The organism is Aliarcobacter cryaerophilus ATCC 43158, from assembly GCF_003660105.1.
Taxonomy (GTDB): domain Bacteria; phylum Campylobacterota; class Campylobacteria; order Campylobacterales; family Arcobacteraceae; genus Aliarcobacter; species Aliarcobacter cryaerophilus.
The window spans coordinates 230,686-288,356 of the sequence record NZ_CP032823.1 but is presented as its reverse complement, the minus strand read 5'-3'; the positions used below and the strand labels follow the sequence as shown (position 1 = coordinate 288,356).

General features: G+C 28.4%; 59 protein-coding genes (2 of these 59 only partly in view). 38 read left to right on the top strand and 21 right to left on the bottom strand.

Translation table 11 applies throughout. The features are described from left to right. A protein-coding gene (locus ACRYA_RS01395) for a DUF5718 family protein (protein WP_105917543.1) crosses the window boundary here: on the top strand, positions 1–483 show its 3' portion. It extends 354 nt beyond the left edge of the window; the window shows 483 of its 837 coding nt (coding positions 355–837); its start codon lies off the left edge, out of view; it ends in the stop codon at positions 481–483. 40 nt (positions 484–523) lie between these two features. Here ACRYA_RS01395 and ACRYA_RS01390 read toward each other — a convergent pair whose 3' ends face one another. Further along, positions 524–1,525, bottom strand: a complete 1,002-nt coding sequence (locus tag ACRYA_RS01390; protein ID WP_105917542.1) for a DUF438 domain-containing protein — start codon at positions 1,523–1,525, stop codon at positions 524–526. Between the two features lie 232 nt (positions 1,526–1,757). Between ACRYA_RS01390 and ACRYA_RS01385 the strand changes: the two genes are divergently transcribed. Together ACRYA_RS01385 and ACRYA_RS01380 are read left to right on the top strand one after the other, a co-directional pair. After that, positions 1,758–2,993: a methyl-accepting chemotaxis protein gene (locus tag ACRYA_RS01385; RefSeq protein WP_105918230.1), complete on the top strand. Its 1,236-nt coding sequence runs from the start codon at positions 1,758–1,760 to the stop codon at positions 2,991–2,993. 12 nt (positions 2,994–3,005) lie between these two features. Further along, entirely contained in the window at positions 3,006–3,401 is a 396-nt protein-coding gene (locus tag ACRYA_RS01380) for a PAS domain-containing protein (protein WP_105918231.1), read from the top strand. 43 nt (positions 3,402–3,444) lie between these two features. Here the strand turns inward: ACRYA_RS01380 and ACRYA_RS01375 are convergent, their stop codons facing one another. From ACRYA_RS01375 to ACRYA_RS01350, 6 genes are all read right to left on the bottom strand, one after another. Then, positions 3,445–3,885 (bottom strand): CoA-binding protein, encoded by a 441-nt coding sequence (locus tag ACRYA_RS01375; RefSeq protein ID WP_105918232.1) that lies wholly within the window; start codon positions 3,883–3,885, stop codon positions 3,445–3,447. A gap of 9 nt (positions 3,886–3,894) precedes the next feature. Next, positions 3,895–4,938, bottom strand: coding sequence for a DHH family phosphoesterase (locus ACRYA_RS01370; protein WP_228199764.1), 1,044 nt, complete (start codon positions 4,936–4,938; stop codon positions 3,895–3,897). Continuing rightward, a complete protein-coding gene (locus ACRYA_RS01365; protein ID WP_105918233.1) occupies positions 4,931–5,335 on the bottom strand; it encodes an RrF2 family transcriptional regulator in 405 nt (134 codons plus the stop codon). The genes ACRYA_RS01370 and ACRYA_RS01365 overlap by 8 nt, the downstream gene beginning before the upstream one ends. 120 nt (positions 5,336–5,455) lie before the next feature. Next, complete coding sequence (rpsO, locus tag ACRYA_RS01360; RefSeq protein ID WP_105918234.1) at positions 5,456–5,728, bottom strand: 30S ribosomal protein S15; 273 nt, start codon at positions 5,726–5,728, stop codon at positions 5,456–5,458. Positions 5,729–5,828: 100 nt separating this feature from the next. After that, complete coding sequence (moaA, locus tag ACRYA_RS01355) at positions 5,829–6,800, bottom strand: GTP 3',8-cyclase MoaA (protein WP_105918235.1); 972 nt, start codon at positions 6,798–6,800, stop codon at positions 5,829–5,831. 12 nt (positions 6,801–6,812) lie between these two features. After that, positions 6,813–7,730 (bottom strand): glycosyl transferase, encoded by a 918-nt coding sequence (locus ACRYA_RS01350; protein ID WP_105918236.1) that lies wholly within the window; start codon positions 7,728–7,730, stop codon positions 6,813–6,815. 86 nt (positions 7,731–7,816) lie between these two features. Here ACRYA_RS01350 and ACRYA_RS01345 point away from each other — a divergent pair, with 86 nt between their 5' ends. The 11 genes from ACRYA_RS01345 (at position 7,817) to ACRYA_RS01295 (ending at position 18,550) form a co-directional block, all read left to right on the top strand. Next, positions 7,817–8,482 (top strand): Crp/Fnr family transcriptional regulator, encoded by a 666-nt coding sequence (locus ACRYA_RS01345; protein WP_105918237.1) that lies wholly within the window; start codon positions 7,817–7,819, stop codon positions 8,480–8,482. After that, positions 8,479–9,474, top strand: a complete 996-nt coding sequence (locus ACRYA_RS01340) for a type IV pili methyl-accepting chemotaxis transducer N-terminal domain-containing protein (RefSeq protein WP_105918238.1) — start codon at positions 8,479–8,481, stop codon at positions 9,472–9,474. Before ACRYA_RS01345 ends, ACRYA_RS01340 begins: the two co-directional genes overlap by 4 nt. 123 nt (positions 9,475–9,597) lie before the next feature. After that, positions 9,598–12,408, top strand: coding sequence for a nitrate reductase catalytic subunit NapA (gene napA / locus ACRYA_RS01335; RefSeq protein WP_105918239.1), 2,811 nt, complete (start codon positions 9,598–9,600; stop codon positions 12,406–12,408). 11 nt (positions 12,409–12,419) lie between these two features. Then, a complete protein-coding gene (napG, locus tag ACRYA_RS01330; RefSeq protein ID WP_105918240.1) occupies positions 12,420–13,223 on the top strand; it encodes a ferredoxin-type protein NapG in 804 nt (267 codons plus the stop codon). Next, positions 13,220–14,023 carry a quinol dehydrogenase ferredoxin subunit NapH gene (gene napH / locus ACRYA_RS01325; protein ID WP_105918241.1) on the top strand — a complete coding sequence of 268 codons (804 nt, stop codon included), beginning with the start codon at positions 13,220–13,222 and terminating at the stop codon, positions 14,021–14,023. The genes napG and napH overlap by 4 nt, the downstream gene beginning before the upstream one ends. Beyond that, entirely contained in the window at positions 14,020–14,622 is a 603-nt protein-coding gene (locus ACRYA_RS01320; protein WP_105918242.1) for a nitrate reductase cytochrome c-type subunit, read from the top strand. Before napH ends, ACRYA_RS01320 begins: the two co-directional genes overlap by 4 nt. 2 nt (positions 14,623–14,624) lie before the next feature. Beyond that, a complete protein-coding gene (locus tag ACRYA_RS01315) occupies positions 14,625–15,104 on the top strand; it encodes a 4Fe-4S binding protein (protein WP_105918243.1) in 480 nt (159 codons plus the stop codon). Positions 15,105–15,112: 8 nt separating this feature from the next. Next, positions 15,113–16,075, top strand: coding sequence for a WD40 repeat domain-containing protein (locus ACRYA_RS01310; RefSeq protein WP_228199763.1), 963 nt, complete (start codon positions 15,113–15,115; stop codon positions 16,073–16,075). A gap of 2 nt (positions 16,076–16,077) precedes the next feature. Continuing rightward, complete coding sequence (locus tag ACRYA_RS01305) at positions 16,078–16,464, top strand: chaperone NapD (RefSeq protein ID WP_105918244.1); 387 nt, start codon at positions 16,078–16,080, stop codon at positions 16,462–16,464. A gap of 89 nt (positions 16,465–16,553) precedes the next feature. After that, positions 16,554–18,179, top strand: a complete 1,626-nt coding sequence (locus ACRYA_RS01300) for an EAL domain-containing protein (RefSeq protein ID WP_105918245.1) — start codon at positions 16,554–16,556, stop codon at positions 18,177–18,179. Beyond that, the gene (locus ACRYA_RS01295) at positions 18,176–18,550 is read left to right on the top strand and encodes a hypothetical protein (protein ID WP_105918246.1); all 375 of its coding nucleotides are present in this window, start codon (positions 18,176–18,178) and stop codon (positions 18,548–18,550) included. The genes ACRYA_RS01300 and ACRYA_RS01295 overlap by 4 nt, the downstream gene beginning before the upstream one ends. Positions 18,551–18,870: 320 nt before the next feature. Here ACRYA_RS01295 and serS read toward each other — a convergent pair whose 3' ends face one another. The 4 genes from serS to hsrA form a co-directional block, all read right to left on the bottom strand. Then, positions 18,871–20,112 (bottom strand): serine--tRNA ligase, encoded by a 1,242-nt coding sequence (gene serS, locus ACRYA_RS01290; RefSeq protein ID WP_105918247.1) that lies wholly within the window; start codon positions 20,110–20,112, stop codon positions 18,871–18,873. A gap of 55 nt (positions 20,113–20,167) precedes the next feature. Further along, complete coding sequence (locus ACRYA_RS01285; RefSeq protein WP_105918248.1) at positions 20,168–21,172, bottom strand: cation diffusion facilitator family transporter; 1,005 nt, start codon at positions 21,170–21,172, stop codon at positions 20,168–20,170. Positions 21,173–21,233: 61 nt separating this feature from the next. Beyond that, the gene (locus tag ACRYA_RS01280) at positions 21,234–22,493 is read right to left on the bottom strand and encodes a sensor histidine kinase (RefSeq protein ID WP_105918249.1); all 1,260 of its coding nucleotides are present in this window, start codon (positions 22,491–22,493) and stop codon (positions 21,234–21,236) included. Between the two features lie 17 nt (positions 22,494–22,510). Continuing rightward, positions 22,511–23,191: a homeostatic response regulator transcription factor HsrA gene (gene hsrA / locus ACRYA_RS01275; protein WP_105918250.1), complete on the bottom strand. Its 681-nt coding sequence runs from the start codon at positions 23,189–23,191 to the stop codon at positions 22,511–22,513. Between the two features lie 193 nt (positions 23,192–23,384). Here hsrA and ACRYA_RS01270 point away from each other — a divergent pair, with 193 nt between their 5' ends. From ACRYA_RS01270 to ACRYA_RS01250, 5 genes are all read left to right on the top strand, one after another. Continuing rightward, positions 23,385–24,197 (top strand): peptidylprolyl isomerase, encoded by an 813-nt coding sequence (locus ACRYA_RS01270; protein WP_105918251.1) that lies wholly within the window; start codon positions 23,385–23,387, stop codon positions 24,195–24,197. Between the two features lie 9 nt (positions 24,198–24,206). Then, positions 24,207–25,274 (top strand): class II fructose-bisphosphate aldolase, encoded by a 1,068-nt coding sequence (gene fbaA, locus ACRYA_RS01265; protein ID WP_105918252.1) that lies wholly within the window; start codon positions 24,207–24,209, stop codon positions 25,272–25,274. An 83-nt stretch (positions 25,275–25,357) separates the two neighbouring features. Then, positions 25,358–26,563: a threonine ammonia-lyase gene (gene ilvA / locus ACRYA_RS01260; RefSeq protein WP_105918253.1), complete on the top strand. Its 1,206-nt coding sequence runs from the start codon at positions 25,358–25,360 to the stop codon at positions 26,561–26,563. A gap of 90 nt (positions 26,564–26,653) precedes the next feature. Then, on the top strand, positions 26,654–27,340 hold the full coding sequence (locus tag ACRYA_RS01255; protein ID WP_105918254.1) for a F0F1 ATP synthase subunit A: 687 nt from the start codon (positions 26,654–26,656) through the stop codon (positions 27,338–27,340). A gap of 70 nt (positions 27,341–27,410) precedes the next feature. After that, on the top strand, positions 27,411–27,974 hold the full coding sequence (locus ACRYA_RS01250; RefSeq protein WP_228199762.1) for a thiamine phosphate synthase: 564 nt from the start codon (positions 27,411–27,413) through the stop codon (positions 27,972–27,974). Here ACRYA_RS01250 and ACRYA_RS01245 read toward each other — a convergent pair. Then, complete coding sequence (locus ACRYA_RS01245) at positions 27,971–30,703, bottom strand: RecB-like helicase (protein ID WP_121443265.1); 2,733 nt, start codon at positions 30,701–30,703, stop codon at positions 27,971–27,973. The genes ACRYA_RS01250 and ACRYA_RS01245 overlap by 4 nt on opposite strands. Positions 30,704–30,782: 79 nt before the next feature. Here ACRYA_RS01245 and argB point away from each other — a divergent pair, with 79 nt between their 5' ends. The 5 genes from argB to ACRYA_RS01220 all read left to right on the top strand — a co-directional run bounded on the left by argB (position 30,783) and on the right by ACRYA_RS01220 (position 36,126). Then, positions 30,783–31,682: an acetylglutamate kinase gene (argB, locus tag ACRYA_RS01240; RefSeq protein ID WP_105917611.1), complete on the top strand. Its 900-nt coding sequence runs from the start codon at positions 30,783–30,785 to the stop codon at positions 31,680–31,682. A gap of 12 nt (positions 31,683–31,694) precedes the next feature. Continuing rightward, on the top strand, positions 31,695–33,176 hold the full coding sequence (gene thrC / locus ACRYA_RS01235) for a threonine synthase (RefSeq protein WP_105917610.1): 1,482 nt from the start codon (positions 31,695–31,697) through the stop codon (positions 33,174–33,176). Positions 33,177–33,334: 158 nt separating this feature from the next. Continuing rightward, entirely contained in the window at positions 33,335–33,835 is a 501-nt protein-coding gene (locus ACRYA_RS01230) for a Rieske 2Fe-2S domain-containing protein (protein ID WP_105917609.1), read from the top strand. 11 nt (positions 33,836–33,846) lie between these two features. Next, positions 33,847–35,091 (top strand): cytochrome b, encoded by a 1,245-nt coding sequence (locus ACRYA_RS01225; RefSeq protein ID WP_105917608.1) that lies wholly within the window; start codon positions 33,847–33,849, stop codon positions 35,089–35,091. A gap of 3 nt (positions 35,092–35,094) precedes the next feature. Then, on the top strand, positions 35,095–36,126 hold the full coding sequence (locus ACRYA_RS01220) for a c-type cytochrome (RefSeq protein WP_105917607.1): 1,032 nt from the start codon (positions 35,095–35,097) through the stop codon (positions 36,124–36,126). 63 nt (positions 36,127–36,189) lie between these two features. Here the strand turns inward: ACRYA_RS01220 and ACRYA_RS01215 are convergent, their stop codons facing one another. Next, the gene (locus ACRYA_RS01215; protein WP_105917606.1) at positions 36,190–36,861 is read right to left on the bottom strand and encodes a 16S rRNA (uracil(1498)-N(3))-methyltransferase; all 672 of its coding nucleotides are present in this window, start codon (positions 36,859–36,861) and stop codon (positions 36,190–36,192) included. Continuing rightward, a complete protein-coding gene (locus ACRYA_RS01210; protein ID WP_228199761.1) occupies positions 36,861–37,256 on the bottom strand; it encodes a hypothetical protein in 396 nt (131 codons plus the stop codon). Before ACRYA_RS01210 ends, ACRYA_RS01215 begins: the two co-directional genes overlap by 1 nt. Before the next feature lie 120 nt (positions 37,257–37,376). Here ACRYA_RS01210 and queC point away from each other — a divergent pair, with 120 nt between their 5' ends. The 7 genes from queC (at position 37,377) to accA (ending at position 42,817) form a co-directional block, all read left to right on the top strand. Next, the gene (gene queC, locus ACRYA_RS01205) at positions 37,377–38,063 is read left to right on the top strand and encodes a 7-cyano-7-deazaguanine synthase QueC (RefSeq protein WP_105917604.1); all 687 of its coding nucleotides are present in this window, start codon (positions 37,377–37,379) and stop codon (positions 38,061–38,063) included. A 1-nt stretch (position 38,064) separates the two neighbouring features. Continuing rightward, positions 38,065–38,592: a 6-carboxytetrahydropterin synthase gene (locus ACRYA_RS01200; protein WP_105917603.1), complete on the top strand. Its 528-nt coding sequence runs from the start codon at positions 38,065–38,067 to the stop codon at positions 38,590–38,592. Further along, positions 38,579–39,343, top strand: a complete 765-nt coding sequence (locus ACRYA_RS01195) for a 7-carboxy-7-deazaguanine synthase QueE (protein WP_105917602.1) — start codon at positions 38,579–38,581, stop codon at positions 39,341–39,343. The genes ACRYA_RS01200 and ACRYA_RS01195 overlap by 14 nt, the downstream gene beginning before the upstream one ends. A gap of 56 nt (positions 39,344–39,399) precedes the next feature. Beyond that, positions 39,400–40,143, top strand: coding sequence for a 3-oxoacyl-ACP reductase FabG (gene fabG, locus ACRYA_RS01190; protein ID WP_105917601.1), 744 nt, complete (start codon positions 39,400–39,402; stop codon positions 40,141–40,143). A 91-nt stretch (positions 40,144–40,234) separates the two neighbouring features. Then, positions 40,235–40,465, top strand: coding sequence for an acyl carrier protein (gene acpP / locus ACRYA_RS01185; RefSeq protein ID WP_066156446.1), 231 nt, complete (start codon positions 40,235–40,237; stop codon positions 40,463–40,465). A 109-nt stretch (positions 40,466–40,574) separates the two neighbouring features. Then, positions 40,575–41,834, top strand: a complete 1,260-nt coding sequence (locus tag ACRYA_RS01180; protein WP_105917600.1) for a beta-ketoacyl-ACP synthase II — start codon at positions 40,575–40,577, stop codon at positions 41,832–41,834. Between the two features lie 47 nt (positions 41,835–41,881). Next, positions 41,882–42,817, top strand: coding sequence for an acetyl-CoA carboxylase carboxyl transferase subunit alpha (gene accA, locus ACRYA_RS01175; protein WP_105917599.1), 936 nt, complete (start codon positions 41,882–41,884; stop codon positions 42,815–42,817). 28 nt (positions 42,818–42,845) lie between these two features. Here the strand turns inward: accA and ACRYA_RS01170 are convergent, their stop codons facing one another. Beyond that, a complete protein-coding gene (locus tag ACRYA_RS01170; protein ID WP_105917598.1) occupies positions 42,846–43,190 on the bottom strand; it encodes a histidine triad nucleotide-binding protein in 345 nt (114 codons plus the stop codon). Between the two features lie 125 nt (positions 43,191–43,315). Between ACRYA_RS01170 and ACRYA_RS01165 the strand changes: the two genes are divergently transcribed. The 7 genes from ACRYA_RS01165 (at position 43,316) to efp (ending at position 52,652) form a co-directional block, all read left to right on the top strand. After that, entirely contained in the window at positions 43,316–44,308 is a 993-nt protein-coding gene (locus ACRYA_RS01165) for a phenylalanine--tRNA ligase subunit alpha (protein WP_105917597.1), read from the top strand. After that, on the top strand, positions 44,305–46,626 hold the full coding sequence (pheT, locus tag ACRYA_RS01160; protein WP_105917596.1) for a phenylalanine--tRNA ligase subunit beta: 2,322 nt from the start codon (positions 44,305–44,307) through the stop codon (positions 46,624–46,626). The genes ACRYA_RS01165 and pheT overlap by 4 nt, the downstream gene beginning before the upstream one ends. 9 nt (positions 46,627–46,635) lie before the next feature. Then, positions 46,636–47,913, top strand: a complete 1,278-nt coding sequence (gene aroA / locus ACRYA_RS01155) for a 3-phosphoshikimate 1-carboxyvinyltransferase (protein WP_105917595.1) — start codon at positions 46,636–46,638, stop codon at positions 47,911–47,913. Positions 47,914–47,922: 9 nt separating this feature from the next. Next, positions 47,923–48,762, top strand: a complete 840-nt coding sequence (locus ACRYA_RS01150; RefSeq protein ID WP_105917594.1) for a 4-hydroxy-3-methylbut-2-enyl diphosphate reductase — start codon at positions 47,923–47,925, stop codon at positions 48,760–48,762. A gap of 64 nt (positions 48,763–48,826) precedes the next feature. Then, positions 48,827–50,482, top strand: coding sequence for a 30S ribosomal protein S1 (locus ACRYA_RS01145; RefSeq protein WP_121443264.1), 1,656 nt, complete (start codon positions 48,827–48,829; stop codon positions 50,480–50,482). A 10-nt stretch (positions 50,483–50,492) separates the two neighbouring features. After that, on the top strand, positions 50,493–52,082 hold the full coding sequence (serA, locus tag ACRYA_RS01140; RefSeq protein WP_105917592.1) for a phosphoglycerate dehydrogenase: 1,590 nt from the start codon (positions 50,493–50,495) through the stop codon (positions 52,080–52,082). A gap of 9 nt (positions 52,083–52,091) precedes the next feature. Continuing rightward, entirely contained in the window at positions 52,092–52,652 is a 561-nt protein-coding gene (gene efp, locus ACRYA_RS01135) for an elongation factor P (RefSeq protein ID WP_105917591.1), read from the top strand. Between the two features lie 45 nt (positions 52,653–52,697). Here the strand turns inward: efp and ribD are convergent, their stop codons facing one another. The 6 genes in view from ribD to thrB are tightly spaced (at most 37 nt apart) and all read right to left on the bottom strand, a layout consistent with a single transcriptional unit that may run on beyond the window. Further along, complete coding sequence (gene ribD / locus ACRYA_RS01130; RefSeq protein WP_105917590.1) at positions 52,698–53,705, bottom strand: bifunctional diaminohydroxyphosphoribosylaminopyrimidine deaminase/5-amino-6-(5-phosphoribosylamino)uracil reductase RibD; 1,008 nt, start codon at positions 53,703–53,705, stop codon at positions 52,698–52,700. Between the two features lie 13 nt (positions 53,706–53,718). Further along, positions 53,719–54,147 carry a ribosome maturation factor RimP gene (rimP, locus tag ACRYA_RS01125; protein WP_105917589.1) on the bottom strand — a complete coding sequence of 143 codons (429 nt, stop codon included), beginning with the start codon at positions 54,145–54,147 and terminating at the stop codon, positions 53,719–53,721. Continuing rightward, a complete protein-coding gene (gene rbfA, locus ACRYA_RS01120; protein ID WP_105917588.1) occupies positions 54,144–54,509 on the bottom strand; it encodes a 30S ribosome-binding factor RbfA in 366 nt (121 codons plus the stop codon). Before rbfA ends, rimP begins: the two co-directional genes overlap by 4 nt. Further along, positions 54,509–57,157 (bottom strand): translation initiation factor IF-2, encoded by a 2,649-nt coding sequence (infB, locus tag ACRYA_RS01115; RefSeq protein ID WP_105917587.1) that lies wholly within the window; start codon positions 57,155–57,157, stop codon positions 54,509–54,511. The genes rbfA and infB overlap by 1 nt, the downstream gene beginning before the upstream one ends. Further along, positions 57,147–57,413, bottom strand: a complete 267-nt coding sequence (locus tag ACRYA_RS01110; protein WP_105917586.1) for a DUF448 domain-containing protein — start codon at positions 57,411–57,413, stop codon at positions 57,147–57,149. The genes infB and ACRYA_RS01110 overlap by 11 nt, the downstream gene beginning before the upstream one ends. A 37-nt stretch (positions 57,414–57,450) precedes the next feature. After that, positions 57,451–57,671, bottom strand: the final stretch of a protein-coding gene (thrB, locus tag ACRYA_RS01105) for a homoserine kinase (RefSeq protein ID WP_105917585.1). It continues 661 nt past the right edge of the window; the window shows 221 of its 882 coding nt (coding positions 662–882); its start codon lies beyond the right edge, outside the window; the stop codon is at positions 57,451–57,453.

The window sequence follows — 57,671 nt, the reverse complement described above, 5'->3', positions numbered from 1 at the left end:
AATAAACTAAGTACTAAAAAAAACTGGGGTTCTAAAACAAAAGGTATTTCTCAAGATATTATTCCTATAGATGATTTTAGTGAAAAAGGAATTTTAGGAAAATATCATATCTCTTCATTTATAAAAAGAGATGGAATTGTTTGCGATTATGGAACAACTAGTGCTGTAAAATCATATAGCTATTTTTTTGAAAAGTTAAAAGATTGGATGATTGATATTTTAAATTGCCAAGAAGATTGTGGACCACTTGAAGAGTTAGGACAGTTTTTAAAATATGCGCACAATTCAAAAGGTATTTTAATAGCGGCAGGTGCAACAGCATATACAGATTTTGGAAAGAAAAACTTCTTAAAAAAAGGTGATGAGATTTTTGTATATGTTTACAATGCCCATGCTCATAGTTTTCAAGATATTATGAATGATATGTGTGGAATGGATATATATTTAGGACAATGTTCAAAGCTACACCAAATTGTAAAATAGATTTTATTCAAAATAATAAATAGCAGATTTTTAAAATCTGCTACTCCCAAGCTAAAAGTCTTTTCTCTCCTTGTAATGCTCTTATATCTGTAACATCTTGCGACATTTCAATTACACCTTTATAGTTTTTTTGCTCATCTCTTACAGCAAAATATCTTATATGCACAAACTTTCCTTTAAATGTAATCCAGAAATCAGCAATATCTTGACTCCCTGCTTTAAACTCTTCAAGAATTTTTAGAACCTGATCAACACTTTTTGGAGGGTGACAAAATTTAACCTCTCTTCCGATTATTCCAGCACTTCTTGGGAAAATTCTCTCATCTCCACGATTATAAAAAACAACTCTATCATTTTCATCTACATAAGTAATATCTACAGGTAAGAACTTAAATATAAAATTTACTTGTTCAGGTGTTAAATAACCTTCATCATAATGAGTTCTTCCCTCAAGAGTGAATGGTAATTCTCTTCTTTTCTTATCCATACTTGGATGAATATACTCTTGTTCTGCATTGCTTGTCTCTTTATTTAGAATCTCTGGATATCTAGGAGGAGGAGTTGTAAACATCCAACCAATTTCGCTATCTCCTTCATAAAACTCTTCCCAATCTTCCTCTTTTAATAGTTGTAAAGCATTTGGAAGAAGCCTATTCTCTTCTACATTTATTAAATGAATCAAATTATTATATACATTTGTGCATTTTTCTAGTATTGAGTCAAAATCTTTTGCTTCAATACTAGCTCTTGCATCTTTTATTATTGCTCTAATATCATCATGAAAAGACCACATTCCTTGAGAAGGACCAGTCCAACCATATTTTTCAAGATAAGGAAAAAGCTGGTTCTCTTTTCTTGCAAAGTGCTTTTCTACTTCACAAATTTGGTTAAAAATATTATAAAATTTTTGATAATCTTTTTTTATATCTGTATTAAAAAGTTCGGAAAATAGCTTTTTTATTAATATATTCTCTTCTAAATATACTCTTACTGGATGACCTTTTTTAAATATTTCAATATTATTTGATAAATCACTTAACATCTTAAATTCCTTTTATAAATATAGGATAAAGTTTATCCTATTTAAAATTTTAGGATAATGATTTTAGTCAAGAGTAAATATATTTTTTATTGCTTTTTATTAATTGAAACCATTTTGTTACTAAACTTTGTTATTCTATTTTATTAAACTTATATTATGAAATAACATTTTTAAGCTACAAAAATATTTTCTATTAAACTAAAATTACAATATTAATCAAAAAGGTGTTTATATGTTTGGATCAGTATCAAATAAAGATTTAGAGAATATTGATAAATATTTTCAACAATTAATTGAATTTTTATCTTATGAAAAAAGTGAATTTGAATATATAGAATCAACAGGCAACAAAAAAGTTGATATGATGTTTAAAAGTTGGAATCAAAAAATAAAAAGTTTTGATAAGAGAACAAAAGATGATATGAGAGTTCTTGGAGAGATTGTATTAACTGCTGACAAAGTTGAACAAGGTATTTATAAATGCAGAATTAAAGGAAATAGTGAAAACCCAACAATTTCAACTTTAAGAAATACTTTAAACAAAATGCTAACTAGTATTGATGATGCTACTTCAAGAATTTTAAGAGTTGTAGATAGTTATAAGAATGATGATTTTACTGACTATATAAAAGTTGTTGATAATTATAAAGATGATATGAGACTACTTATGGATAGTATTAATCTACTTGGAAAAGCTTTAGGAAATAGTGCAAAAAATAATTTTGAAAATGGAGAGACTTTAGAAGAGAGTTCTTCAACTATGACAAATTCTATGAACAATCTTGCAGAAAAAGCAAATGAACAAGCAGCATCTCTTGAACAAACAGCTGCTGCCCTTGAAGAGATAACTAGTATTACTAGAAATAACACTCAAAATGCTACTAAAATGGCTAGTTTGGGACAAATTGTAAAAAAATCTGTTCTAACAGGTGAAGAGTTAGCCTCTAAAACAACTCTATCTATGGATGAAATAAATGAAAAAGTAAAAGCTATAAATAGTGCAATTACAGTAATTGACCAAATTGCATTTCAAACAAATATTCTTTCATTAAATGCAGCTGTTGAAGCTGCAACTGCAGGAGAAGCAGGAAAAGGGTTTGCTGTTGTTGCACAAGAAGTAAGAAATCTAGCAAATAGAAGTGCTGAAGCTGCAAAAGAGATAAAAAATTTAGTAGAAGAAGCAACAATAAAAGCAAATGATGGAAAATTAATCTCATCTGATATGATAGAAGGATATAAAGAACTAAATAAAAATATATCTGAAACTATAAATATAATTGAAGATGTATCAGGAGCATCAAAAGAGCAGATGCTTGGAATTGAACAAATAAACCAAACTGTAAATATGCTAGATAGAGTTACTCAAGAAAACGCATTTGAGTCAAATCAGATAAAAGAGATATCTCAAAGTGTTTCTAAATTAGCACAAGAATTATTAACAGATGCAAAAAGTAAAAAGTTTAACTAAGAGGAAAATAAAATGTCAAAAGAAACAGTACTAGATAAAAATGCATTTTTAGTAAGTGAAACAGATGAAAAAGGAATAATAAGATTTGCAAATGACGATTTTTGCAATGTAGCTGGATACTCTCTTGCTGAAATGCTTGGAAAACCACATAATATGGTTAGACATAATGATATGCCAAAGGCTGCATTTAAATCTTTATGGGATACTGTTCAAAAAGGTGAGATTTGGACAGGATATGTAAAAAATGCAACAAAAAATGGTGGATATTATTGGGTTTTTGCAACTGTTTATCCATTTGAAAGTTGTGATGGTTCAAAAGGTTATCTATCTTGTAGAAGAAAACCTTCTAGTAAAGAGATAGAAAAAGCTGAAAAATTATATGAAGAGATGCGAAGAAGTGAAAGATAAACTATAAAGTAATAATTAGAAGTTTTTAGAACTTCTAATTAGCCTACTCATAAATTGACTTATGCTCTATTTTAGTACACTTATTTTGAACAACTTTTAATCCATTATCAAGAGCTTTTTGCGCAGCTTCATTATTTGAAAGTCCTAATTGAAACCACACAGTTTTTATATTTTTATCATTTTTTAAAACCAAAACTTCATCTACAACTTTTGCTATAGCATCAGGCTTTCTAAAAATATCGACAATATCAATATCAAAAGGTATTTCAGCCAAACTTCTGTAAACTTTTTCACCCAAAATCTCATCTTCTTTTGGATAAATTGGAACTATTTTAAAACCAGCATTTTTCAAATACTGAGCAACTCTATAAGAAGCTTTTTCATTATCAGGAGAGAGTCCTACTATTGCAATAGTTTTTGTCTCTTCAAAAATTGCTTTTATCTCATCTTTATTTGAATTTACTGTTGGAAATTCACACTCCATTTTTTCTCCTTATTTTAGATTATTTAGCTTATTTTGAATATAAGCTCTTACTTCTTGCAAGTTTATGGTATCTATAAAATCATCAAATTTACAACCACTTGCATTTACATGCCCACCACCATTTCCTAATTTTGAAGCTAGTTGAGAAACATCAAGTTTACCATCTGCTCTAAAAGAGGCATTTCCTTTTCTACTTACATCTATAAAAAAATCATAATCACTATTTGCTCTTAAAAAGCTATTTGCAGGAATTGAAATAGCTCCAAGACAATATGTCATAAGACCTTTTTGACCATTATAATATACTGTTAAATCATCTTTTATCTTATCTAATGATTTAACTAAATATTTTGCACTTAAGTTATCCAAAGTATCATCAAATCCATCTTTTAGAAACTCTTTTTTCAAAAAGTGTACACTATTATCCAAAACAATAGGAGCATTGGCAAGAGATAAAAATCCTATAGAATTTTTTAGTAAATAAAATTTAAAATCTCTATCAAGAGAGTTAAAAAGTATAGAGTTTATCTCTCTTGCTTTTGTAACCATTGACATTAAAACTTTTCCAAATTCAAAATTTTCTTTTTCTTTTTCAAGCCAAATATCTACAGCATTTACAGTATCAACCCACTCTTTATAATCATTTAAAGGTGCTTTAAACTCTCTTAAAAGATAATCAAAAACTATTTTTGTAGCACATCTTTTATCATCTAGAAAATACCAATCATATTTTGTAGCACTTACCTTTCCAGTTATGTGATGATCCAAAAGTTGTAAAGTTATATCATAACCACTATCTTTTAAAGATTTTATCTCTTTATCAAGTTCATCGCTTTCTTGTTGATTTAAGTTTAAATCACTTATTAGAAGTAGTAACTTTTCCTCTTGGTAATTTTTAATTTCTGCAATAACCTGTTTTAAAGCTTGTTTTACCTCTAAACCGTAGTTTGCATTGTAAAAATGTTTTTTAGAAAATACCTCATTTGTTAAAAATTGACAAGCATATCCATCTAAATCTGTGTGAGAAATATGAAAAAGTCTTATATTATTCATGTTCTATATCTTTCAATGTTAATTTTGCTAAAAGGTCATTTACTTTGAATTGTAGATTATTTAAAAGCGGCCAAATAGTACAAATCTTTGCTTTATTATTTGGGCAAGAACTTATTGCATCTGAACATTCAAAAACCATAGGATTTTTCTCTTCAGCAGCAACAACAATTTCTAAAATTGTAAGCTCGTCTATTTGTTTATTTAAAACAAAACCACCATTTACGCCCCTGTGTGATATTACTAAATTTGCTTTTGCTAAGTTTTGCATAATTTTTGCTAAAAATGATTTTGAAATTTGTAACTCTTTTGATAGAATATCCACATTTATAGGTTCTTTCTGCTTTGATATAGATATCAAAGATAGCAATGCATATTCACTCTTTTTTGTTAATAACATTTTTTATCCAATATAATATTTTATTTATATTGTACAAAAGTTCTGATTAATTTTAAGTTGCCCATAAAAAAAGGGATTATGGAAAAACCATAATCCCTTTTTAAAGTTTAAAGTCTAAAATTATTTAGCTCTAATTCCTAAACTTGCAACTACAGATGTAAATCTTGCATAGTCTGATTTTTTTAAGTATGATAAAAGTTTTTTTCTTTTTCCTACCATTTTTAAAAGACCTAATCTTGAAGAGTGATCTTTTTTAAATACTTTTAAGTGTTCTGTTAAAATTTTAATTTGCTCACTTAATATTGCGATTTGAACCTCAGCTGAACCTGTATCTCCGTCTTTTCTTCCATATTTTGCTATAATACTTGCTTTTACTTCCTGATCTAAAGCCATTTTGACCTCCTAATAGGTATATTTATTTTTTTGTTCTATTTAAAATAGGCGCGAATTCTATATAAAGTTTGCTTTATATTTACTTTAAAGTTATATTTTATTATCCACCAGTTTCATAAAAAGCTCTACTTGATACTTTATTATCATCTTTATTTGACCATTTATTCTTTTCTGGTTTATTTTCAAGAACTTTTTTAAGTATAAGAGTTGCTTCATCAATTTTATTATTTTTTATTGCATCTTTTATACTAAGAGCATCTTCAAAATATAAACAAGGGATTAAAAACCCTTCAGCTGTTAATCTTATACGATTACAAGAGGAGCAAAAATCATCTTTATGCGGTTCAATAATTCCAAACTCATATCCATCTTCTAATCTATAATATTGAGCTGGTGAGCTATTATCTCTTGGAACTTTTGTTATATTTTTATATTTTTTTGAAATAACCTCTAAAATCTCATCGGAGTTTAAACCTTTTGCACCATTTTTTGCAAAACTATTTTCCATAAATTCAATATACCTTACAGAAAAATCCTCTTTTTTACAAAATTCCAAAACATCTAAAATATCAATATCATTTATATTTTTCAGTGGAACACAATTTATTTTAATTTTAAGTCCAACATCTTTTGCTTTATAAATTCCTTCTAAAACAGTAGATAAAACATCTTTTTGAGCTATTTTCATAGCTCTTTCTTGATTTAATGTATCAAGAGAGATGTTTATTCTTTTGAGTCCAGCATTTTTTAATTTTTGTGCCATTTGAGGAAGTAAAAAACCATTTGTAGTAAGAGCCAAATCTATGTCATTTTTATAATCACTTATTAGTTTTATAAAATAGTCCAAATTATCTCTTAAAAGTGGTTCTCCTCCAGTAATTCTAACTTTTTTTATACCCTCATCAATACCTATTTTTATAAACTTAAACAAATCTTCATAAGATAATAAATTCTCTTTAGGAACCCAAGAAAAAGGTTTTTCAGGCATACAATAGTGACATCTAAAGTTACATCTTTCAGTTACAGAAACTCTTAAATAGTCATGTTTTCTTCCAAATCCATCAATTAACATCTTATTCCTTTTTTAATTTAACCTTTGCCAAGCTTCGTCTAATGAGTCAACTCTTTTAGCAAAAAGAAGATACAAAGCTACATTAAACCTTGCCAAGTTTAATATCTCATCATCATAATTTCTTAAAATATTTAAATTCTCTTCCAAAGTTATATTTTCAAAAACTTTTGAATAGCTAACTCCATAATCTTTTAGACAAAAATCATACTCTTTTATCTCACCGTCTTTTTTTTGCCAAAATTTTGAATCTTTAAACACTTCAATATCGCCCTCATTTCCTCTAACCACCGTAATATTTTTAAAATCATCTTTAAACATTTCTAGATATTTTGAAACATATGGTTTATGAAAAGCTCCACAAACTCCATACTCACTCAAAGATGGGTTTAAAAGTTTTTCAACTGTATTAAAAGCTGTTCTTAATCCAAACTCATTTCGTAAATTTGTAATATTACTCAACTCTTGTAGGTATTCTACTCTATCAAAATAGTGTAAATATTGACCCTTGTCAAATTTTGTAAATATATCTTTTGTTGAAATTCCATTTTTTGTAGGCTGTACAAAATCTCCACTAATTACAAGATTTAATTTTCTAACATCACTGTTTTTTTTGAAAAAATTATCCAAAATATTTTCATATAAAGGAAATAAGTATGGATTTGTATCTCTTCCATCAAAATTATATCCGAGCTTCAAAGAGTCTGGAACTTCTTTATATTTTATAAAACTATTTAGAGCTTTTATTGCTCCTTTAAACTCTTCATTTGTTTCAAGTTTTACTCTCCAAGCTATTAAAAAAGCACCAATTTGTGCCTGAGTTGCTTCTTGTTTTAAAATTTGGCAAACGGCTTCAAAACTCTCATCAAAGCTTAAATCTCTATTTCCTTTTGGTCCTGTTCCAACTGCTTTTATAAATGTTTTGAAATTCATTATATATCCTATTTTATATCGTTTTAATTCTTTTTTTTACAAGCTTAATATATACTTGCTTAAATAAAACATTTGTAGGATATTTTATGACACTAACCCAAAGTATTAGAAGTTTGGATTTTTTTGAAAATTTAAGTGATGAACAAATTGATGTTTTAAGTAACTTCTCTTTTATCTCAAAATATGAAAAAGATTCTATTTTATTTTATGAAACAGATTTACAAACAAGTCTTCTTTTTTTAGTAAGTGGTTTAATAAAAATTTATAAATATGATAAATTTGATAATGAAATATTTCTATATCACATTTATTCAAACTCTTTGATAAGTGAATTAAGTAATATCAATACAAATGAAATATACTGTTTCTCAAATGCATCTTTTATAGAAAATTCTATTGTATTATCAATAGATTTTTTAAAACTTCAAGAGTATTTTTTAAACAACAATCTTCTAGTAAAAGAGCTCATGAACTCTTTGTTAAAAAAAACCAATCAACTTCAATCTTTAGTTAATAGGGAGTTGGTTTTTGATGCAACTGCAAAAGTTGCCTACATGCTAGTTAGTGATTTAAAAATGTTTAATAAATTAAAAAGACAAGATGTTAGTTTTATACTACATATTCAACCTGAAACTCTATCAAGAGTTTTAAAAAAATTATCAAGGGATAATATCATTGAAGTTGAAAATCAACAAGTTATAATAAAAGATGAGATCGCATTAAATTCTATTTTTAAAGGGGTAGCAGTATGAAAAAAAGTAATATTAGTACAAAAATAAAAGTAATTGGAATACTTTTTGCTCTTCTAATGACAAGCATTATTGCAACAACTATTTATTTAAATAATAAAAATGAAAAAGATGCAATGATTGTAAATATTGCTGGTAAACAAAGAATGCTTACACAAAATATTTCAAAAAATATCTTCTACTTATATTCAAATCCAAAATCTTCACAAAATGAGTTAGATTCTAGTGTTGAAGAGTTTATATACAATCTTGAAAGTTTAAAAGGTGGAAATAGTTTATCAAAATTAAAAGAAGCTCCAAATATGCAAATAGATAGACAAATGTTGCAAATAGAATATTTATGGTCAATTTTTTATCAAAATATAGTTAAATTTAAAGAGTTAATCCAAAATAATAGTAACCAACAAGAGCTACAAAATATTGTAAATGTAATATATGAAACCAATCCAGAACTTCTTTATGAAGTAGATGCACTAGTTAGTCTTCACACTATAAACAGTGAACAAAAGATAAGATTCCTAAAAAATAGCCAATACTTTTTTGCAATTTTAATTCTATTTTTAATTATTTATAGTTTTCTTGAATTAAAAATTATGGAAAAAAATGCTCTAAAATTTATAGAAGAGTCAAAAAAAGTTATGGAACAAAATTTCGAAGAGCCTCTAAAGCCTATAAAAATCGAAGCTGAAGGTGAACTAATAGAGGCTTCAAATATATTTAATAGATTTTTAAACAAAATAAATAGTGCAATAATTGACTCAAATAGTGCGTTAGAACAATCAAAAAATGCTTCATATAAACTAGAAGAGATTACAAATGAGTTTGATGAAATCATTAATGAACTTCAAAATAAAAGTGAAATATCAAAACAGCTAAACAAAAGTGAAGATATTGCAATACAAACACAAGAACAACTTCTACACTCTAGTAAAAGATTAAATGAACTTAAAAATGAACTTGAAAAAATTATCCTTTTTGCAGAAAAAAAGAGTTAAAATTTAATTAAAAAGTTTTAATCTTGACTTAAATACTAAAAAGGTTTGACATCGGTCAAACTTTTTATATCTACATCCTAGTACTATCTTATTGTTTATAAATTTATTTCAAAAGGAGTAGAAATGTCACTTTCACGAAGAGATTTTCTAAAAAGTTCAGCAGCAGCAAGTGCAGCAGCAGCTATTGGTATGAGTGTACCAACAGACTTAAAAGCACAAGCAAACACTGCTGAAAGTGGTTGGCGTTGGGATAAAGCAGCCTGTAGGTTTTGTGGAACAGGTTGTGGAATTATGCTTGCAACAAAAGAGGGAAAAATTGTTGCAGTTAAGGGAGATCCAGCAGCTCCAGTTAACAGAGGACTTAATTGCATAAAAGGATATTTTAATGCAAAAATTATGTATGGAGCAGATAGACTTAAAACTCCACTTTTAAGAGTAAATAAAAAAGGTGAATTTGATAAAAAAGGTGATTTCGCTCCTATTTCTTGGAAAAGAGCCTTCGATGAGATGGAAGTTCATATCAAAAAAGCTCTAAAAGAGAAAGGTCCTGAAGGGATTGGTGTATTTGCAAGTGGTCAATATACTATTATGGAAGGTTATGCTGCTTTAAAAATGATGAAAGCTGGATTTAGATCAAATGCAATTGATCCAAATGCAAGACACTGTATGGCAAGTGCGGTTGTTGGATTTTATCAAACATTTGGGATTGATGAACCAAGTGGTTGTTATGATGATATTGAACTTACTGATACTGTTGTTTGTTGGGGTTCAAATATGGCAGAGATGCACCCAATTTTATGGTCAAGAGTAACGGATAGAAAACTTAGCAATCCAGAGAAAGTAAAAATAATAAATCTTTCAACTTATAGACATAGAACGTCAGATATTGCTGATTTAGAAATTATCTTTACTCCAAATACAGATTTAGCTTTATGGAACTATATTGCAAGAGAGATTGTTTATAATAAACCAGAAGCTATTGATTGGGATTTTGTAAAAGAACATATCGTATTTGCAGCAAGTCCTGTTAATATTGGTTATGGGATGAGAAAATCTGATGAAAAATCAATCAAAGATGGAAAATACTCTAAAGCTGAAATGGAAATAATCTCTAAAGAGATGGAGAAAGTTGTTTCTGAAACTGAGGCTCCTGCTCTTGCTCCTTATGGATATAAAGCTGGAGATAAAATGACTAACAAAAACAGTGGTCTTGCTCACTGGGAGATTAGTTTTGAAGAGTATAAAAAATCTTTAGAACCTTATACTTTAGATTATGTTGCAAAAATCTCAAAAGGAAATCCTGATGAGGATATTGAAGAGTTTAAGAAAAAACTTCAAGAATTAGCAGCTTGGTATATTGAAAAAGATAGAAAAGTTGTAAGTTTCTGGACTATGGGGATGAATCAACATACACGTGGAACTTGGGTAAATACACTTTCATACAACGTTCACTTTTTACTAAATAAACAAGCAAAACCAGGAAGTGGAGCATTTTCACTTACAGGACAACCAAGCGCTTGTGGAACAGCAAGAGAAGTTGGAACATTTACACACAGACTTCCAGCTGATATGATGAATGAAAATCCAAAACATAGAGAAATTACTGAAAAAGCATGGAATGTACCACTTGGAACAATTAATCCAAAAGGTCACCAACATATTATGAAAATCCATAGAGATATTGAAGATGGAAATATAAAATTTGCTTGGGTAAATGTTTGTAATCCATATCAAGATACAGCAAATGCAACTCACTGGATAAAAGCAGCAAGAGAGATGGATAACTTCATTGTTACAAGTGATGGATATCCTGGAATTTCAGCAAAAGTTTCTGATTTAATTCTACCATCTGCTATGATTTATGAAAAATGGGGTGGATATGGAAATGCTGAAAGAAGAACGCAACTTTGGAGACAACAAGTTATTCCAGTTGGAGATGCTATGAGTGATACATGGCAATGGGTTGAGCTTTCAAAAAGATTTACGGTAAAAGATGTTTGGGGAGAGCAGGCTCTTCTTAGCACAAACAATGAAGTAAAACTTCCTAGTATGATAGAAGCTGCAAAAGCTATGGGATATAATGAAAATACGACTATGTATGAAATCCTATTTGCAAATGATAGAGCAAAATCATATAAAGTAGACCTAAAAGATGAGATTCAAGCTGGATATGATAATAGTGAAGCATTTGGTGATAATAGAAATGTTTTAGGAAGTGATGGAAAACCATGGAAAGGTTATGGATTCTTTATACAAAAATATCTATTTGAAGAGTATGCAGATTTTGGAAGAGGACATGCTCACGATTTAGCAGATTTTGACACTTATCATAGAGTTAGAGGTCTTAAATGGCCAGTTGTTGATGGGAAAGAGACTTCTTGGAGATTTAATACAAAATATGACCCTTATGCAAAAATGGCAAATCCAAATAGTGATTTTGCTTTCTATGGAACATTAGCAAAAGAGTTAGCTCAAGGTGATTTATTAGGGGTTAAAGATCAAACTAAAAAATCTCTAAAAAATAAAGCTAAAATCTTTGCACGACCTTATATGGATCCACCTGAAATGCCAGATGAACAATATCCAGTTTGGTTAAGCACAGGAAGAGTTTTAGAACACTGGCATAGTGGAACTATGACTATGAGAGTTCCTGAACTTTATCGAGCAGTTCCTGAAGCACTTTGTTATATTCACCCTGAAGATGCAAATAAATATGGTGTAAAACAAGGTGAGTTAGCTTGGATAGAGTCTAGACGTGGAAAAGTAAAAGCAAGAGTTGAAACAAGAGGAAGAAATAGACCAAGTCGTGGTTTAGTATATGTTCCTTGGTTTGATGAAAAGGTATTTATAAACAAAGTTTGTTTAGATGCAACTTGTCCACAATCAGGACAAACAGACTTCAAAAAATGTGCTGTAAAAGTTTATAAAGCATAAGGTAAAAATAGATGAATATAGTAGAAAACTATCAAGAAAATAGAAGAAAATTTCTTCTAAAAAGTGCTAGAACTATTGGTTTAGTAGTACTTGGTAGTTTAACATGGAGTGCATATTTAAGCGAAGTAAAAGCTAGTAACTTGATACTTCGACCACCAGCAGCCTTAAAAGAAGATGACTTTTTGGCTACTTGTATAAAATGTGGACTTTGTGTAGAGGCATGCCCTTTTGATACACTAAAATTGGCAAAACCAGGTGATAATTTACCTTTGGGAACTCCATATTTTGTACCAAGAGATATTCCTTGTTATATGTGTGTTGATATTCCATGTGTTCCAATTTGTCCAACAAAAGCATTAGATGAAAAAAAGGTCAAAAATAGTGAAAATGCTTTTGAGATAAGACAAATGGAGATGGGAGTTGCAGTTGTAGACATAAAATCTTGTGTAGCTTTTTGGGGAATTCAATGCGATGCTTGCTATAGAGCTTGTCCTCTTTTAGGAGAAGCTATTGATATAGTATATGAAAAAAATGAAAGAACAGGTAAACATGCATTTTTAAAACCTGTTGTAAATAGTGATATTTGTACAGGTTGTGGACTTTGTGAAAAAGCCTGTATTACTGAAAAACCAGCAATTTTTGTGCTTCCACGAGAAATTGCACTTGGAAAAGTTGGTGATCACTACATAAAAGGTTGGGATGAAGCAGATGAACAAAGAGTTAAAGATTCAAACATTGAATTAGGTAAAACTAAAATAAATAAAAAAGGTGCAATAGAGTCACTAAATAGCGATATGAAGGATTTACTAGAATGAAAAAATATAGATTTTTAATTGCTAGAAGATTTACACAAGTCTCTATTATAGCTTTATATATTTTAGCAAATATTTATGGAATAAATATTTTAATGGGTAATTTAAGTAGCTCTTTGGTTTTACAAACTGTTACACTAAGCGACCCTTTTGCAGTTTTACAAATGATTTTTGCAGGAGCTATAATCTCTTTTGATATAGCTTTAGGTGCTTTAATTATTTCAATTTTTTATCTTATTCTTGGTGGAAGAGCTTTTTGCTCTTGGGTTTGCCCTGTAAATATAATTACAGACTGTGCAAATTACCTAAGAAGAGTTTTTAAATTTGATGAAGTACAAAAAAAACAACCAGTAACTAGAAATTTAAGATATTGGCTAATTTTAATTAGTTTTATAATCTCATATTTTATGGGGGTTGCAGCTTTTGAGTTAATATCTCCTGTATCAATGGTTCACCGAGGTTTAATCTTTGGGCTTGGATTTGGACTTGCAACAATGATTGTAATATTTTTGTTTGATCTGTTTGTTTTAAAAAATGGTTGGTGTGGACATATTTGTCCTCTTGGTGGATTTTATTCACTAATTGGAAGATTTAGTCTATTAAGAGTTCATCATAATAGTGAAAAATGTACTGCTTGTATGAAATGCAAAGTTGTTTGCCCTGAAATTCAAGTTTTACATATGATAGATAAAAGTAGCGAACCTGTTTTACAAGAGTGTACTTTATGTGCTAGATGTATTGAAGTTTGTGAAGATGATGCACTAAATTTCGAATTAAGAAATTATATGAAGGAGAAAAAATGAAATTAACAAAATTAGCTTTAAGTCTAGTTGCCATTGCAACTCTTTTTACTTTTGCTTATGCTGCAAATAAAAGTATCAAAGAAGAATCTCTTGGAATTAGACAAGATAATCTATTTTCAGAAGATAAAGTTGTAAGTGATGAGACAAAATATGCTACAGAACCTGCTGGAACTAGTACAAAAATCAAAAGAGCATTTGAAAATGCTCCACCTATGATTCCACATGATACAGAAGGAATGTTACCTATTACAATAGATAATAACCAATGTGCTTCATGTCATGATCCAATGGTAGCAGAATCTATGGGTGCAACTCCTATTCCAAAATCTCACTTTACAAGTTTTAGAGAAGATGTAAAAATAGATAAAAAAGGTGAACTTGAAAGAGATGGAAAAATTGTAGCAAATAGTAGTGATTTAAAAACTATTATAAAACCTCTTGATCACTTATCAAATGCTAGATTTAACTGTTCTGCTTGTCATGCACCACAATCTGATAGTAAAATTGTCCCTAAAAATAACTTCCAAACAGAGTTTAGAAGTAGCGATTTAAATGATAAATCAAATCTTATAGACAATATAAATGAGGGTGTAAAATAAGTATGCAAAGAAGAGAGCTTTTTGGCTCTCTTGCAAAACCTTTCAAAAATAGAAGTTTGCAAGAAAAAGCTATAAGACCACCCTACTTTAATGATATAAATCTTTTTTTTACAAAATGTGTGGAATGTTTAGAAAAACCTTGCTTAACTGCTTGTAAAGAAAATATTATAGAGATTTTAGAAGATGGTACTCCAAAGATAAATTTTTCAAATTCTGGTTGTACTTATTGTGATTTATGTGCAATTTCTTGTCAAAATGGTGTTTTAAATATTGAAGATAAAAAGCAAATAGAAGCTAAAATAGAAATTGATATTCTAACTTGCCTATCTTGGCAAAATACTATGTGTTTTTCTTGCAAAGATCCTTGCTTAGAAAATGCAATAGATTTTTTAGGAATGTTTAGACCAAATATAAATAAAAATTGTACTTCTTGTGGCTTTTGTATAAAAGTATGCCCAACAAATGCAATAAAAATAGTTTAGGATTTGTTTTGAAAAATTTAATTTTTACACTTATATTTATTTTTAGCTCATCTTTTTTATATGCAAAAGAGTTAGAAGCGAATTTCTCTTTTTTTGCATCAAGTGGAGTTACAAATATTGCAAAAGATAAACAGAACCTATATTTAGCAACAAATGATGGCTTTGTTGATGTTTTTAACCTTGAAAAAAGAGAGATTATCTCTTCAATAAAGATTAAAAATATAAAAGATTTTACAAATAAAGAGATAAGTGCAAAAATTTTCAGTACCGATATAATTGATGATAAGATTTTAATTTTATCTCAAGGACAAAGCGGTGGAAGAGATATTTTTATATCAAAAGATGGTATTTTAGAAAATATAATTAGCTCAGATGATAGACTTTTCATAGCTTATGCAAAATTCTTAGATGATAATAAAATAGTCTATGCTCTTTTATCAAATCAGATTTTTATATATGATTTCAAAAATAAAAAAATCTTAAAATCAACTCAAGTTTCTCAATCATCTTTTTCTCATTTTGTTTTAAGTAGTGATAAAAAATCTATTTTTATAGCCGATGAAAGTGGAATTGTTTCAGAACTCAACACTTCAAACTTAGAAAAAATTGGACAATTTAAAGGTCAAAATGTAGATAGAGTTTTTCAAGTTGATTTCAAAGAAAATACTCTTCTAGCTTGTGGACAAGATAGAAGAGCATCTATTTATTACAAAAATCAAAAAAAACCATACTATAAATCAATAGATTTTTTGGTATATGCAGGAGCTTTAGATGAAAAAGCAAAAAAAGCAGCAATTTCACTAAATGAAGATAATGATGTTTTAGTTTTTGATGTAGATACAAAAGAGGAGCTTTTTATCCTAAAAGGAAATAAAGCACTTATTACATCTATTTTATTTTTAGATGAAAATAGTTTAGTTGTGGCAAGTGATGATAAAAAAGTAAATATATATAATTTAAAAAAGGATTAAAAATGAATATTTCAAGTATTGTTGTACAAACTCTACCAAAATATCTTGATAGTGTAATAGAAAATCTTAAGAAATCTGGTGTTTGTGATTATCATATGCACGATGAAAAAGGAAGAATTATTATTACAATTGAAGGTAAAAATGTAGAAGAGGAGCTAAAAAAACTAAAAGTAATTGAAGCAATTCCTTATGTAAGTAGTGCTGATATGCAGATGAGCTACAGTGAAGAAGAGCTAGCAAATCATATGGAAGTTTTAGAAAATGCTGATTTGGTTCCAAAAGTTTTAAATGACAAAGATATAAAAGTTGAAGATATGATTTATAGAGGTGATTTAAAACGAAAAGATTTAATAGGTTTTGCAAAAGAGTTTGACAATACTCAAAAATAATACTTAAAAGAAAATAATTATTAAATATTCCTTAAAGTTATTTTTAATAACTTAAGATATAATCCTTCAACTATGAAACTTGAGGGATTATGAAAAAAAATAATATAAACTCGGATACTCTTCTTAACTTAATTTCTAAACACTCTCCTGATATGTTATGGATAAAAGATTTAAATGGTCGTTACTTATATGCAAATAATGCTATTTGTAGTGGTTTACTAATTGCAACTCCTGATGAAGTTATTGGAAAAACTGATATCTTTTTTGCTTTGAGAGAAAGAGAAAAATATAAAGATAATAAAAATTGGCATACATTTGGAGAATTATGCACAAATACTGATTTAGAAACTATAAAATCTATGAAGCCATTAAGGTTTTTAGAAAATGGAAATATTCAAGGAAAAATGAGATATCTTGAAGTTGATAAAGCTCCATTTTTTGATGAAAACAAAAATTTAATTGGAGTTATAGGAACAGCAAGAGATATTACAGAACAGATACTCTTAAAAGAGAGAAATGAATATCTTATGTATTTTGATCATCTAACATCACTTCCAAATAGACAAAAAATCATTTTAGATATTGAAAATAAAAAGCCTAAATCTTCTATTGTTTTTAACATTGACGATTTCAAAGAGGTAAATGATTTTTTTGGTACAAATAATGCTGATAAAATCTTAAAAGATATAGCTTTAAGATTTATAAAATATGAATACACTGCATATAGAATAGATGGTGATGAATTTGCTATTTTATTTTTTGATGAAAAAACAGAAGAAGAGTTACAAAATGAAGCAATTAAGATTATAAATTTACTAGATAGTGAACCTTTTTATATAGACGATAAAACAATTTTAATTACCTTTTCTGTTGGTATTGCAAAAAGCAATGAAAAACTTTTGACAAAAGTAGATATTGCTGTAAATAATGCAAAAACTTCAAATAATCATATTTGTATTTATGAAGAGAGTAAAAATATAGAAGAGAGATATAAAGAAAATATAGAACTTGCAACTCAAATAAAAGAGGCAATTTTAGAAAATAGAATTATTTGTCATTATCAACCTCTTTTAAATATAGAAAATAGTGAAATTTACTCTTATGAAAGTTTAGTAAGACTAATAGATAATAAAGGAAACTCTCTTGCTCCATATAAATTTTTAGATTTTTCTAAAAAAATAAAATTATACTCAAGTATCACAAAAATAGTTGTAGCCCAAGCTTGTAAAACATTCCAAAATAGAGATGAAAACTTCTCTATAAATCTAAGTGTTGATGATATAAAAGATTTAGAAACTGTTGATTTTATATTAAAAACTATAAAAGAGACAAACACATCTTCTAGAGTAACTTTTGAGATTTTAGAGTCAGAAGGTATAGAAAACTATCAAGAAGTTATCTCTTTTATAAATCAAATAAAATCTTTGGGTGCAAGAATTGCAATAGATGATTTTGGAACAGGTTATTCAAATTTTGAGCACCTTTTAAGATTAGATGTTGATTATATTAAAATTGATGGTTCTTTAATAAAAAATATAGTTACCGATGATAAGCATAGATTAATTGTTGAAACAATAGTTAGTTTTGCAAAAAGAATTGGAATTAAAACAGTTGCTGAGTTTGTAAGTGATGAAAAAATATTACAAACTATAAAAGAGATAGGGATTAGTTGTGCTCAAGGTTATCACATAGGAAAACCAGAAACTTTAGTATGAAAAAATTATTATTCATTTTTTTTAGTTTTATATTTTTAAACGCAAATGATATACAAAAGGCATTTTTAGTAGCTATTTATGATGAAAATAGAGTTGAAAATGTACAACATAAAATTAAAACAGATTTTCAATATAAAGGTGAAGTTTTTTTCAAAGTTGCCATAATAGGAAATTACAATAAAGATGTAAATGTGATAACAAAAATAAATAAATCAAATGGAAAATTAATAAATAAAGAAGCTCTTTACAATAGTTTAACAAAAAAAATATATGGATATGAACTAACATTTAGGCATTTAGATGTTGAAAAAGGTTATTTTGAAGTTTTTATAGATGGAAAATTATATGATACAAAGGTTTTTGTAAAATAAATTTTACCAAAATTAGAAATTTATCTAGAAGCATAGCATTAAAATAGCAAACTTTAAGTTTATAAATTGTAAAATTTCATTGATCAAGAGGTTTTATCTACGACTTATCTCTCCTTAGTTAAAATGTAGCAATTTTGGATAAAACCTCTTTCAAAGGTCGTTCTGTAAAATATTAAGTTTATGAAAAGAATTTATTTTATTATTTAAAGCTTAATATAAAAGGGGTTTCTCTCAACCCCTTTTTTTCTCCCTTAATAATTAAAAGGTGGGTTTTCCCCACCTTTTTTTATGTCAAATTTTATAATTTTTTATGATTTTGTTTATTTCATATATGGTTTTAAAACTTCTGGAATTTTAACACTTCCATCAGCTTCTTGATAGTTCTCCATAATTGCCAAAAGAGTTCTTCCAACTGCTAGACTTGAACCATTTAAAGTGTGTGCAAATATATTTTTCTTATCATCTTTATATCTTATTTTTGCTCTTCTTGCTTGAAAATCTCTTGTATTTGAGATTGAAGATATCTCTCTAAATCTATTTTGACCAGGAAGCCAAACTTCTAAATCGATTGTAACAGCTGCTCCAAATCCTAAATCTCCCGTACAAAGTTGTACTTTTTGATGAGCAAGACCTAGTGAAGTTAATAAATCACTAGCGCAATTAACCATCTTAAGAAATATTTCATCTGATTGCTCTTGTGAAGTTATTGCTACCATTTCAACCTTATCAAATTGATGTTGTCTTATAAGTCCTCTTGTATCACGTCCAGCACTTCCAGCTTCCTTTCTAAAGCAAGGAGTATATGATGTAAGAAGAAGCGGAAGTTCATTTTTATCTAAAATCTCATCATTATATAAATTTGTAAGGCTAACTTCTGCTGTTGGAATAAGATATAAATCTTCTCCCTCTATTTTAAACAAATCATCTTCAAATTTTGGAAGTTGCCCTGTTCCTAAAAGAGAGTTTGAATTTGCCATAAAAGGTACATACCACTCGTTAAATCCTCTTGCTCTATTAAAATCTAACATATAGTTTATCAAAGCTCTCTCTAGTCTTGCCCCATCACCTTTAAGTGCTGTAAATCTTGATTTTGCTAACTTTACACCTCTTTGGAAATCTAACCAATCACACTCTAATTCCCAATGCTCTTTTGGTGTAAAATCAAAAGTTGGTTTAGTCCCAATAACTTCTAGAACTACATTTTCATCTTCATCTGCACCAAATGGTACATTTTCATCTGGAAGATTTGGAATTCCTAAAGCAATAGAAGATAGCTCTTCTTCTAAAACTCTAACCTCATCTTCTAACTCTTGTTTTCTATTTTTTAAGTTATTTATTTTTTCTTGAAGTTCTGCAACATCAAGATTCTCTTTTTTGTATCTAGGAAACTCTTTTGAAAGAAGATTTTGTTCTGCTGTTACCTCTTCCATAATTTGTCTTTTTTGTTTTGTATTTTGTGCCAAAGTTTTTAAGTTTTCTAAAACCTCAATTGAAACACCTTTTTTTTGTAAAGAAAGACTAGTTTTTTCAAAGTCATTTTGTAATAGTTTTATATCAATCATATTAACTCTTTTTTTAATTTTTTGCTGATTATATCCAAGTTTACCCTAAAAAAACTTACCACTCAAACTGAAAAGTTGTATGAACTATTTTAAATTTTTCTTTTAAATTATGATTTATTTGATATAAAATATCTTCATAATTTTCTAAATCTTTTTTATCTATTTTTACATGAGCCGTCATATTATACATATCAGCAGTTATCTCCCAAATATGAATATCGTGTAATTCCAAAACTTTTTCATTTCTTTCAATATACTCTTTAACTTCTTTTACATCAACAGGAGAACTTTCAAGTAAAGTATTTGTTGAATTTTTCAAAATATCAATTGCCCATTTTAAAATTACAAGAGCTACAATAACAGCTAAAATAATGTCTATAAAATACCATGAAGTAAAGTAGATAACTATATAACCTATTATAATTGCAACAGAAGATAAAGCATCACTTAACATATGGACGAATGCTGATTTTAAGTTTATATTATTTTTATCTCCTTGCATCAAAATAATACCTGTAGTTATATTTACAAAAAGTCCAATTATTGCAACTATAATAGCTGTTTTTATATCTATAGTTTGGGGTTCTACAAATCTTTGATAAGCTTCATAAACTATCCAAATGATTGATAAAATAATCGTAATTCCATTTATAAAAGCAGCTATTACTTCAATCCTATAATATCCAAACGTCTTAGAAATTGGTGCTGTTTTACTAGCTACTATTATTGCTAAAAGTGAAATAATCAATGCAAAAGAGTGAGTAAACATATGAATTGCATCTGAAATAAGTGCTAAAGAGTTTGATAAAAATCCATAAAAGAACTCTAAAAACATTGTTATTAGAGTAATTCCTAATGCCCATTTTAAAACTTTTTTATCTATTTTTCTGTGATCTTGATGAGTATGTCCATCATCTCTATGATGAGCAGAATCAATATGCTCCTCTTTTTTTATATTAGAAATGAAATTATGATTATGCTTCTTATCATTATGGTGATGATTTGATTTTTCTGATATGAAGGGCTTATGGTCATTTAAACCAAATTTACAATTTGCCATGATTTTTCCTATTTTTATATACTTTTATAATATCAAATAGCTTATATTTTAAAATCAAATACTACAAAGTTAATTCAAGTTTTGCAATAGCACCATTTTTTCCATCTTCTCTATTTTTTATAGAAATTTTTGCATTTAGCGCATCACTTGCAATTTTTGCTAAATACAATCCTAATCCTACACCATTTTCTTTTCCAACTTTTTTAAATGGTGCAAAAACATCTATATTTTCATCTATTCCAATACCTTCATCAATTACATTTAATATAACTTTATCATCTATTTTTTTTAGTTTAATTTTTATAGTTTTACCATTTGGAGTAAACTTTATAGCATTTTGTACAAAATTTTGTAAAATCTGATTAAAAAGTGTCTCTTGAATAATTATATTAAAACTAGATACATTTGAGCTAAATTTTATTGTAATGCTCTTTTTAGATGCAAGCATATTGTAATCATTTGTTTTATATTTTATAAATTCAACTAAATCAATATTTTTTGGTTGTTCAAATTGTGCACCCTCAGTTCTTCCAATATCCAAAATAGAACTAATCATAATATTCATACCATCTATCTCTTTAATTGTAAGCTTAATAGCATCTTCATATTGAGAAATTTCTCTAGGTTTTTTAAGCATTAACTCATTTTTTAGCTTCATTACAGCAAGTGGAGTTTTAAGCTCATGAGCTATTCCTATAAAAAGCTCTTTTTTAAACTTTAAATAAGTTCCTATTCTATTTGTAAGAGAGTTTATAGAGTTTGCTAGAGTTAAAAACTCTTCTGGTAAATCTTTTTTGTCAATTTGAGATAGTGAATTTTCATCCATGTTTGATAGTTTTTTATTTATTTGTACAATAGGTTTTAAAAGTGATTTTGCAACTATTAATGCATAAATTAGCATAAAAATAAAACCTGGAATTGCAAGAGCAAAAAAGTTTTTAAATATTATTAAATAAAGAATATCTTTTTCCAAGCTTATATCTTTTGTAATTTGCAAAATTGCATTATCATGCATTAAAAACTCTAATCTAATAAAAGATTTATCACCCTTTGAGAATTTTGAAAACTCTATTTGTTTTGTATTTTTATTATTTTCTATTAATTCAATAATTTGAGAAGAAGATATTACATTTTGAAACTTATCAAAGCTTATATAGCCTTTTTCTATCTGTTTTGCTTGAAATAGTAAATTATCTTGAATGTTGTCATAAAATGAGTTTTTTGTATATTCAAAAAAAATAAAAGAGAGAATGATAACAAAAAGAGAAGTTGCAAATATAAGCTTTAGATAAAACTGCTTATAAATACTTCTACTCTCCATAATAAATCAGCTAAAGATTACTTTACTTCTACTTGATTTGGGTAACAAAATCTATAACCTCTTCTTCTAATAGTCTCAATAGTTGAGATATTTAAAGGTTTATCCATTTTTTGTCTAATTTGATTAATTGCAACTTCAATAACATTTGGAGTTACAAGCTCAGGCTCTTCCCAAATAGCATCAAGAAGTTGTTCTTTTGAAACAATTTGGTCTCTATGACGTGCAAGGTGAGTTAAAACTTCAAAAGGTTTACCTTTTAATTCTATCTCTACTCCAGCATACTCAATTTTTTCTTCATCTGGATTGATAATTAAATCATCAATCTCTATAATGTTTGTTCCACCAAATCTTAATCTTGCTTCAATTCTTGCAAGTAATATATCAAAATCAAATGGTTTTTTAATAAAATCATCTGCTCCTGATTTTAGAGCCTCTATTTCGCTCTCTTTATCATCTCTTGCAGAGATAATAACAACAGCAGTTCTTGAACTTCTATTTTTTACAATTTTGCAAAGTTCAATTCCATCTCCATCTGGTAACATCCAGTCTGTTAAAACTAAATCATAGTTTCTAATATCGATAAAATACTCAGCATCTTTATAGTTTTCAGCAGTATCAACTTGATAACCAAAATCTATTAATCCCTCTTGTAATGTTCTGTTTAATGTAATTTCATCTTCAATAATTAAAATTCTCATAAAAATCCTTAAGTTAAATTTAATCTTAAAATTGCCTGCAAGTATATCACAAAATTTTCAAAATTTAAAGCTTTATTAAGGTAAATGTTAAAAATCGTAAATCTTTTTTAAAAAAATTATAAAATTATATAAAAATAAACTATTTATTAACTCGAAATGGATAAAATATTGCAATTTAATTTTAAGGAAAAAAATGAAAAAAATAGTTATGAGCTTTATTGCTTCAATTGCTTTAATTTCAACATTAAACGCAGCTGATTTTTATGCTACTGTTGATGGGGATAAAATTACAAAAGATGATATTAATGTTCTTTTGCAAGATCCAAGAGTTGATTTTGATAAACTTCCACAAGAAGCAAAGTCTCAAATTCTTGAAGGCGCAATCAATAGAAAATTAATTGCTAAAAAAGCAATAAAAGATGGAATTGAAAAAGATGCTCAATATGTAGAAGCTATCACAAAAATCAAAGAAGATTTAGCTCTTCAAGTTTGGCAAAAAAATGAAATTGATAAAATCAAATTTAGTGATACAGAAAAAAGAGCTTTTTATGATGCAAACAAATCAAAATTTAATATTCCAGAGACGTTTGAAGCATTCCATATTTTAGTAAATACAGAAGCTGAAGCAAATGCTGTTATAAAAGATTTAGAAAAAGCTGCTGCAAATTCTAAAGAGACAAAATTTAAAGAATTAGCAAATTCAAAATCAAAAGATGCAACTGCTAAAAATGGTGGATACTTAGGAAAATTTGCTGCTGAACAAATGGTTCCAGAATTTGCAATGGCTGTAAAAGCTCTTCCAAAAGGTGGTTATTCTAAAAATCCTACAAAAACTCAATTTGGTTATCATGTAATATTTGTTAAAGAGATTTTCCCTGCAAAACAATTAGCTTTCGATGAAGTAAAAGATAATATAAATCAAGCAATGATAGCTGAAAAATTCAATAAAAAAATTGATGAGCTAACAAAAGAGTTAAGAAAAGATTCTAAAATAGTAATTAAATAAGGAAATAAAATGGGTGTTTTAGACGTAGTAGATGCTGGAGTTCTAACAGGAAGTGAAGCTAAAAAACTATTTGCTTATGCAAAAAAGGAAGGTTTTGCAATTCCTGCTGTTAATGTTGTAGGAACTGACTCTATAAATGCTGTTTTAGAAGCAGCATCAAAAGTAAAATCTCCTGTGATTATTCAATTTTCAAATGGGGGAGCTAGTTTTTATGCTGGAAAAGGTTTAAAATCTAGTGATGCAGCAATTTTAGGAGCAATTAGTGGAGCAAACCACGTTCACTCTATGGCAAAAGCTTATGGAATTCCAGTAATCTTACATACAGACCATGCTGCAAAAAAACTTCTTCCTTGGATAGATGGACTTTTAGAAGCTGGTTTTGATTTTTTCAAAAAACATGGAAGACCTCTTTTTACTTCTCATATGCTTGATCTTAGCGAAGAGAGTTTAGAAGAAAATATTGCAATTAGTGTTGATTATTTTAAAAGAATGAAAGACATTGATATGATGATTGAAATTGAACTTGGAATTACAGGTGGAGAAGAAGATGGAGTAGATAACTCTGATGTTGATAATTCACTTTTATATACACAACCAAGTGAAGTAGCATTTGCTTATGAAAGCTTAAGTAAAGTTGGAGAAAATTTTACAATAGCTGCTAGCTTTGGTAATGTTCATGGTGTTTATAAACCAGGAAATGTTGTACTTAGTCCAAAAATACTAGATAACTCTCAAAAATTTATAGAAGATAAGTATAAAACTTCTAAAAATCCAGTTGATTTTGTATTCCACGGTGGAAGTGGTTCACTTTTAAGTGAAATTAGAGAAGCTATTTCATACGGTGTTATTAAGATGAATATTGATACAGATACTCAATGGGCAACTTGGGATGGAGTAAGAGCTTATGAAGCTAAATATCACGGATATCTACAAGGGCAAATTGGAAATCCTGAAGGTGAAGATAAACCAAACAAAAACTACTACGACCCACGAAAATGGTTAAGAGCAGGACAAGAAACTATGATAGCTAGACTTGAAACTGCATTTACTGATTTATTAGCTCTAAACAAAAACTAAAACATAAATAAAAATTGATTAAAACCTAGTTTTTAATCAATTTTTGCTAAAATCTTCAAAAATTTCTCAAAAAAAGATACAAAATGATTACATTAAATGATATAAAAGATGCTAAAAAAAGGCTAGATGGTACAGTTTACAAAACTCCACTTATGAAAGCTCCTTTTTTAAGTATACAAAAGAATGCTGAAATTTTCTTCAAAGAAGACAATCTACAACTAACAGGAAGTTTTAAATTAAGAGGAGCTTTTAATAAAGTTGCAATGCTTGATGATGAAAAAAAAGCTGCTGGAGTTGTAGCAGCAAGTGCTGGAAATCATGCTCAAGGTTTAGCTTTTGCTGCTTCTTATTTCAAATGCGAAGCAACTATTTTTATGCCAGAAGCTACACCCCTTACAAAAGTTTTAGGGGTAAAATCTTATGGTGCTAATGTTGTTTTAACTGGTGAAAACTTCGATGAAGCATATGCAAGTGCAATAAAATTTGCAAAAGATAACAACAAAGAGTTTGTTCATCCATTTGCTGATGATGAAGTAATAGCAGGTCAAGGAACTATTGCTTTAGAAATTTTAGAAAAAATTGACAATATTGACGAAATAATCGTACCAATTGGCGGTGGTGGATTAATTTCTGGAGTTGCAATTGCAGCAAAAAGTATAAATCCAAATATAAAAATAATTGGTGTTGTAGCAAGTGGTGCAAAAGGTATGAAAGAGAGTTTTGAAGCAAGAATGCCAATAGACTCATCTAGTGTTAGAACTATTGCAGATGGAATTGCAGTTCGTGATGTTAATCCAAAGTTACTAGATATTATTTTGGAATATGTTGATGAAATTGTTGAAGTAAGTGATAATGAAACAGCAAATGCAATTCTTTTTTTACTAGAAAAACATAAACTTATGGTTGAAGGAGCTGGGGCTGTTAGTGTTGCAGCTATTATGCACGATAAAGTAAATATAGAAAATAAAAAAGTATGTGCAGTTGTAAGTGGTGGAAATATAGATGTTACAATGCTTTCAATAATTATTGAAAAAGGTCTAATAAAATCTCATAGAAAGATGAATTTAATAGTAACATTAATGGATAAACCAGGAGCTTTAATGCATTTAACAGATGTTTTCACTCAATGTTCAGCAAATATTGTAGAAATTGATTTTGATAGAAATTCTGTTAAATTAGAATTTGGAGAAGCTTATGTAACTATTGCTTTAGCAACAAAGGGTGAAGAGCATCAAGAGCAAATAAGAGAAAATTTGAAACAAAATGGATATAGATTTAAACAAATTTAGATTAATTTTTTATATTTATAAAGATTTTAGAAAACAAATATTATAATCTGCGCATAATTTAGTAATCGTAGAAAAGAAAAAAGGAAGAAAATGGAAGGAAGATTGTTTACATTCTTAGGAACTATTGGTGGTCACGGACAAGAGTGGATAATTTTATCTCACTTTGTTTTAGTAATTGGAATTATTTTTCTAGTTTCTAGAATGGCTACAAGAAAAATGCAACTAGTTCCAACAGGAAGCCAAAATGTTTTAGAGGCATTTGTAGGTGGTATTATTGCTATGGGTAGCGATACTATGGGTGAAAAAAATGCTAGAGTTTATATGCCATTAATTGGATCTTTAGCTTTAGTTATATTTGTTAGTAATATGATAGGAGTAATTCCAGGTTTTGAAGCACCAACAAGTAATATAAACTTTACTGCATCTTTAGCTATCATAGTTTTTGTATATTACAACTATTTAGGAATTAAGAAAAATGGTTTTGTAAACTATTTTAAACATTTTATGGGACCAATGCCAGTATTAGCTCCTTTAATGTTCCCAATTGAGATTATCTCACACTTATCAAGAATAATATCTCTATCTTTTAGGTTATTTGGTTCTATTAGAGGTGATGATATGTTCTTAATGGTACTTTTAATGTTAGTTCCATGGATTTTACCACTACCAGGGTTTTTCCTATTAACTGCATTTGGTGTTTTACAAGCATTTATTTTTAGTATCCTAACATATGTTTATATAGCAGGTTCTATTATGATGGAAGAAGAGCATCACTAAGAACTTCTTAGTATAATAAATCACAAAAGGGAGTAAGTTTCACTTATTCCCTTTTTTATTGGAAAAAAATATGAAAAATATAAAATCTTATCTAATAACTGATCCAAACTATTTTTCAAATAATCCAGAAAAATTTGAAGAAAAATTAAGAACTGTTTTAAAAAACCATAAAATTGATTTCGCTTGTTTTAGAGATAAAAGTTCACAAAATATTGAAGAGTTAGCTAAAATATTTTTACAAATTTGTAAAGAGTTTAAAATAGAAAATATTTTTATTAACTCAAATATAACTTTAGCAACCAAGCTAGGCTTTGATGGAGTTCATCTAAATTCACAACAATTTGATAAAATCGAAAATGCAAAAAAATCAAATCTTATTACAATTATATCTTGCCACACTTTAGAAGAGTTAGAAAATTCAATGAAGAAAAATATAGATTTTGCAACATACTCTCCTATTTTTGATACACCAAACAAAGGAGAATCAAAAGGAGTAGAACAATTAAATGAAGCTACAAAAAACTTTCCAAATCTAAAGATATTTGCACTTGGAGGAATAATAAAGGATGAACAGATAAAAGATATAGAAAAAACCAAAGCTTATGGTTTTGCATCTATTAGATATTTTATTTAAGCCTCTAAAAATTCTACGCTATGCTCTTTCAAGTAAACTAGATACCCTTCTACACTTTTTGTATTAAAAATCTCACAAACTGCTTTTTTATAGTATTCTATTTGTGTTTTATGAGAAGATAAAAACTCTGTTGTAGTTTTATAATCAACAATAATAAATCTATCATCTTTATATAAAAGTAGATCTATAACCTTTATCTCTTCATTGTAAACCAAAGCTTGTTCTTGTACTATTTGTGCATCTTTAATTAAATTTTGAAATTTATCATTTTTAATTAAATTTTGAATAATCTTTTTTATAGATACAAAATCAAACTCATCTAAATAGTTAAAATATTTTGTTTTTGATAAATTTAAACCATGATTTAAAGCTTTTTCATCAAAGTTACTCATCATTTCTAAAGTATAGTGCGTAGCAAGTCCAAAATATTTTGATTTTAAAATATCTACATTGACACCATTATTATCTTTTGAAGATTTTATATCTTGTTTTCCTAAATTTAATGGTTCATAAGTAACCTTTTTATTAATACTTTTTGTCTGTACAACTTCACTTAAAATTAAATTTCCAAATTTAAAAGGTGTTATATCTAAAATATCAAATACACTACTTTTCTCTTTTTTAAATACAATTAGATTATTTTTAGCACGAGTTAGTGCAACATAAAGAACATTTTTTTCATCATCAAGATTTAGATTTTTCTCTTTTTCTAAAGCTTTTTTATACTCTAAATCAAAATTTTCATAACCAGAAACCTTATAATATATATTATTTAAGTTAATATTCTCATAATCAAACAAAAGAGAACTTTTATCATGATTTTTTCTTTTTATTCTATCGATTAAGATTGTTGTGTGAAACTCTAAACCTTTTGATTTAAAAATAGTAAGTATTTGTAACCCAGAATTTTCACTATTTTCAATACTAATATCTAATTTATCAATTTCATAAATAAAATCAACAATATTGAAATAAATACCTGATTGCTCTATTAGTTTTATAATATTTTCATCAATAATATCAAAATAACTTGCAACAAAATATAAAACTTTTTCTACACTTAATTCATTTAAATTAATATCAATCAAAAACTCACTATTTATATTCTTTCCTACAAGAGCATTAAAATTTTCTTTATAAATATTTTCTTTAAAATATATATATTTTATAGCATTTATAAGTGCTTTTACATTTTGTTGATTAATTAATTTAGAACTCATATCAGTTCTAATTTTAAGATTTGGTAATTTTTCTTTTATATAGTAAAAAAGTCCTAAAACATCACTATTTGTATAACACAAAATTGCAATATCATTTGCGTTTATTCCATTATCTAATAGCTCATTTATTTTATTTAAAATAGCTGAAAATTTATCCTCACTTTGTAAACTTGAATCTTCTATAACTTCTACAAATCCATCTTTTCTAATACTTTTTTGAGCTAAATAATCATAATTTGGAAGACTTAAAAAAGTATTATTTACAAAATCAATAATATTTTTACTAGACCTATAGTTTGTATTTAGATTTTCAAGTTTGATATTACTATTTTCACTCAAAACAAAATCAAATAACTCTCTTTTACCTCCACGAAATCTATAAATACTCTGCTTTGGATCACCAACATAAAAAAATGTTTTGAATTTCTCACTATCTCCAGCAATTACCTCATCAATCAAAGGCTTTAAAATTTTATACTGTAAAATAGAAGTATCTTGAAACTCATCAATTAAAATATGGTTATAGTTACTATCTAGTCTAAAATATAAAAAATCTTTATTGATTTTATTATTTAAAAGCTCAAATACCAAATTTGAAATATCATTAAACTCAAAATAGTTTTTTTCTATATTAAAACTTTTTTTAAACTCTTTGAAATTTATATAAAGCTTAAAAATTTTATTTAAACTATATGAAGTTCTTAATTTATAGTAATTTAAAAAACTATCTTTAAGTTCTAAAAATAGACTATTTATCTCTTCATTTGCACATTTTTTAAAATATGAATAGTCATAAATAGTATCTTTTTCTATCCAAGTATTTGAAAAAAGCTCATCAAAATTTGTAAAAGATACAGCTTTTATTGCACTTGCACTTGCAGCTTTACAATTTAAAATATGCTCTTTTATCTTAAAAGCTTTTTCTAAAATATCATTTTTTATGAGATTAATTAATTTTGCATCTATTTCTATAGAATTTATCTTTTCATTTTTTTCAATTAAGATTTTAAATAGTTCAAAAATAGAGGAAAATTTTTTCTTCTCATATAAAGAGAACTCAACTAACTCTTTGAAGCTATTCTCATCTAAACTTTGTAAAAATTTATAACTCAAAATTTCCATATCATCATTTGAAATTTTAAAATCATCCCCTATTCCAATATATCCACAAAACTCTCGTAAAATTTTATTTACAAACTTATCAATAGTAAAAATACTTGAACTATCATTTATAAATAGTTTTATAAGTAGTGACTTTTTACCTAAAACTTCCTCTTTTGTAAAATTTGATACTCTTATAATCTCATTTAAATATGCTTCATCATCACCTAATGTTTGAAGTGTATTAAAAACTCTTTGACTCATCTCAGCTGCTGCTTTATTTGTAAAAGTTAGAGTTAAAATTTCACTAGGTTTTGCTCCTAAAAGAAGTAAACTAATGTATCTTACGGTTAATGCAAAAGTTTTTCCACTGCCTGCACTGGCTTTTAATGCTAAATATTTTTCCATATTTTCATTTTACTATATTTCATTTTAAAAGAGATTTTTAGATACAATCAAGACTTTAAAATTTACAAGGATATTTTTTATGACAAAAACAAATCCAAAAGTTCAAACTCTAATAGATGCTATTCCATATTTCAAAAAATTTTATGGAAAAACAATAGTTATAAAATATGGTGGAAGCGCACAAACAAGTGATGATTTAAAAGAGAAATTTGCTCAAGATATAGTTTTGCTAACTCTTTTGGGAATAAAACCTATAGTTGTTCATGGTGGAGGAGCAAGAATCACAGAACTTTTAACAAAACTTGAAATTCCTTCACATTTTGTAGATGGTTATAGAGTTACTTGTAAAGAGAGTATGAGAGTTGTTGAGATGGTTTTAAGTGGAGAAATAAATAAAAATCTTGCTTCACTTTTAAATCATCACGGTGCAAAAGCTATTGGAATATCTGGAAAAGATAGTGGCATAATTAAAGCCGTTCCAAAAGATGGTGGGAAATTTGGTTACACTGGAGATATAACTTTTGTAAATGGAGAGATAATAAATAACCTTATAAAGGATGGATTTATTCCAGTGATTGCTCCTATTGCAAATGGGGATGAACCAAATCATCCAGGTTATAACATAAATGCAGATGTAGCAGCTTGTGAAATTGCGATGGCTGTAAAAGCTCAAAAAGTTATATTTTTGACTGATACAGTTGGTGTTTTAAATAAAAGTGGAGAATTAATCCAAACTTTAGATAAGGCAAATGTTGAAATGTTCAAAAAAGATGGAACAATTGCTGGTGGAATGATTCCAAAAGTTGATTCATGCATAGAATCTATTCATAATGGTGTAAATAAAGCTCATATTATAGATGGCAGAGTTGAGCATTCAATCTTACTTGAGCTGTTTACAAGTGATGGAATAGGAACTCAGTTTATAAGAGTTGATAATCCAAATAATGGTATTGATATAGAAAAATTATTAAATAGTTAAAAGGAAGATGGTATGGGATTTATTGAAACAAGAGGAAATGATGGAAAAAGAGAAAAAGAAGTAAGTTTTAGCGAAGCTATTTTAAATCCAAGTAGCTCTTTTGGTGGACTTTATGTGCCAAAAAAATTACCAAATTTAGGTGAAAATTTTATTGAAAATCATATTAACAAAAGCTATAAAGAGCTTGCATTTGATATTTTAAAAGCTTTTGAGATTGATATTGATGATAATGAAATACAAAAAGCATTAGATTTATACGATAATTTTGATAATCCAACAAACCCAAGTCCAGTTGTAAAAGTTAAAGATGATTTGTATGTAAATGAGCAATATCATGGTCCTACACGTGCTTTTAAAGATATGGCACTTCAACCTTTTGGATCAATTTTTAGCTCTATTGCACAAAAAAAAGATGAAAACTACCTAATTTTAGCAGCAACATCTGGAGATACAGGACCAGCTGCGCTAAATACTTTTAGAAATAAAAAGAACATTCAGGTTGTTTGTCTATATCCAGATGGAGGAACTAGCGATGTGCAAAGACTTCAAATGGTTTGTGAAGATGGAGAAAATCTAAAAGTTTTAGGAATAAGAGGAAACTTTGATGATGCACAAAATGCTCTAAAAACTCTTTTAGCTTCAAATAGTTTCAAAGCTGAATTAGAAAAAGACAAGATCAAATTAAGTGCTGCAAATAGTGTTAATTTTGGAAGAATTATTTTCCAAATTATATATCACTTCTGGTCATACTTAGAACTTATTCGTCAAAATGCAATTAAAAATGATGAAAATATATATTTAGTTGTTCCTAGTGGAAACTTTGGAAATGTTCTTGGAGCTTATTATGCTCAAAAAATGGGTCTTTGTATTGAAAAACTTTTAGTTGCTTCAAATGAAAATAATATTTTAACACAATGGATAAACACAGGAATTTATGATATCAGAGATAAAGCTCTAAAATTAACAAAATCACCAGCTATGGATATATTAAAATCTTCAAATATAGAAAGAGTAATTTTTGATCTATTTGGAAGTAGTAGAACAAAAGAGTTAATGGAAGATTTAAACAAAAATAATATTTTTGAAATGACTGAAAAAGAGACAAAAGAGTTACAAAAATATTTTAGTGCTACTTTTAGTAATGATTCATTTGGTAACACTACAATAAAAGAGTTTTTGGATAAAGGATACCTTATGGATCCTCATACTGCAACTTGTATAAAAGCTTACAATGACTTAAAGGAAAAGCCTCTAAAAACTGTAATCTACTCAACAGCAGAGTGGACAAAATTCTCGCCAACTGTTTTAAATGCTTTAAATCAAGACTCTAAAAAATATAGTGATAAAGAGGCTTTAGAAGAGATTAGTACAAAATTTGGTGCTAACTTACCTCAGTCTATTAAAAATCTTTTTAATGCGAAAATCAATCACTCTTCCGTAATAGAGAAAGAAAATATTGAAGCTGAAATCATAAAATTTATTAGAAAATCATAAGATTTTCTAATAAACAATAAATTGAACTATTTTTAAATATTCTATTTTTACTCATTTCATTAATCATTCGTTTATAAAATTGACCAAAATCAATCTTTCTTAAGTATCTTTATATTAAAATCTAGGCCGATTCTAATTTTAAAAAAAGGAAGCCAAATATGTCTAAAGATACAAATAGACGAGATTTTATTGGCTACTCATTTGCTGCAGTTGCTGCAGTTGGAGGAGCCGCATCTTTGTATGGTATGAAACAGGTATGGGATCCACTTCCTAGCGTTTTAGCTGGTGGATTTACAACGATTGATTTAACTGCTTTAAAAGCAGGTGAGCCAGGAACTTTTACTTGGAGAGGGAAGCCTATTTTTGTTTTAAAAAAGACTGCTGATATGGAAAATAGTACAAGAGACTTAACTATAGGTAGTGACAGATACACTGTTGCGATTGGACTTTGTACTCATCTTGGATGTATTCCAGCATGGAAAAAAGATAAATGGAAATGTGCATGTCACGGTGGAGAATTTAATGCGAGTGGTCACCAAACTTTTGGACCACCACCTAGACCACTTGATTTACCTCCATTTGAAGTAAAAGGTAATACGATAGTTCTTGGAAACGAAGGACCAGAGTGTCAAAAAATCGCAGAAGCGATGAGAGCATAAGGAGGCAATAGATGGCAAAATTTGAAAAAGCTAACTCTGTTGGTGAGTGGTTAGAGCAAAGGCTTAATATAAAAGCACTTAACAAAGTTATGATGACTGAGTATTGGATTCCAAAAGATATTAACTTCTTATGGGCAATGGGAGTACTATTAGCTACTACATTTACTATTTTGGTTATATCTGGATTATTCTTAATGATGTATTACAAACCTGATATCAATTTGGCATTTGATTCAGTTAACTATACAATTATGCAAGAAGTTGCATTTGGTTGGTTATTTAGACATATTCATGGTGTTGCAGCTTCTGTTATATTCCTAATTATATATATTCATATGCTTACAGGTATCTACTATGGTTCATACAAACAAGGTAGAGAGATGATTTGGATATCAGGAATGCTACTATTTGTTACATTTAGTGCTGCTGGCTTCTCTGGATATATGCTTCCTTGGGGACAAATGTCTTACTGGGCTGCAATGGTTATTACAAACTTATTTGGTGGAGTTCCTGTTATTGGAGATGCACTAGTTGTTTGGATTAGAGGAGACTTTAACGTTGCTGATGCAACACTTACAAGATTCTTTATGTTACATGTATTCTTATTACCAATAGCTATTATGGGTTTAATTGGTTTACACTTCTATACATTAAGAATTCCTCACGTAAATAATCAATCTTCTGAAGATATTGATTTTGATGCTGAAGCTGAAAAATATTTAAGTGGCAATAAAAAAGAGTCAAAAGTTATTCCTTTCTGGCCTGTATTTATCTCAAAAGATTTAGCAGTTCTTGGAGTATTTTTAATATTCTATTTCTATTTAGTGTTCTTCCACTATAGTTTTGCTATGGATCCAGTTAACTTTGACCCAGCTGATCCAATGGTAACACCAGCTCACATATATCCAGAGTGGTATTTCTTATGGTCTTATGAAGTTTTAAGAGGATTCTTCTTTGATATTGCTGGAATTAAAGCATTTGATATTGGTTTAATTGCATTTGCATTTGCAAATGGTATCTTCTTTGTTCTACCATGGCTAGATAGAGATAATAAAATTTTACCAGCTCATAAAAGACCACTATTTTTTATCTGGTTCTGGTTATTAGTTGTAGATTTAATAGTACTAACTGTTTATGGAAAACTTCCTCCAACAGGTACAAATGCTTGGGTAGGTTTCTTTGCAGCAGTAGCATTTATACTACTATTTGTTCTACTTCCAGTTATTACAAAACTTGATCAAAAAAGAAGAGGGTAAAAGATGAGAGAATTAAAAATTTTAGCAGTAGTAGTAGTATTAACTCTTATTACTTACTGGGGAGTTGAGCCTTTTGCTCACTCACAAATGCATCCACATGTTGATCCTGTAAACTACAACTTTGAAGAATCTGATAGAACTACTTCAAAAGAAGGAGTTGAAAAAGCACAAAAAGCTTTAACTGAAGCTGAGAAAACAGCAGATGAAAAAGCTATTAAAGGTGCAAAAGCTGATTTAGAAGCAGCTCAAACTTTTGAAAAAACTATAAATGAGTTTTGGGATGCAAATAAAGCTGCAATAGCTGCGACTCCTAATGTTGCAAATGGTGAAGCTTTAGTAACTGCAAACTGTACAGCTTGTCATAGTATTGAATCGAAAGGTTTTCCAAAATTAATGGATGATGCAACTACAGCTGGAGCTTATGGTGTTGCAACTCCTGATTTAGGAAGTGCAGGTAAGCTTTATTCTAAAGATTATTTAATTGCTTTTATTAAAAATCCAGCTTTAGCTTCAAAAGTTTCTCATAAATTTACAGATGGAAGAGCTCATCCAATGCCTAGTTATGAGTTAATGAATACTCCACAAGAAATTGCGGATATGGTTGCATATTTACAATCAATCGCTCCAAAAGAGATGACTAATAAAGAAGTTTTCCACGATGCTTGTCAAAGATGTCATGGTTTAAAATATGCTGATATGCAACAAGGAACAATGGGTTCATTCTCACCTAATGCTGATATTACAAAATATATGGGAAAACTTCCTCCAGATTTATCTCAATATATTATTAGTAGAGGTCCTGATTATTTAGGTAAATTTATAAATGACCCACAAAAACTACTTGAAGGTACTGCGATGCCTAGAGTTGGTTTAAATCAAGAGTCACAAGAACAAGTTATAAAATATCTTGAAGAAATAGGAGCTTCTAAAAAAGTACAAAGAGAAGAGTTAGGTCCTAAATTCCTAATCTATCTAGTAATTTTTGCAATCTTCGCATTCTTATGGAAAGCAAGTAAATGGAGAGATGTTCACTAAGAACATCTTTTCAAACTTAAAAAGCTAGGAGTTTTTGCTTCTAGCTTTTTTTATTTATATTTTTTATAAGATTATTTTAGAAGTAGCAGATATTATAGCTGTTTGTGATTTTAAAATAAGGTTTGAACTGAAACCAACAATGAAATCTTTATTAAAAAGTTCTCTCTCTCTTTTTGAAAACCCACCCTCTGTTCCAATCATTAAAGTCTTAATATCTATTACTTTACTCTCTATAGAAGTTTGGGAGAAATCTAAAAAATATGTATCTGGATTATCTTTTATAAAAGTATCAATATTTTTACAAAGATCAAATTTTACAATACTACTTCTTCCACATTGAGATGATGAGTTTATCAATATCTTTTCTAATTTTTCAAAATTTACTTTAAAATTCTTTTGTGAAAAATCACTATAAACAAAAGTGATTTTATCAACTCCTAGTTCATTTAAACTAGAGATATTTTCATAAATAGTTTTTGAATCAACAATACACCAAGCAAGATGAATTTTCTTACTATTTTCAATAATTTTTTGCTCTTTTTTTATAAGATTTAAAAATAAACTCTTTTTATCGATTTGAGATATTTTATATGAATACAAAAAATTATCTTCTAAATTCCTAAAATCTAAAATATCATCAAGCTTATGTCGTCTTGCTTTTATTATATAGTTATAATTTTCATCTTCAATTTTTAGTTGTTCATTTTTAGAATTTTTGTCATATATAAACTGCATTAAAATACTTTACTAATTATGTAAACAGCTAATAAAACTGTAATTTCAATAATATAAATCTTCTTTGCATAAATATAAAAATCATCTTGGAGTTTTGTATCAGAAACTTTTATAACTCTTTGTTTTTTATATCTTTTTATTTCAATTACAAGTAAAAATATTGAAGCTGGGATCATCAAAGCAATTGTAAAGCTAAATTGTTGAGCATAAAAAGCAACTATTGTTCCTGTATAAATTACCACAGCATTACTCAAATGATATATTGGTGTCATAAATTTTAATCTTTTTGCCAAAGATATAAATTCCTTTTTTGTAGCAACAGAGTATAAATTAAATAACATAATTCCTAAAAAAACATATATCGCATAAATATGTGTTGTTATCGCACTTTGCATTAGTTCCATATTAAGTTTATCTCACTTTTAAAAATTTTTGCTATTATATCCAACTTATAATAAGTTTATATTTTTCAATATTTTCATACATTTTTATATAATATAAGGATTTTTTAGTTTATGAATAAAGATTTTAATAAAAAAGCAGTGGTAATATTAAGCGGTGGAATGGATTCTACTTTAAGCTCTTATATCGCGAAAAACAGTGGTTATGAACTAATAGCCGTTCACTTTAACTATGGACAAAGAACTCAAGATAGAGAGTTGAAGGCATTTAGAGAAATTTGTAAAGAGTTAAATGTTTTAAATAAATATGAGATAGATATTCCATTTTTTACCCAAATTGGAGCTAGTGCTTTAACTGACAAAAACATAGATGTTCCAGTAGATGGTGTTGAAAAAGGTAGTGTACCTATAACTTATGTTCCTTTTAGAAATGGTATTTTTTTAAGTATTGCAAGTGCAATTGCTGAAAAAGAGGATGCAAACGCTATGTATATTGGAGTTGTACAAGAAGATAGTTCAGGTTATCCAGATTGTAGCGATAGTTTTATTCAAAATATGCAAAAAGCTATAAATGAAGGTACAAAAGAGGATACAAAAATAGAGATTATAACTCCTCTTGTTCATTTAAGTAAAGCTGAAATTGTAACAGAAGCAATAAAATTAAATGTTCCATTACAACTTACTTGGTCTTGCTATAAAGAGGAGATTGAAGCTTGTGGAGTTTGTGACTCTTGTAGGCTTAGATTAAATGGATTTAAAGAAGCAAATCAAAAAGATTTAATACCTTACAAGGAGAGTTGAAATGTGGGAAATTTCAAAAGAGTTTGATTTTTGTTATGGACATAGAGTTTGGTCACAATCATTAAATGTTGAATTTTCACTTGATAGCTGTCTTATGTGTAGGCATCTTCACGGTCATCAAGGAAAAACAATTGTATATTTAAAATCTGATAACTTAAAAAGTGGAATGGTTACAGATTTTAAACACTTAAATTGGTTTAAAAAGTTTTTAGATGATGTAATTGATCACAAATTTATTATTGATATAAATGATCCACTTTTTTCAACACTTATTCCAAATGTAGATAAAAAAGATTTGATTAGCTTTAAAGAAGATTACAAAACAGTAGATCTCAAAAATTTTAGAAATGAACTGCTAGAGCTTTATGAGAGTTATATTATTGTAGATTTTGTCCCAACTAGTGAGAATATTTCAGCTTGGCTTTTAAAAATTGTTCAAAATAAAATGGATAAATTAAATATAAAAGTATCAAAAATAGAGTTTTTGGAAACTCCAAAAAGTAAAAGTACTTTTTATGCTAGAGATTAATGAAATTTTTGGACCTACAATTCAAGGAGAAGGCAAATTAATTGGATCTCCTTCAATTTTTATTAGGTTTGGAAAATGTAACTTTAAATGTGTTGGATTTAATGTAGAGTATGAAACTCCAAGTGGTAAAAAAAAGTGTGCTTGTGACTCTTATTATGCTGTTGATATAGAGTTTAAAGATAGTTGGAAAAGTTATGATAATCATCTTGATATAGTAAATGAAGTTGATAAACTTCTTGAAAATTATAGCTATAAAAATATAGTCGATATTGTAATAACAGGTGGGGAACCGCTTTTATATTGGAATAATAAAGAGTTTCAAAATTTAATAAAACATTATATTAATAAAAATCATAAACTTACAATCGAAACAAATGCCTCTTTAAATATAGATTTTCAAGAAGAGTATCAAAAAAATATTCTATTTTCAATGAGTGTAAAACTAAGCAACTCTTTAGAACCACTAAAAAAAAGAGTAAATAAAATTAGTTTAACAAAAATTTTAAAAAATTCAAAAGAGTCTTATCTTAAATTTGTAATTGGTGATGATTTTTTAGAAAATGCCATAAATGAAATTGAAGATATATTAAAAGATATTCCAAAGTGTGAAGTCTATTTAATGCCTCTTGGAGATAATTCAAAAACTATTGATGATAACTCAAAAGAGGTTGTAAATCTAGCAATTAAATATGGATTTAAATACTCCGACAGATTACATATTAGATTATGGGACAATAAAAGAGGAGTTTAATATAATTAAAATATTGTTATAATAAACAATTATGTAAAAAAATAAAAAGGTAAAATATGAAATTTAGTGGAAAAAATGTTTTAATAACAGGAGCTAGTAAAGGTATAGGAGCAGAAATTGCAAAAAATCTAGCAAGTTATGGTTTAAAAGTTTGGATAAACTATAGAAGTAAGATTGAAGAAGCAGAAGCTATAAAAGAACAAATTGAGAAATCTGGAGGAACAGCAGCAATTATAAAAGCTGATGTATCAGTAGAAGAACAATTTATAGCAGCTATTAAAACAATAATTGAAAGTGATGGAGAGTTAGCATATTTAGTAAACAATGCTGGAATTACAAAAGATAAACTAGCTCTTAAAATGAGTGTTGAAGATTTTACATCTGTAATTGATGCAAATCTTACTTCAGCATTTATTGGTTGTAGAGAATTTTTTAAACAAAGAGGAAAAAAAGGCTTTGGTTCTGTTGTAAATATATCTTCAATTGTTGGTGAGATGGGAAATCCTGGTCAAGCAAACTATAGTGCTAGTAAAGGTGGATTAAATGCTATGACAAAATCATTTGCAAAAGAAGCTGCAAGTAGAAATATAAGATACAATGCTATAACTCCAGGATTTATTCAAACTGATATGACAGATTTATTAAAAGCTGAAGTCAAAGCTGATTACGAAAAAAATATTCCTCTTTCAAGATTTGGAAATCCAAGTGAAATAGCTGATGCAGTAGCATTTTTATTAAGTGACCACTCATCTTATATTACAGGTGAAATACTAAAAGTAAATGGTGGATTATACGTTTAAAGTTTATCTTTAAACTATAATTTCTTCAAATTAAAAAGTTTTTAAAACTTTTTTGCTATAATTTTGGGACAATTTTATTAAAGGAATTAAAATGGCATTATTAGATGATGTAAAAGCTGTTGTTGTTGATCAATTAGATTGCGATCCAGCTGAAGTTAAAGAAGATTCAAAGTTCATTGAAGACTTAGGAGCAGATTCACTAGATGTTGTGGAGCTTGTAATGGCTTTAGAAGAGAAATTTGATATCGAAATCCCTGATGAAGAAGCTGAAAAAATATTAACTGTTGGTGATGCAATATCATACATTGAAAACAATAAATAGTTTTTTCTTTTTTTAGATAAAAGAGTTTCTCTTTTATCTATCTGTTTTTGTTATTGAGTTTTTGGTTTAAAAATTGAATAGTTTAAATAAAATATTGGAGCATTATTAGATGAAAAGAGTTGTTATTACAGGATTAGGTACTATAAATTCTACTGGACATAGTGTAAACGAATCTTTTGATGCCGTTGTAAACGGTGTTTGCGGGATTGATAAAATTACACTGTTTGATACAACTGATTTTTCAGTGCAAATTGCAGGTGAGGTGAAAAATTTCGACCCAGAAACTGTTATGGATAAAAAAGAGGTGAAAAAAGCTGATAGATTTATTCAATTAGGTATAAAAGCGGCTTTAGAGGCTATGATTGATAGCGGTTTTGTTACAAGTGAAAATAAAAAAGTAGATGATTCTATAGCAAATAGATTTGGAATAATCTCAGGTTCTGGAATTGGTGGATTAAGTACAATTCAAAGAAATTCTACTATTTGTGATACAAAAGGTTCAAGAAAAATATCTCCATTTTTCATACCATCATCTTTAGCAAATATGCTAAGTGGATTTATATCTATTGAGCATAACTTAAAAGGTCCATCTTTGGGTCATGTTACTGCTTGTGCTGCTTCAACTCATGCATTAAATGACGCTATGAAAACAATAGTTTTAGGTGGTGCCGATAGAATTTTAGTTGTTGGTGCTGAAAGTGCCGTTTGTGGTGCTGGGGTTGGTGGATTTGCTGCTATGAAAGCACTATCTACTAGAAATGATGATCCTAAAAAAGCTTCAAGACCTTTTGATATAGATAGAGATGGTTTTGTAATGGGAGAGGGTGCTGGTGCTTTAGTTGTTGAAACTCTTGATAGTGCATTAGCAAGAAATGCAAAAATTTATTGTGAGATTATTGGATTTGGAGAAAGTGGTGATGCAAATCATATCACTTCACCTGTAATGGATGGTCCATTAAGAGCTATGAGAGCTGCATTTGAAATGGCAAAAGATTTAACTGGAGAATATCCAAAAATTGACTATATAAATACTCATGGAACTTCAACTCCAGTTGGAGATAAAAATGAGACAGCTGCAATCAAAGAACTTTTTAATGGAAAAGAAAATTGTCCTCCTGTGTCATCTACAAAAGGTCAAATTGGTCACTGTTTAGGTGCTGCTGGAGCGATTGAAGCGATTATTGCAATCAAAGCTTTAAATGAAGGTATTATTCCTCCTACAATAAATGTTGAAAATCAAGATCCAGAATGTGATTTGGATGTTGTTCCAAATGTTGCTAGAAAAGTTGATTTAACAACTGTTATGAGTAACAATTTTGGTTTTGGTGGAACAAACGGTTCAGTAATTTTTAAAAAATTTACAAAATAAATCTAAACCTTAAAGGGTATTATTACCCTTTTTATTAAGGAAAAACATTGGCTACTTACTTAGAATTTGAAGAAAAAATAAAAAAAATTGAAGAAGATATAATAATTGCAAAAACAAAAGCAGATGAACCTGCTGTTGAAATATTAAATAAAAAATTAGATAAAGAAGTTGAAAAAACTTTCAAAAATTTAAATGACTATCAAAAACTTCAACTAGCACGACATCCAGACCGTCCTTATGCACTTGATTATATTAATGCTATTTTATCAAATGCTTATGAAATTCATGGAGATAGACACTTCGTAGATGATAATGCAATTGTTTGTTATTTTGGTTTTATTGGAACTCAAAAAACTTTAATAATTGGTGAACAAAAAGGTAGAGGAACAAAAGAGAAACTAAAAAGAAACTTTGGAATGCCTAGCCCTGAAGGTTATAGAAAAGCATTAAGAGCAGCCATGATAGCAGAAAAATTTCAAATCCCGATTCTTATGTTAGTTGATACTCCAGGTGCATATCCAGGACTTGGGGCTGAAGAGAGAAATCAAAGTGAAGCAATTGCAAAAAATCTTTATGAATTTGCAAACCTTACAACTCCAACTGTTTCAGTTGTAATTGGAGAAGGTGGAAGTGGTGGAGCTTTGGCTATATCTATTGCTGATAAACTTGCCATGATGAGATATTCTGTATACGCTGTTATTTCACCTGAGGGATGTAGTGCTATTTTATGGAATGACCCATCAAAAGTTGAAACAGCAGCTCAAGCACTTAAAATTACAGCTGAAAATTTAAAGCAACAAAATCTAATAGATGATGTTGTAAATGAGCCTTTAATTGGTGCTCATAGAAATAAAGATGATGCATATATGGCTTTAAAAGAGTATTTTTTAAACTCTGTTGAAGAGCTTAAAAAACTAACTCCACAAGAAAGACAAGAGAAAAAATATCAAAAAATTATGAGTTTAGGATCTTTTTCTGAGTAATAAGTAAGATAAACTAAAAAAGTTTATCTTATAAATCATTTTTGTCTCGAACTAATCTTCCAACTTTTTCACCGCCAATCAAATGAAAATGTAAATGTGGAACTTCTTGTCCTCCATCATTTCCAATATTTGTAATCATTCTATATCCACTTTTATCTATTTGTAACTCTTTTGTAACTTTTTTTATAAAGTTACTTAAATCACACATAATATCAGATGGAGCATCTTCAAATGAATCATAATGAGATTTCGGAATAACCAAAACATGCACCTTTCTTGTAGGGTTTATATCATGAAAAGCCAAAAAATTATCATCTTCTAATACAATATTGCTAGGTATCTCTTTATTTACAATTTTGCAAAAAATGCACATATTTTCTCCTTGATTTTTTATAATAAATTATAACCAAACTCTAATAAAAAATTAGGTATAATCGCAACTTTGAGAGATTATAAATATATATTTTGTAAAAATAAATTAGAGATTAGGAATAAAAATTGGAACTTTGGATAAAGAAAATCGAATCTGCTTCAACACTTGAAGAACTGGAGAGTTTAAGAGTTGATACCCTTGGAAAAAAGGGAGTTTTGACTATAGAATTTGCAAAAATGAAAGATATTCCTGCTGATGATAAAAAATCATTTGCAGAAAATCTAAATAGACAAAAAGAGCAAATAACAAAGGCTTTAGATAGCAAAAAATCAGAGCTAGAAATAATTGCTTTGGATAAAAAATTACAATTTGAAAAAATTGATGTTACAAAGTTTAATAACGAACTTAGCTGTGGTGCTGCTCACCCAGTTGCAGAAACTATGAATAGAATTATTAACTACTTTTTGAACCTTAATTTTACAGTTGAAGAAGGTCCGCTAGTTGAAGATGACTTTCATAACTTCCAAGCACTAAATCTTCCTGAATATCATCCAGCACGTGATATGGCTGATACTTTTTATAACAAAGATTATACACTTCTAAGAACTCATACTTCACCTGTTCAAATAAGAACAATGTTAAGCCAAAAAGCTCCTATTAGAATGATTGCACCAGGAACTGTTTTTAGAAGAGATTTTGATATTACTCACACTCCAATGTTTCATCAAATTGAAGCTTTAGTTGTAGATGATGCTGATAAAATCTCATTTGCAAACTTAAAACATGTTTTAGTTGAGTTTTTACAGCACATGTTTGGAGAAGTTGAAGTTAGATTTAGACCTTCATATTTCCCATTTACAGAACCATCAGCTGAAGTTGATATTTCATGTGTATTTTGTAAAGGAAATGGTTGTCGTGTATGCTCGCAAACAGGTTGGCTTGAAGTTTTAGGATGTGGAGTTGTAGATCAAAATGTTTTTGATGCAGTTGGATATGAAAATAAATCAGGTTATGCATTTGGTTTAGGAATAGAAAGATTTGCTATGCTAATTCATAGTATTGGTGATTTAAGATCTCTATTTGAAAGTGATACAAGACTATTAGGACAATTTAAATGATAATTACAAGAAGATGGCTAGAAGAGTTTATAAATATATCAAATATAAGCACAGATGAAATTTGCAAAACATTAAATAGCATTGGTTTAGAAGTTGATAGTGTAGAAAAAAATAGTATTGCTTCAAAAGTTGTTGTTGCAAAAGTTTTAAGCAAAGAGAAACATCCAGATGCCGATAAATTAAATGTTTGTCAAGTTGATTTAGGAGATGAAGTTACTCAAATTGTTTGTGGAGCATCAAATGTAGAAGCTGGACAAACTGTTGCAGTTGCTACTATTGGAGCTATTTTAGGAGATGACTTTAAAATAAAGGCAGCCAAACTAAGAGGAGTAGAATCAAATGGAATGATATGCTCTTCAACAGAATTAGGACTTCCAAAATTAAATGATGGAATTATGGTTTTAGATAACTCTATAGGAGAGCTTATTTTAGGAAAAGAGTTAAAAGATTACCCTATTTTAAATGATGATATTATAGAAATTGGTCTTACTCCAAATAGAGGTGATTGCTTAAGTATTTTAGGAGTTGCTAGAGAGTTAGCAGCTTTTTATGATTTACCTTTGATAGAATTAGATAAAAATATAAATGATCACGAGCTTAGTATTGGTCAAATATTTGAGATAAATAGTTCAAACATTGACACTTTTTTAGCATACAAAGCAATAGATTTTTCAGATTTCAAACTAGATTTAGTAACAAATCTAAGAGTAGCTTTAATTGGTAAGTTTAAAGAAAATAGTAATATTAAGAACTCACTTTTCTATGCAACTCACTGCGTTGGTGTTATTTTAAATGCTTATCCTAGAGAAGATTTTGTTTTGAAAAATGAACTTAGTGTTTTGGATTTAAGAAAAAATGAAAAAGGATTTGATTGCTCTTATTCAAGTACAAACTGTCTAAGTCAAATCTGTATAGAACAAAAAGATTTTAGTGAAAATTCAAGTGATTTTTTACTTGAAGCATCTTATATAAATCCTGAAGTTATATCAAAAAGAGTTTTTGATGCAAAGATAAAAACAGGTGATATATTTTACAAAGCATCAAGAGGTAGTAACCCTGATTTAAATTATGGAGTTAATTATTTTTCTAGTTTTGCTTCTAAAATGGGAGCGACTATATACTCTGGAGCAAAAGAGTTTTTAGAAGATATTGAAAAAATAACTCTTAGTATTAGTGTAAAAAATATAAACTCTATTATTGGACAAAATATAGAAAAAATTGAGATAGAGAGAATTTTAACTTCTTTAGAATTTGAAATAAAAGAGTCTGTTGATGATATTTTATTGATTAAAGTTCCACATTATAGACATGATATTAAAAATATTGCTGATATTGCTGAAGAAGTTATAAGAATGGTTGGGATTGATAATATTATTTCAAAACCTTTGGCTATTGATGAAGTAAATAGAGTAAACAAAACTAGTTTAGATTTACAAAAAAAGAATAAATTAAGATACAAAGCTATCGAAAATGGATTTTTTGAAACACTAACATATGTTTTTTCTTCAAAAGAAAATTTAGAAAAATATGGTTTTAAAACTGTAAAAGATGAGCTAGATATTATTAATCCTATTGTTAAAGAGTTAAATACTTACAGAACTACACTACTTTTAAATATTGTTGAAGCTTGTTCAAATAATTTCAAAATAGGTGCAAGAAGTGCTAGTTTTTTTGAAATTGGAACTATTTTTGATGAAAATAGAGTTGAAAGTAAAAAGATTGCATTTGTTCATAGTGGAGCTTCATCGCTAGAAGATGTAAGCAATGCTGGAAAACCAAAAAATATAGATTTCTTCTCATTTGCAAAAAAAGTTTTAAATACTATTGGTGAGTTTGAGCTTGAACCTATGACAAATATTGATAATAAATTTATTCATCCATATCAAAGTGCAAATATTTTAATAGATGGAAAAATATCAGGATTTATCTCTAAACTTCACCCAAGTGTTGCCGCTCATTTTGATTTAAGTGACACTTTTTTTGCACAAATAGATTTTGATAGTTTAGAAGATAGTCTAATAAAAGCATCTTCTTACTCTAAGTTTCAAGCTTCAAGAAAAGATTTAAGCATAATTGCTCCAAAAACTTTAGAGTTTAAAGAGATTAAAAAAGTTATAAATTCACTAAATAATAACCTGATTAAACAATATAACTTAATCGATATATATAGTGATGATAAACTTGGGGAAAATGAGAGTTTAACTATTAGATTTACTCTTCAAAGTGATGACAAAACACTTGAAGATGAAGATATAAATCAAGTTATAAACTCAATTTTAGATGCTTTAAAAGAGAAATTAAATATTACTTTAAGATAAGGGAAAAAGATGTCAAGTTTTAATATAAAAAGATTAAATAAGCCTTTTGATGTTGTTATAGAAAATATTGCAAGCGATAAATCAATATCTCACAGATGTGCTATGTTTTCACTATTTTCAAATAAAACTTCATATATTAAAAACTATTTAACTGCAGAAGATACTTTAAATACTCTAAAAATTGTAGAACAATTAGGTGCAAAAATAAAAAGAGATGGAAGTAGTGTTGAAATTACTCCAGTTGATAATTTAATCGAACCTGATGATGTACTTGATTGCGGAAATTCTGGAACTGCTATGAGACTTTTTTGTGGATTATTAGCAAGTGTCGATGGCTCTTTTGTTTTAAGTGGGGATAAATACTTACGAAGCAGACCAATGAAAAGAGTTGCAGATCCTTTAAGAAATATTGGAGCAAATATTGATGGAAGAGAAAATGGAAACAAAGCACCTCTATTTATAAGAGGAGAAAAATATTTAAAACCTTTCTCTTACATCTCACCAGTAGACTCAGCTCAAGTTAAATCAGCTATGATTTTGGCAGCTCTTAGAGCTACTAATGTTAGTAAATATAAAGAAAATGAGCTAACTCGTGATCATACTGAGCGAATGCTAAAAGGTATGGGAGCAGAAATTTTTACAGATAATGAAGGCTTTATTAATATAAAACCTCTAACATCTCACTTAAAGCCTTTAAATATAACTGTTCCAGCTGATCCTTCTAGTGGATTTTTCTTTGCTGTTGCAGCTGCAATTTCAAAAGGCTCTAGGGTTGTAATAAAAAATGCATCTTTAAACCCAACAAGAGTTGAAGCTTATGTTGTTTTAAAAAAAATGGGAGCAATAGTAAATTTTATTGAAAAAGAGAATATTTATGAACCAATTGGTGATATTGAAATTATCGGAGATGAATTAAATGGTGTTGAAGTAAGTGAAAATATATCTTGGCTAATAGATGAGCTTCCAGCACTTAGTATTGCTATGAGCTTAGCAAAAGGAAAATCTACAGTAAGAAATGCAAAAGAGCTAAGAGTAAAAGAGAGTGACCGAATAAAAGCTGTTGTAGATAATTTAGAACTTTGCGGAGTTGATTTTACAGAGTTTGAAGATGGTTATGAAATAAGAGGTGGAAAATTAAAAAGTGCAACTATTGACTCTTATGGTGATCATAGAATTGCTATGAGTTTTGCAATAGCTGGGTTAAATTGTGATATGAAAATAGATGATGTGGAGTGCATAAACTCATCTTTTCCAAACTTTAAAGAGATTTTAGACTCTTTGTATTAAGGATGAATTTTGAAAATAGAACTAGCAAGTAGCTATGGTTTTTGTTTTGGTGTAAAAAGAGCTATTGAAATTGCACAAAAATATGAAAATAGTGCAACTATGGGACCACTTATTCACAATGAAGATGAGATAAATAGATTAAAAAAAGATTTTAATGTCGGATTGTATTCACAATTAAGTGATGTAAAACCAGATGATACTGTAATTATTAGAACTCATGGTATTCCAAAAAATGATTTAAGAGATCTTAAAAAGGGTGTTAAAAAAGTTATAAATGCTACTTGTCCATTTGTAACAACTCCCCAAAATATAGTAAAAAATATGTCAAAAGAAGGTTACTCTATTCTTATTTTTGGAGATATTGAGCATCCTGAAGTAAAAGGTGTTAAATCTTACGCTTGTGATTTAGATGATGTTCATATAATATTATCTCCAAAAGATCTGAAAAATATAAAATTCAAAAATAATAAAATTGCTTGTGTTGCTCAAACTACAAAGAAAAAAGAGACTTACTTAGAAATCATAAATGAGCTAATTCTAAAAAATAAAGAAGTACGAGTTTTTAATACAATTTGTGATGCAACTTTTGAAAACCAAGATGCAGCAAGAGATATTTCAAGAAAAGCTGATATTATGATTGTAATTGGTGGAAAAAGCTCATCGAATACAAAACAACTACACTCGATTTGTCTTGAAAATTGTGAAAATTCATATTTAATAGAAAATGAACAAGAGTTAGAAAAATCTTGGTTTAAAGATAAAAAATTTTGTGGAATCACTGCAGGTGCGAGCACACCTGACTGGGTTATTCAAAAAGTATGTGATAAAATCAAAGGCTTTAAACCATAATTTAAGTGATTTTTTTGTACAATCTTGCTATTTTAAATAAACTGGTAAACAAAGAAGGTACAAAATGCGTATGGAAGATATAGATTTAGGTGAAGACTTTGACTTTGAGCAAATGCTAAATGAGTCTTTTGAGCAATCAGAGAACAACTCTGTGGTTGATGGTGTAATTGTTGATATAAATGCTGAGAGAGTTTTAGTTGATGTTGGACAAAAAATTGAAGGTTTATTGTCAGTGTCTGAAATTACAACAAATGGTGAATTAAAGTATAAAGTTGGAGATACAATTCCTGTTATGCTTATGGGAAACAGAGGTGAAAGACCTAGTATTTCTCACAGAAAAGTACTTCAAAAAGAGAAGTTTAATAACTTTATAGCTACTCATGGTGAAAACTTTGAAGACGTTACAATTGAAGCTAAAATAGTATCTGTTAAGCAAAGAGGTGGTTTCACTCTTGAAGATACAGATGGTTGTGAATACTTTATGCCTCTAGCTCAATCATATATGAAAACTATTGGTGCAATTGGAAAAACAATAAAAGCAAAAGTTATTAAAGTAAACAAAAATCAAAGTTCGATTATTGTTTCAAGAAAAAAATTAATTGAAGAGAGTAAATCTGTAAAAGATAGCAAAATTGCTGAAATTTTAGAGAATAAAGAGCCAATTGATGGAGTTATTAAAAAAATTACTTCTTATGGAATGTTTGTAGATTTAGGTGGAATAGATGGTCTTGTAAACTACAATGAGATTTCTTATAAAGGTCCAGTAAACCCAGCAAATTACTACTCTGAAGGTGATACTGTTTCTGTTATTGTATTATCTTATGATAAAAATAAACAACATTTAAGCCTATCAATAAAAGCTGCTTTATCAAATCCATGGGAAGAGATAAAAGATAGATTAGAAGTTGGTGATACTATTACTGTAACTGTTTCAAATTTTGAATCTTATGGAGCTTTTGTTGATTTAGGAAATGATATTGAAGGACTTTTACATATTTCAGAACTTTCTTGGAACAAAAACATTAAAAATCCAAAAGAGATTTTAAATATTGGAGATGAGATAAATGTTGAAGTAATTGAACTAAACTTTGACCAAAAAAGATTAAGAGTTAGTTTAAAAAACCTTCAAGAAAAACCATTTAATAAATTTGTAAACTCTCATAAAGTAGGAGATATTTTAAAAGGAAAAATCGCAACTTTAACTGAATTTGGAGCTTTTGTTACTCTAGGTGATGTTGATGGATTACTTCATAATGAAGAGTCAAGTTGGGAGCCAAATAGTAAATGTAAAAACCTTTTCAAAAAAGGTGATGAAGTTGAAGTTAAAATTATCAAAATAGATAGAGAAAAAGAAAATATATCACTTTCTATAAAAGAAATAGCTACTTCTCCTGCAAAAGATTTCCAAGATAAATACAAAATTGGTGATATTGTAAAAGGTGCTATAAAAGATAAAAAAGATTTCGGTCTATTTATAAAACTTGAGAATAACCTAGATGGACTTGTAAGAACTGAAGATTTTGGTCCATTAAATATTGATGAAGTATCAATTGGTGATGAAATTGAAGCTGTTGTTATAAATATTGACACTAAAAAAAATAGAGTTAGATTATCTATAAGAAGATTAGAGCAACAACAAGAAAGAGATATGCTAAAGTCTGTAAATGATGATATGTCTATGACTTTGGGTGATGTTATAAAAGATCAATTCAAAAAGTAGGAATATTTTAATGAGTAAAAAAACAATTGTAGTTTGTGATCATATTCACGAAGCTGGATTAAAAATTTTAGAAAAAACAGAAGATATAAATTATGTATTTGCAGCTGATATTGATAAAGTAAAACTATTAGATATTATAAAAGATGCAGATGTTGCAATTACTAGATCTTCAACAGATGTTGATGAAAAATTTTTAAATGCAGCAGTTAAGTTAAAAGCAATTATACGAGCTGGTGTTGGTTATGATAATGTTGATATTGAAGGTTGCAGTAAAAGGGGAATAATCGCTATGAATGTTCCTACTGCAAATACAATAGCAGCAGTTGAGCTTACAATGGCTCATATGTTATCTTGTATGAGAAAATTTCCATATGCTCATAATCAATTAAAAATTGATAGAGTTTGGAAAAGAGAAGATTGGTATGGAAATGAGCTTTATGGTAAAAAACTAGGTGTTATTGGTTTTGGAAATATTGGTCATAGAGTTGCGCTTAGAGCTAAAGCTTTTGAAATGGATGTTATTACTTATGACCCATTTATTCCTAGCACAAAAGCAACAGATTTAGGTATTACTTATACTACAAATTTTGAAGACATATTAGCTTGTGATATTATTACAATTCATACTCCAAAAAACAAAGATACTATTGATATGATTAGTTTCGATGAGATAAAAAAAATGAAAGATGGTGTTATATTAATAAACTGTGCTAGAGGTGGATTATATAATGAGGAAGCTCTTGTAGAAAATTTAAAGAGTGGAAAAATTGCAATGGCTGGAATTGATGTATTCAAAAAAGAGCCAGCAACTTCTCATCCACTTTTAGATTTACCAAATGTAACTTTAACAGCACATCTTGGAGCAAATACAAAAGAGAGTCAAAAAGAGATATCTATTCAAAGTGCAAACAATGCAATAGAAAGTGCAAGAGGTATATCATATCCAAATGCTTTAAATCTTCCAATTGATGAGAGTAAAATTCCTTCTTTTGTAAAACCATATATCGAATTAACTCAAAAAATGGCATTTTTACTAGCACAAATTAGTAAAAGCGAAATTAGAGCTATTGAAGTAAGTGCAGAGGGTGAATTAGCTGAATTTGTAGATTCTTTACAAACTTTTGCAAGTGTTGGTGTTCTTAGTGCTAGTGCTAGTAGCAGTAGTGTAAACTATGTAAATGCAAACTTTATTGCTAAAGAGAAAAATATAGAATTAACTACTAAAAAATTAACAAATAGTAGTGGTTACAAAAATAAAGTATCTGTAAAAATTACAAATGCAAAAGGTGTAAAAGCTATATCAGGAACTGTATTTGGTGAAGATGTTCAAAGAGTTGTTGATCTTGATGGTTTTGTTATTGATGTTGAACCAAAAGGTAAAATGATTATCATGAAAAACAAAGATATTCCAGGTGTTGTAGGAAAAGTTGGAAATATTTTAGGTGAAAATGGTATCAATATATCTGACTTTAGACTAAGTCGTGGTAAAGAAGGAACTGCTCTTGCAGTTATATTAATAGATGAAAAAGCAAACTCAAAAGTAACTAGTGAACTTGATAATTTAGAAGCTAGCATTGCTGTTGCTTATGCTGAAATATAAGGAGTAAAAATGGCAATTGGAATGAGCGAATTAAAAAAAGGTCTTAAAATTGAAGTTGAGGGAATTCCATATAAAATTGTTGAATATCAACATGTAAAACCTGGGAAAGGTGCTGCATTTGTACGAGCAAAAATAAAATCTTTCTTAAATGGAAAAACTATTGAAAAAACTTTTCACGCTGGTGATAAATGTGAAACTCCAAATTTACAACAAAAACAGATGCAATTTTTGTATGATGATGGTGAATTATTACAATTTATGGATACTTCAAATTATGAGCAAGAAGGTTTAACTTACGAGCAAGTTGGAGATGCATTTGATTGGATAATAGATGGAATGCAAGTAGATATGATGTATTTCAATGGAAAAGCTATTACAGTTGAGCCTCCTATGGTTGTTGAATTAAAAATTGTAGAGACTCCACCAAACTTCAAAGGTGACTCTCAAGGTGGAAGAAAACCAGCTACTTTAGAATCAGGTGCTGTTGTTCAAATACCTTTTCATATTCTTGAAGGTGATGTAATAAGAGTAGATACTAGAACTGGTGAATACTTAGAAAAAGTAAAATAATTAAAAAGCTAGATTTATTCTAGCTTTTTATAAAATCTCAATATATTAAATCTTCTTTTTTAAAAAAACTATCTTTTCATCCCCTAAATAGTTTTCATGTAATATTTCAAAATCTATATTTAGCTCGTTTAAAGCATTAATTCCATTTCTAATTTTTGGGCTTATTATTAAAATAAAAAAGTCTATTTTATCTTTTAAAATATCAAGAAGATTATAAACACCTTCAACCATCACAAACTTATAATCAAGTATTTTAAATAAATCATCACTGATAATTACTTTTCTGTTTGGTACTTTAAAAAGTGGTATATTTTGAGGAAAAACTTTATTTTTACTATAAATAAAAACATCTGGTTCGCTCCCTTTTATATATCTTGTATCTAAAGTTGGTTTATCAGTTCTTACAGTGTTTCCACCAATCAAGAGAAGGTCAATCTTATCTCTTAACGTATGTAAATATAGTTTTGCTCTTTGAGAGCTAATTTGACCATCTATTGCACCATTTAAAGTTTGTGCCATTTTGAAAAATATACAAGTTTTATTTTGCCAAGATTTAAAAGGAATTAAAAGATTTTCACACTCTTTTTCTAAAACATTTGTTGTGATGTTTATATTTTCATCTTCTAATGTTTTTATACCACCACTTGCAATTTTGTTTGTATCAAATGAACCAATAATTACTCTTTGTGGTTTTAAAATAGATAAAAGTTTTGCACAAGATGGAGTTTTTCCATCATGATTGCAAGGTTCTAGCGTTGTATATATTTCACAATCTGCAAAAAAATTATTATGATTTTTAATTAAGTATTCATGTATTTCAGAACTTTTATTTTTGATTTTTAAAACCGAATTTGGTTCTTGTGTAAGGAATGCAGTTTTTAGTGCATTGATTTCAGCATGTGGCATTCCTGCTTCTTTATGTGCTTCAACTGCTAAAAGCTTTCCAGCTTTTACAACAACACACCCAACAGCAGGATTTGGGTAAGTTAAAAGTTGATATTTCCAAGCCTCATCAATGGCTAATTTCATATAGAAATTATCATCAATCTTCATAAAAAACTACTTTTTACCACTCAAAATATGTTGCAGCACTTAAGATATTATCATAAGTAATTTCTTCTTCTCCGAACTCTGTTTTTATAGTTATTTTGGCATTGTCTGCGCTTAAAAGTTCACCTTTTAAACTATCTGTTTCAATATTTTTCACTTTTACAAGCTCACCAATACTCGCTATAAAATGTTCTGGTTTTTTTAATTTTCTCTCAATTCCAGGAGAACTAACTTCAAGATTATATTTTCCACCCATTGGCTCATCAATATCTAAAATTGGAGATATTAATCTTGAAATTTCAGCACATTTATCTAAATTTACACCATCTTTTGATGTTACAATAACTCTAAAAACATTTCTCTCATGCTCTTTTTTTGTAACAATATCATAAAGCTTTAGCCCACTATTTTCAACTATTAGTTTAATTTGCTCTTCTAAATTCATTCTTTTTCACTTTTTGTTTTATCTTTTTTTATTTTTGCAAATAGGTCTTCAATATTTTTTGATTTTTCCAAAGATGTATCTAGTTCAAATTTAAAATTTGGACATTTATACCATCCTGTACTTGCCAATACATCACTTTTTATTCTTCCATTTGCTTTTTTTAGAGATTCAATTACCTCTTTTACCTCATTTTTATCAAAATCACTACCATCAAAATATACAATTGCATCGTATTTTCCGTTCTTACAGTTTACACCTGTTATTGGTAAAGAGTTTATTTTACTGTTTTGTAGTTGTGACAGAGCTTGAGGTATAAGCTCCATCAATAAGGATTCAGTTCTTTGAAGATTTATACTTTTCATTAATTGTCAATTTTTACTTTCTCTTCAATTTGAATAAATGTCTCAATATAATCTCCAACTTTTATATCGTTGAATTTATCAAACATAATTCCACACTCATATCCACTTGCAACTTCTTTTGCATCATCTTTAAATCTTTTTAGTGATGAAATTTTTCCAGTATATGTAACAACTCCATCTCTAATAATTCTAGCATGACCGCCTCTGATTACTTTTCCATCTGTTACTAAACATCCAGCAACAGTTCCTACTTTTGGTACAACAAATGTTTCTCTAACTTCTGCTTGACCAGTATTCTCTTCTCTTATAATTGCACTCATCATTCCAGATAGAGTATTTTTTACATCATCAAGTAAATCATATATAATTGAGTATGTATTTATCTCAACTCCATCAGATTTTGCTTTAGCTTTTATAGCTCCTGTTGGTCGTACATTAAATCCTAAGATTATACAACCTTCACTAGCACTTGCTAGAACTATATCACTTTCAGTAATTCCACCAACAGCTGAATGAATAACTTTTACTTTTACTTCATCATTTGCAATTTTTTCTAAAGAACCTTTAATTGCTTCTAAAGAACCACCAACATCTGCTTTAATAATTACTGGTAATTGTTTAATTTTACCTTCAGCTATTAATCCACTCATCTCTTCAAGAGATACTTTTGTAGATTTTGATAACTCTTTAGCACGTGCATGCTCAGCTCTTGTTGTTGCAATGTCTCTTACTTCTTTTTCACTATCCATAGCAACTAAACTTGAACCAGTTGTTGGTACTTCATTTAGACCTAAAACAGTTCCTGTTTCACTAAGTCCTAACTCTTTTACAATTTCTCCCATATCATTTGTAATAGCCTTTACTCTTCCAAAAGTAGTATCACAAACAATATTATCTCCAACTCTTAAAGTTCCATTTTGAACAATAATATTTGCAACAGGTCCTCTTCCTTTTTCTAAAGAAGATTCTATAACAGTAGCTTTAGCTTTTGCTGTAGGATCAGCTTTTAGATCAAGAAGTTCAGATTGGATTAGAATATTTTCAAGTAAATCTTCAACTCCATCTCCAGTTCTTGCAGATACTCCAATAAACTCAATATCTCCACCCCAATCTATAGGAGTTAGATTTTTTTCAGCCATTTGAGCTTTTACCATATCTGGATTTGCAGTTTCTTTATCCATTTTATTTATAGCTACTATAATTGGACAACCACTAGCTTTTGCATGAGAGATTACCTCTTCTGTTTGAGCTTTTACTCCATCATCAGCAGCAACAACTATAATAATAATATCTGTAACATTTGCTCCTCTTGTTCTCATTGCACTAAATGCTTCGTGTCCAGGAGTATCAACAAAAGTAATTTTTTGTCCATTTTTTGTAATTGTATATGAGTTAATATGTTGTGTAATTCCACCAGCTTCACCTGAAGCTACTTTTGAACTTCTAATTTTATCTAATAAAGATGTTTTACCATGGTCAACATGTCCCATTATTGTTACTACTGGAGGTCTAGTTACAAATGATTTAGTATCAATCTCTTCATCATAACTCTCTTCATAATTTACATCTTCTAAAGCGTCTTTTACAGTTACCTCAATACCAAACTCTTCTCCTAGTATTTCTAACTCATCTTGCTTTAAAAAGTCATTTTTCGTAACCATCATTCCTAAATGAAATAGTACAGTAATAACTTCAGCTGGAGTTTTCCCACAAGCTTCTGCAAACTCATAAACTCTAATATCTTCAGGAATTACAATAGAAGTAATATCTTCTTTCTCTTGAGCTCTAACAACTCTTTTCTTTCTTTTTCCTCTTTTAAGTCCTATTGGAGTATTTCCAAAAGCTGCAGGTTTTGAACTTCTAGAGTGATTTGCAGTATTTACTGGCTTTGGTTCATCAAAGATTTTAAAATTATCTTGTAAATCCATATCAAGAAGAACAACCTCATCTCCCAAAAGAGAATCATCACTACTTCTAAACTCTTCATTACTATGTGAAACTTCTAATTTTCTTCCATGATCTTGAGCTTTTATAGGAGTTTTTTTCTTCTCTTTTTTGATTTTTTGATTTCTTTGATGTTCTTCTCTTAATCTATTGTTTTTTTCAAAATTTTTCTCTTCATTTTCACCAAAAATATCACTTAAAGATTTTTGAGTTTTTTTAACTTCAAAATCTTCTTTTACAACTTTTACCTCTTGTTCTTCTGGTCTTTTTTTCTTAATAATTACAAGACCTTTCCTTTTTGGAACAATTTTTGTTGGATTTATTATATTCTCTTCATCATTTAGATTAGTAAATTTTTCTTCAGTTTTTAAAACAGGCTTTGAAATAGCTGGTTTTTTGATTTCAGTTTTTATCGAGTTTTCAATTAATTGCTCTTTATCATTTATCTCTAAAGCTTTTACATCAGCCTCTTCATTTACTTCTATCTCTTTTTCAGGTTTTGAAACTTTTTCCTCTACTGGCTCTTTAATTCTAGAACTTTTTCCAGTCATTATATACTGTGTAATCTCTTCTGCATCCTCATAAGACACAGTAGCTTGTGCCGTCTTCAAATCTATCCCTAGCTCTTTTGCTTTTTGCATAACCTCAGCGCTTGTTGATGCAGCTTCTTCTGCAATCTCAAAAACTCTTACTTTATCTGACATCTAATAAAATCTCCTCAAGTTGTATAACATACTTATCTTTATTTTTACACTCTCTACAAAGTGCTTTTTCATATCTCTTAATATCTTTCATATCCAAAAAATCAACTTTACATGGCTTGCAAATATAAAAGCTTCTTCCAATGTTATCATAAATTGATAACTGTTTATTTGAACATTTAAATCTTAAAAGCTCCTTTTGTTCGAGCTTTTTCCTACAGAATATGCAAGTTCTTAAGATTATTTTCAAATTAGCCAAATATTATACCTAAATTTTTCTTAATAATGTAAAATAATTAAATTTCAATTTTTACACCATTATTATCAAAATCTACACTCATTACTCTAAAATGAGGAAATTTCTCTTTTAAAGCAAGTTCAAGCTTTTGACTATCTTCACTATAAGCTACTGAAAAAAATGTAGAACCTGAACCAGAAAGAGTACTCATTAAAGCACCATTTTTTAGAGCTGTTTTTTGTACTTCAAATAGTTCTGGCATATGCCTCATTCTAAATT

What these genes read in the sequence shown, in the direction of transcription:
- ACRYA_RS01145 (WP_121443264.1), top strand. Translation starts at nt 48,827, where the DNA reads ATGCGTATGGAAGATATAGATTTAGGTGAAGACTTTGACTTTGAGCAA.
- ACRYA_RS01315 (WP_105918243.1), top strand. Translation starts at nt 14,625, where the DNA reads ATGCAAAGAAGAGAGCTTTTTGGCTCTCTTGCAAAACCTTTCAAAAAT.
- ACRYA_RS01320 (WP_105918242.1), top strand. Translation starts at nt 14,020, where the DNA reads ATGAAATTAACAAAATTAGCTTTAAGTCTAGTTGCCATTGCAACTCTT.
- moaA (WP_105918235.1), bottom strand. Translation starts at nt 6,800, where the DNA reads ATGTTAATTGATGGATTTGGAAGAAAACATGACTATTTAAGAGTTTCT.
- ACRYA_RS01300 (WP_105918245.1), top strand. Translation starts at nt 16,554, where the DNA reads ATGAAAAAAAATAATATAAACTCGGATACTCTTCTTAACTTAATTTCT.
- rbfA (WP_105917588.1), bottom strand. Translation starts at nt 54,509, where the DNA reads ATGAAAAGTATAAATCTTCAAAGAACTGAATCCTTATTGATGGAGCTT.
- serS (WP_105918247.1), bottom strand. Translation starts at nt 20,112, where the DNA reads ATGATTGATATAAAACTATTACAAAATGACTTTGAAAAAACTAGTCTT.
- napA (WP_105918239.1), top strand. Translation starts at nt 9,598, where the DNA reads ATGTCACTTTCACGAAGAGATTTTCTAAAAAGTTCAGCAGCAGCAAGT.
- ACRYA_RS01220 (WP_105917607.1), top strand. Translation starts at nt 35,095, where the DNA reads ATGAGAGAATTAAAAATTTTAGCAGTAGTAGTAGTATTAACTCTTATT.
- ACRYA_RS01390 (WP_105917542.1), bottom strand. Translation starts at nt 1,525, where the DNA reads ATGTTAAGTGATTTATCAAATAATATTGAAATATTTAAAAAAGGTCAT.
- argB (WP_105917611.1), top strand. Translation starts at nt 30,783, where the DNA reads ATGACAAAAACAAATCCAAAAGTTCAAACTCTAATAGATGCTATTCCA.
- ACRYA_RS01295 (WP_105918246.1), top strand. Translation starts at nt 18,176, where the DNA reads ATGAAAAAATTATTATTCATTTTTTTTAGTTTTATATTTTTAAACGCA.
- ACRYA_RS01370 (WP_228199764.1), bottom strand. Translation starts at nt 4,938, where the DNA reads ATGAATAATATAAGACTTTTTCATATTTCTCACACAGATTTAGATGGA.
- thrC (WP_105917610.1), top strand. Translation starts at nt 31,695, where the DNA reads ATGGGATTTATTGAAACAAGAGGAAATGATGGAAAAAGAGAAAAAGAA.
- ACRYA_RS01350 (WP_105918236.1), bottom strand. Translation starts at nt 7,730, where the DNA reads ATGAATTTCAAAACATTTATAAAAGCAGTTGGAACAGGACCAAAAGGA.
- ACRYA_RS01225 (WP_105917608.1), top strand. Translation starts at nt 33,847, where the DNA reads ATGGCAAAATTTGAAAAAGCTAACTCTGTTGGTGAGTGGTTAGAGCAA.
- pheT (WP_105917596.1), top strand. Translation starts at nt 44,305, where the DNA reads ATGATAATTACAAGAAGATGGCTAGAAGAGTTTATAAATATATCAAAT.
- ACRYA_RS01180 (WP_105917600.1), top strand. Translation starts at nt 40,575, where the DNA reads ATGAAAAGAGTTGTTATTACAGGATTAGGTACTATAAATTCTACTGGA.
- ACRYA_RS01250 (WP_228199762.1), top strand. Translation starts at nt 27,411, where the DNA reads ATGAAAAATATAAAATCTTATCTAATAACTGATCCAAACTATTTTTCA.
- efp (WP_105917591.1), top strand. Translation starts at nt 52,092, where the DNA reads ATGGCAATTGGAATGAGCGAATTAAAAAAAGGTCTTAAAATTGAAGTT.
- fbaA (WP_105918252.1), top strand. Translation starts at nt 24,207, where the DNA reads ATGGGTGTTTTAGACGTAGTAGATGCTGGAGTTCTAACAGGAAGTGAA.
- hsrA (WP_105918250.1), bottom strand. Translation starts at nt 23,191, where the DNA reads ATGAGAATTTTAATTATTGAAGATGAAATTACATTAAACAGAACATTA.
- ACRYA_RS01230 (WP_105917609.1), top strand. Translation starts at nt 33,335, where the DNA reads ATGTCTAAAGATACAAATAGACGAGATTTTATTGGCTACTCATTTGCT.
- ACRYA_RS01270 (WP_105918251.1), top strand. Translation starts at nt 23,385, where the DNA reads ATGAAAAAAATAGTTATGAGCTTTATTGCTTCAATTGCTTTAATTTCA.
- ACRYA_RS01245 (WP_121443265.1), bottom strand. Translation starts at nt 30,703, where the DNA reads ATGGAAAAATATTTAGCATTAAAAGCCAGTGCAGGCAGTGGAAAAACT.
- ACRYA_RS01380 (WP_105918231.1), top strand. Translation starts at nt 3,006, where the DNA reads ATGTCAAAAGAAACAGTACTAGATAAAAATGCATTTTTAGTAAGTGAA.
- rpsO (WP_105918234.1), bottom strand. Translation starts at nt 5,728, where the DNA reads ATGGCTTTAGATCAGGAAGTAAAAGCAAGTATTATAGCAAAATATGGA.
- ACRYA_RS01215 (WP_105917606.1), bottom strand. Translation starts at nt 36,861, where the DNA reads ATGCAGTTTATATATGACAAAAATTCTAAAAATGAACAACTAAAAATT.
- napG (WP_105918240.1), top strand. Translation starts at nt 12,420, where the DNA reads ATGAATATAGTAGAAAACTATCAAGAAAATAGAAGAAAATTTCTTCTA.
- ACRYA_RS01365 (WP_105918233.1), bottom strand. Translation starts at nt 5,335, where the DNA reads ATGTTATTAACAAAAAAGAGTGAATATGCATTGCTATCTTTGATATCT.
- ACRYA_RS01280 (WP_105918249.1), bottom strand. Translation starts at nt 22,493, where the DNA reads ATGGAGAGTAGAAGTATTTATAAGCAGTTTTATCTAAAGCTTATATTT.
- ACRYA_RS01285 (WP_105918248.1), bottom strand. Translation starts at nt 21,172, where the DNA reads ATGGCAAATTGTAAATTTGGTTTAAATGACCATAAGCCCTTCATATCA.
- ACRYA_RS01305 (WP_105918244.1), top strand. Translation starts at nt 16,078, where the DNA reads ATGAATATTTCAAGTATTGTTGTACAAACTCTACCAAAATATCTTGAT.
- rimP (WP_105917589.1), bottom strand. Translation starts at nt 54,147, where the DNA reads ATGAATTTAGAAGAGCAAATTAAACTAATAGTTGAAAATAGTGGGCTA.
- ACRYA_RS01385 (WP_105918230.1), top strand. Translation starts at nt 1,758, where the DNA reads ATGTTTGGATCAGTATCAAATAAAGATTTAGAGAATATTGATAAATAT.
- ACRYA_RS01340 (WP_105918238.1), top strand. Translation starts at nt 8,479, where the DNA reads ATGAAAAAAAGTAATATTAGTACAAAAATAAAAGTAATTGGAATACTT.
- ACRYA_RS01375 (WP_105918232.1), bottom strand. Translation starts at nt 3,885, where the DNA reads ATGGAGTGTGAATTTCCAACAGTAAATTCAAATAAAGATGAGATAAAA.
- fabG (WP_105917601.1), top strand. Translation starts at nt 39,400, where the DNA reads ATGAAATTTAGTGGAAAAAATGTTTTAATAACAGGAGCTAGTAAAGGT.
- ACRYA_RS01195 (WP_105917602.1), top strand. Translation starts at nt 38,579, where the DNA reads ATGCTAGAGATTAATGAAATTTTTGGACCTACAATTCAAGGAGAAGGC.
- serA (WP_105917592.1), top strand. Translation starts at nt 50,493, where the DNA reads ATGAGTAAAAAAACAATTGTAGTTTGTGATCATATTCACGAAGCTGGA.
- aroA (WP_105917595.1), top strand. Translation starts at nt 46,636, where the DNA reads ATGTCAAGTTTTAATATAAAAAGATTAAATAAGCCTTTTGATGTTGTT.
- napH (WP_105918241.1), top strand. Translation starts at nt 13,220, where the DNA reads ATGAAAAAATATAGATTTTTAATTGCTAGAAGATTTACACAAGTCTCT.
- ACRYA_RS01170 (WP_105917598.1), bottom strand. Translation starts at nt 43,190, where the DNA reads ATGTGCATTTTTTGCAAAATTGTAAATAAAGAGATACCTAGCAATATT.
- acpP (WP_066156446.1), top strand. Translation starts at nt 40,235, where the DNA reads ATGGCATTATTAGATGATGTAAAAGCTGTTGTTGTTGATCAATTAGAT.
- ACRYA_RS01200 (WP_105917603.1), top strand. Translation starts at nt 38,065, where the DNA reads ATGTGGGAAATTTCAAAAGAGTTTGATTTTTGTTATGGACATAGAGTT.
- ACRYA_RS01210 (WP_228199761.1), bottom strand. Translation starts at nt 37,256, where the DNA reads ATGCAAAGTGCGATAACAACACATATTTATGCGATATATGTTTTTTTA.
- infB (WP_105917587.1), bottom strand. Translation starts at nt 57,157, where the DNA reads ATGTCAGATAAAGTAAGAGTTTTTGAGATTGCAGAAGAAGCTGCATCA.
- ilvA (WP_105918253.1), top strand. Translation starts at nt 25,358, where the DNA reads ATGATTACATTAAATGATATAAAAGATGCTAAAAAAAGGCTAGATGGT.
- ribD (WP_105917590.1), bottom strand. Translation starts at nt 53,705, where the DNA reads ATGAAGATTGATGATAATTTCTATATGAAATTAGCCATTGATGAGGCT.
- ACRYA_RS01345 (WP_105918237.1), top strand. Translation starts at nt 7,817, where the DNA reads ATGACACTAACCCAAAGTATTAGAAGTTTGGATTTTTTTGAAAATTTA.
- ACRYA_RS01255 (WP_105918254.1), top strand. Translation starts at nt 26,654, where the DNA reads ATGGAAGGAAGATTGTTTACATTCTTAGGAACTATTGGTGGTCACGGA.
- queC (WP_105917604.1), top strand. Translation starts at nt 37,377, where the DNA reads ATGAATAAAGATTTTAATAAAAAAGCAGTGGTAATATTAAGCGGTGGA.